Origin of the sequence: Pseudonocardia sp. DR1-2, from assembly GCF_023717215.1 — a bacterium.
Lineage (GTDB): Bacteria > Actinomycetota > Actinomycetes > Mycobacteriales > Pseudonocardiaceae > Pseudonocardia > Pseudonocardia alni.
Genome location: NZ_JAMQOF010000001.1, coordinates 284,648 through 341,890, shown reverse-complemented (window position 1 = coordinate 341,890; position 57,243 = coordinate 284,648). Strand labels below are relative to the sequence as shown.

Below are 57,243 nucleotides of genomic sequence, written 5' to 3'. Positions count from 1 at the left end.
CGTCGCCCCGGCCAGCGCGGCGTAGGAGGTGTCGGCCCACAGCGGCGACGCCGACCGGACGCGCACCGGCGTCGTGCCGCCGGGCGGGTACCAGCCGGTGCCGTGGCCGTCGGCGTTGATCGTGCCGCCGCCGCGCATGTCGGCCGGGGCGTAGGACTGCGCGAGCAGCCCGTGCTCCGGCTCCAGGACCAGCGACGCCAGTGTGGCCGGCTCCCCCAGGTACGCGAGGTGCCTACACACCGGCGTCGCGGACCAGCCGGAACCCGGCGAAGATCTGCCGGCGGATCGGGTGGTCCCAGTTGCGGAACGTCGCCCGGATCGCCGCCGGGTCGGTGCCGAACGACCCGCCGCGCAGCACCGCGTAGTCCCCGCCGAAGAACACCTCGGAGTACTCGGGGTACGGGAACACACTGAACCCCGGGTAGGGGTGCCAGCCGGAGTCGCACCACTCCCAGACGTCGCCGACCATCTGCTGCACGCCGAACGCGGACGCGCCCGCCGGGTAGGAGCCGATCGGGGCGGGCTGGAGGTGGCGCTGTCCGAGGTTGGCGTGCTCGGCGCGCGGCTCGTCGTCGCCCCAGGGGAAGCGCCGCGAGCGGCCGGTCGCCGGGTCGTGGCGGGCGGCCTTCTCCCACTCCGCCTCGGTGGGCAGGCGCTTGCCGGCCCAGCGGGCGTAGGCCTGCGCCTCGTGGAAGGACACGTGCACGACGGGCTCGTCGTCGGGCACCCGCTCGACGACGCCGAACCGGCGCCGCCACCAGGTGCCGTCACTGTCGCGGGACCAGAACCGCGGCGCGACCAGTCCCTCCTCGGTGCGGTGCGCCCACCCGGCGTCGGTCCACAGCCGCGGGTCGTCGTAACCGCCCGCGTCGACGAACGCCGCGAACGCGCCGTTGGTCACCGGGTGCACGTCGATCCGGAACGCGGGCAGGTCCACGACGTGCGCGGGCCGCTCGTTGTCCAGCGCCCACGGCTCGGCCGAGGTCCCCATCTCGAACGGGCCCGCCGGGACGAGCACCTCCGCGGCCGGGTCGACCGCACCGGCCGGGCGGGGCGGCGGGGCGGCGTCGAGCACCGGCCCCCCGGAGCGCAGCTGGTGGGTGGCGAGCATGGTCTCGTCGTGCTGCTGCTCGTGCTGCACGATCATCCCGAACGCGAAGCCCTCGGCCTCCAACGGGCGACCACGCAGCGGGCTGCGGTGCAGCGCGTCGAGCGCCTTGTCCCGCACCTCGGCGACGTAGCCGCGGGCCTCGGCCGGGGTGAGCAGCGGCAGCTCGACCCGCGAGGAACGGGAGTGCTGGAACGCGTCGTAGAGGCCGTCGATCTCCGGGCGCAGCGGCTCGCGGCCGCCCACGTCGCGGACGAGCCACAGCTCCTCCATCGACCCGATGTGCGCGAGGTCCCAGACCAGCGGCGACATCAGCGGCGAGTGCTGGGCGGCCAGCTCGCCGTCGTCGAGGGCGGTGAGCGCGGTGCTGCGCTCGCGGGAGCGGCCCAGCAGGGCGGCGACGCGGGTACGCATCGTCTCCGGGCTCTCCCCCGGGGTCGCGGGGCCGGTCAGCGGTCCGGCGGGAACGGCGGGATCGGCGGTCATGCCACGTCCTCCTGGGCAGCCTGGTCGGCGGTGTCGACGGCGGACCGGCCGGGTTCTCGACCGGTCGCCTCTCGTGCGGCGGGCGCGCCGGGCAGGGCGGAACCCAGATGGAGCCCCGGCGGGAACGGATCGGCGGTCGGGCCCGCACCCTGCTCGGCGGGGTCGGTGTCATCGGCGGGGCAGCGCCCCTGCAGCACGCGCCGCTCGGTGACCTCGCGCAGCCGGGCCGGCACCGGGCCCGGCGCGGTGGTCAGCGGATGGTCCGCGGCGGCCAGTACGTCGCAGGCCAGCGGGAACAGGCCGGCGGCCGCCGCGGCCAGACCCGGGTGGTCCAGCCCGTGGCGGGCGGCGGCGACCCACTCGTCGCGGACCGGCTCGCACAGCTCCCGGGCCCGGTCGACGACCGCACCGGAGGAGGTGAGCGCCAGCAGCACCGCGGTCGGCAGCGCCCAGTCGTCGCCGGCCTGACCGTCGACGTAGCGCACCTCGAGGTGGCCGTGCGGGCGGACCGGCGGGAAGAGGGTCGAGACGTGGTAGTCGAGGTCGGCCAGTGTCGGGGGCCGGTCGAGGACCCCGGCGCGGGCGCGGCCGGACACCCAGTCGGCGAAGGTGACCCCGGCCGGCACCGACCAGGTCCCGGTGCCGCGCACGCACAGCAGCGGGGTGGTGACCACCCGGCGGGCCCAGGCGGCGGCCGGGTCGGTCCCGGGCGTCGCGGTGGGCGGCGGCGCGGTCCGTGCGGGGTCGAGGCTGAGCCAGCACGCCTGCCGGGAGGACTTCCAGCCGGTCCGGCGGCCGTGCTGCACCGGCGAGTTCGCGAACGCTGCGAGCAGCACCGGGCCCAGCTCGTGCAGGACCGCCCAGCGGTCGGCGATCCCGGCGGCCGGGCCGGCGTCCAGGCTGACCTGGACCGCGGCCGTGGAGCACATCCCGCTGCGTCCGTGCGGGCCGACGCCGTCGAACACGCACTCCATGGCCGCGTAGCGCGGCAGGTCCAGCAGCCGCCGGGCGGGCCGGACCGGGTCGGCGGCGCGGTCGTGCGGGCGCAGGCCGTGCTCGGCGAGCAGAGTGTGGAGGTGGGCCGAGTCGGCGCCGAGGGCGCCGAGGAGGGCCTCGAGCGAGTCAGCGGGAGCGCTGGAGATCTCGATCTGGCCGCCCGGCTCGACGGTCACGGTGCCGCCCGCGGGGAGCGGGGCCGCGTGCGAGGCGGGGTCCAGGGAGGCCGGGCAGTGCGGGCCGAGCGCGGCACGCACGGCGTCGAGGTCGACCGGGTCGGCCGGTCGACCGGGTCGGTGGAGCATCCATTCGATCTCGACACCGGCCAGGGTCGGGGGGCCGTGTTTGAAGCAGACCGAGGCCACGTAGGCCTCGGCCTCCCCCACGCTGCGGAGCACACCGTCGGTGCTCTGGTCGTCCAGGGTCACCACGTCGACGCTACCCCCGCCGTGTGACACCCGCACGCGATGAAATCATGGTCGTCGGCACCGCCGGTGACCGGCGACACGACCGTCCCCACATGCAGGACAAGCGTACGGAATACTGGGGGCATGCCCCGCGTCAGCACCGACCAGCTCGCCGCACGCCGGCAGCAGATCCTCACCGGTGCCCGGACCTGCTTCGCCGACCACGGCTACGAGGGCGCCACCGTCCGGCGGCTCGAGGAGTACACCGGGCTGTCCCGTGGCGCGATCTTCCACTACTTCCGGGACAAGGAGGCGCTGTTCCTGGCCCTGGCCGAGCAGGACGCCACCCGGATGGCCGACGTCGTCGCCGAGCAGGGCCTGGTGCAGGTCATGCGCGACCTGCTGCGCGGCGGCTCGGACCGCAGCTGGCTGGGCACCCGCCTGGAGGTCTCCCGACGGCTGCGCACCGAGCCGGAGTTCCGGGCCCGCTGGCAGGAGCACTCCGGCGCGCTGACCGCCGCGACCCGGGCCCGGCTGGAACGCCAGGCCGCGGCCGGCGCGCTGCGCGACGACGTGCCGGTGCCGGTGCTCGCCCAGTACCTGGAGCTGGTGCTGGAGGGGCTGGTCTCGCACCTGGCGATGGGGCTGCCCGCCGACGACCTCGGCCCGGTGCTCGACCTCGTGGAGAACGCCGTCCGCGCGCCGTTGATGCGCTGACCGCCCCCGGCCAGCATGATCGGCGCCATGCCGTTCCCCTTCCACCCGGCGGGCGACGACCCCGTCCCGGCCGCCGTCCGCGGGTTCGCCCGGGCCCACCCCGACCTCGTCGCGCTGCACGAGGACCCGATCCACCTCCTCGCGCGCCACCGGGCTCCCGGCAGGCGGGTCGGGCTGGTCTCCGGCGGGGGTTCCGGCCACGAGCCGCTGCACGCCGGGTTCCTCGGCCGCGGGATGCTCGACGCCGTCGCCCCCGGGCCGGTGTTCACCTCCCCGCACAACAAGGCCGTGCTGTACGCGTCCCGGGCCGCGGCGGGCCCGGACGGGGTGATCCACATCGTCAAGAACTACACCGGCGACCGGATCAACTTCGGCATCGCCGCGGAGCGGCTGCGGATGGAGGGCGTCGACGTCGCCCGCGTCCTCGTCGACGACGACCTGGCCACCGACGGGCTCGACACCGCGACCGGGCGGCGCGGGACCGCGGCGACCGTCGTCGTCGAGAAGATCCTCGGCGCCGCCGCGGACACCGGCGCCGGGCTGGCCGAGCTCGCGACGCTCGGTGCGGACGTCGCCGCCGCCTCGCGCAGCCTCGCCGTCGCCTCCCGCGCGCAGACCTCGATGCGCACCGGGGAGCCCGCGTTCGCCCTCGACGGTCAGCTCGACTACGGCGTCGGCATCCACGGCGAGCGGGCCCGGCACTCGGTCGACCGGCCGCCCACCGAGGAGCTCGTCGACCGGATGCTCGACGAGGTCGTCGCGGGCCTGCCCGACGGCCCCGACCAGGTCGTCCTGGTCGTCAACGGCATGGGGGGCACGGCACTGCTGGAGCTCTACGTGCTCGCCGAGCTGGCCGCCGCCGGGCTGGAGGCGCGCGGACTGGAGCGGGTGGGCCTGCTCGTCGGCACGTTCGTCCCCGCCCTGGACATGGCCGGGTTCTCGCTCACCCTGACCCGGATGCGCCCGGAGTGGACGGCCCTGTGGACCGCGCCGGCGCAGACGGCCGCCTTCCCCCGGACGGAGACCTCATGACCGGCCACCCCCTCGACCAGGACGCCGTGCTGGCCCGCTTCGCCCGGGCCGTCGAGGACGGCCACGGCGTGCTCACCGACCTCGACCAGCACTCCGGCGACGGCGACTACGGCGACAACCTGCGCGCCGGGGTCCGGCTGGCCGTCGCGTCGGCCGGGCGCGGACCACAGCGCGGGTTCGGCGCGCTCGGCGAGGTCTTCCTCGACGAGGTCGGCGGCACCAGCGGCCCGCTGCTGGGCCTGCTGTTCTCCGAGATCGCCCGCGCGCTGTCCTACGGCTCGGCCGACGCGGCCGCGTTCGCCGCGGGTGCCCGGGCCGGGCTGACCGCGATCCAGCGGGTCGGCGAGGCCGAGGTGGGCGACCGGACGATGGTCGACGCGCTGGCCCCGGCCGTGACCGCGCTCGACCGTTCGGGGTACGCCGCCGCGGCGGCCGCGGCCCTCGACGGCGCCGAGCGGACCGCGGAGCTCGCGGCCCGGCACGGCCGCGCGTCCTACGTCGGCGAGCGCGCGAAGGGCGCGCCGGACCCCGGCGCGGTCGGCGTCGCGCTGCTGTTCGCCGCCGTCGCCGCGGTGGCCGAGCCCGGTGCCGAGGTGGCGGACCCGCTGGCGGGCCGGGCCTGAGCGCCGGGCCCGCCGGCGTGGCTCAGCCCGCGGTCGTCGCCGCCGGGAGGAACTGGGTCCGGTAGAGCGTGGCGTAGCGGCCGTCGGCGGCCAGCAGCTCGTCGTGGGTGCCGGACTCGACGACCTGCCCGCCCTCCAGCACCGCGATCCGGTCGGCCGCCCGCACGGTGGACAGCCGGTGCGCGATGACGATCGCGGTCCGCCCGACCAGCGCCTCGGCCAACGCCTCCTGCACCGCGGCCTCGGACTCGGAGTCGAGGTGCGCGGTGGCCTCGTCGAGGATCACCACCCGCGGGCGGGCCAGCAGCAGCCGGGCGATGGTCAGGCGCTGGCGCTCACCGCCGGACAGACGGTAGCCGCGCTCCCCCACCACCGTGTCGAGGCCGTCGGGCAGCGTGTCGAGCAGGTCGCCGAGCCGGGCGCGGCGCAGTGCGTCGACCATCTCGTCGTCGGTGGCGTCGGGCGAGGCGTAGCGCAGGTTGCCGGCGATGGTGTCGTGGAACAGGTGGCCGTCCTGGGTGACCATCCCGACGGCGCCGCGCAGCGTGGCGAACGACAGGTCCCGCACGTCCACCCCGGACAGCTCCACCGCGCCGGCGTCGACGTCGTAGAGACGGGGGACCAGCGAGGCGAGCGTGGACTTCCCGGCCCCGGACGACCCGACCAGGGCCAGCAGCCCGCCACCGTGGACGTGCAGGTCGACGCCGTGCAGCACCTCGGTGTTGACCCGCTGGTCGAGCACGGCGACCTCCTCCAGCGAGGCCAGGGAGACGTCGGTGGCGCTGGGGTAGGTGAACCGGACCCCGCGCAGGGTGACGTCGACGGGGCCGTCGGGCAGCGCGGCCGGGTCGGGCCGCTCGGTCAGCATCGGGCGCAGGTCGAGCACCTCGAAGACCCGCTCGAAGGCGACCAGCGCGGTCATCACGTCGACGCGGGCGTTGGCCAGCGCCGTCATCGGGGTGTAGAGCCGGGTCAGCAGCAGCCCGAGCGCGACGACGGTGCCCGCCGGGATCGCCCCGGTCACCGCGAGGTAGCCGCCGAGGCCGTAGATCATCGCCTGGGCCAGTGCCGACACCAGCTGCAGCGCGGTGACGAACAACCGCGACACCATCGCCGACCGGACACCGATGTCGCGCACCCGCGACACCTGGCCACGGAAGACGGCGGCCTCGGAGTCGGGGTCGCCGAACAGCTTCACCAGGGTGGCGCCGGGCGCGGAGAAGCGCTCGGTCATCTGGTTGCCCATGGTGGCGTTGAGCTCGGCGGCCTCGCGGCGCAGCTCCGCGAGCCAGGTCCCCATCCGCCGGGCCGGGAGCACGAACACCGGCAGCAGCAGCATCGCCAGCACGGTGACCTGCCAGGCCAGACCGATCATGACCGCGATGGCCAGCACGAGCTGGATGCTGTTGGACAGCACCGTGGACAGGGTGCCGGTGATGGCGGTCTGGGCGCCGATCACGTCGTTGTTGAGCCTGCTGACCAGCGCCCCGGTCCGGGTGCGGGAGAAGAAGGCCAGCGGCATCGACTGGACGTGGCGGAACACCGCCACCCGCAGGTCCTCGATGAGTCCCTCGCCGAGCCGCGCGGAGAACCAGCGGCCGGCGAGCCCGACCACCGCCTCCAGGACGGCCATCCCGGCGATCGCCCCGGCGATCACCATCACGACGCGGGCGGCGTCGGGCAGGTCGTTCGCGGCGACGATCGTGTTGACCACGCGCCCGGCCAGCACCGGCGTCGCGACGCCGATCACGGCGGTGACGGTGGTCAGGGCCAGGTAGGACAGCAGCCAGCGGCGGTAGGGCCGGACGAAGCCCCAGATCCGGGGCCAGGTACCCCGCGCGATGGAGCCACGGCGGATGGACGTCGAGTCCGCCCCCCGGATGACCCCGCGCATCAGGGTGAGCGGGCGATCCAACGGTGTTCCCCTTCGCCGGTGGTGGACGGCGAGGGTTCACGTTACGGCGCGTTCGGCGGGCGGGCGCGGTGATCCCGCGCGGGGCGCCCCACGACACACCCCGGACGCACGACGACGCCGCCCCGGGCTCGCTGCTCGACCCGGTCGGCGGCGCCGACGAGAGGACTACTTCTTCTTGGTACGGGTGGCGCCGCCGCGCCCGCGCAGCGTCACACCCGTCTCGGACAGGACCCGGTGGACGAAGCCGTACGACCGCCCGGTCTGCTCGGCCAGCGAACGGATGCTGGCGCCCTTCTCGTACTTCTTCTTCAGGTCGGCAGCGAGTTTGCCCCGCTGCGTCCCGGTGATCCGGGCGCCCTTCTTCAGCTCGGCCATCGGCCCTCCTCATCCCCTCCGCGGATGCCCCCGCGGACCGCCGCATCTGGCGCGACGATCAGGCCATGATGATCCAGTTGACGATTTATGACCAGAACGCGGAAAACGCGATCGGCGAACGGTTACCCCGAACGGCGCAGCACCGCGGGTACCGTTCGGAATCGTCATCCGTCGGGCAGCGCAGTCGATTACCCCGTCGGAACGGGTCGTGCACGATTCCGGGGGCCGCACGCGGGACGGCCGAGACACGTCCGATGATCTTGGTGGTCCGGTCGGGTGATCACCGCTGCGTGCGGTGACCGGTCACGCGAGCTGGACCAGTTCCAGGTAGTCGGCCGACCAGTGGTCCTCGGTGCCGTCGGGCAGGACGATCACCCGGTCCGGCTCCAGCGCCTCGACCGCACCCGGGTCGTGGGTGACGAGCACGACGGCACCCTCGAAGCGGCGCAGCGCGTCGAGCACCTGCTCGCGGCTGGCCGGGTCCAGGTTGTTCGTCGGCTCGTCGAGCAGCAGCACGTTCGCCGCCGAGGACACCAGACCGGCCAGGGCGAGCCGGGTCCGCTCACCGCCGGACAGCGTCCCGGCGGGCTGCTGGAGCTGCTCCCCCGAGAACATGAACGACCCGAGCAGGGTCCGGAGCTGCTGCTCGGCGGCGTCCGGGCTGGCGTGACGGATGTTGTCCCAGACCGAGGCGTCCATGTCGAGCGTGTCGTGCTCCTGGGCGAAGTAGCCCCGTCGCAGCCCGTGGCCGGGCACGACCCCGCCGGAGTCGGACTCCTCGGTGCCGGCCAGGATCCGCAGCAGCGTGGTCTTTCCGGCGCCGTTGAAGCCCAGCACCACGACCTTCGACCCGCGGTCCACCGCGAGGTCCACCCCGGTGAACACCTCCAGCGACCCGTAGGCCTTGGACAGGTTCTCCGCGGTGAGCGGGGTGCGCCCGCAGGGCGCCGGGGTCGGGAACCGGATGTGCGCGACGCGGTCGGCCTGACGCTCGTCGTCGAGTCCGGCGAGCAGGGCGTCGGCCCGGCGGGCCATGTTCTTGGCGGCGACGGCCTTGGTGGCCTTCGCCCCCATCTTGGCGGCCTGGACGTGCAGTGCGGACGCCTTCTTCTCGGCGTTGGCCCGCTCGCGGCGACGACGCTTCTCGTCGGTGGAGCGCGCCTCCAGGTAGCGCTTCCAGTCCATGTTGTACTGGTCGGCCTCGCCGCGGGTCGCGTCGAGGAACCAGACCTTGTTCACCACCGCGGCCAGCAGGTCGGTGTCGTGACTGATGACGACCAGACCGCCCTCGTGCTGCTGCAGGAACCCGCGCAGCCAGGTGATCGAGTCGGCGTCGAGGTGGTTGGTGGGCTCGTCGAGCAGCAGCGTGGTCGCCGACTGCGACCCGCCGTCGGAGGCGGCGAACAGGATCCGGGCCAGCTCCACGCGCCGGCGCTGACCGCCCGAGAGCGTGCGCATCGGCTGGGCCAGCACCCGCTCGGGCAGCCCCAGGTGGGTGCAGATCCGCGCGGCCTCGGACTCCGCGGCGTAGCCGCCGAGGGCGGAGAACCGCTCCTCGAGCCGCCCGTACTCGCGCACCGCCTTGTCGTTCGCGGCCGGGTCGGCCAGCTCGGCCATCGCCGTCTGCGCCTTCTCCATCTTCGCCAGCAGCACGTCCAGGCCGCGGGCCGAGAGCACCCGGTCCTTGGCCGTGACCGACAGGTCGCCCTCGCGCGGGTCCTGCGGCAGGTAGCCGACCGGGGAGTTCGCGCTCCGCTGCCCGGAGTACGGCTCGCCCTCGCCGGCCAGCACCCGCATCGAGGTGGTCTTGCCGGCGCCGTTGCGCCCGACCAGACCGATCCGGTCGCCGGGCTGCACCCGCAGGGTGGCACCGGAGAGCAGGATGCGGGATCCGGCGCGCAGTTCGAGGTCGGTCGTGGTGATCACGTGGAGGAGCTCCAGACGGAGGACGAGGAGTGACGCTGAGAGGACCGGGGTGCGGGCACGGCGGTGCCCGGGTGCGCCGGTCTACTCGATCAGGATCACGCGTCCACAGTACCGGCCGGGTCCACCGGATTCCCCACGTAGGGTCGGGCCCCATGACCGATCTCACCTCCCTGGCCGGTCGGGCGGCACTGGTCACCGGCGCCTCGCGGGGCATCGGGTACGGCGTCGCCGCCGCGCTGCTGGCGCGCGGCGCGTCGGTGACGATCACCGGCCGGCGCGCCCCGGAGCTCGACGCGGCGGCGGCGGAGCTCGCGGCGGGCGCGGGGGTCGGTACCGGCCGGGTGCTCGCCGTCGCCGGCAACGTCGGGGACGCGGCGCACCGGGCCGCCGCGGCGGAGGCGACGGTGGCCGCGTTCGGCTCGCTGGACGTGCTGGTCAACAACGCCGGGATCAACCCCCAGCACGGGCCGCTGGTCGAGGCCGACCTCGACGCCGTCCGCAGGATCCTCGACGTCAACGTGGTCGCCGCGCTCGGGTTCGTCCAGCAGGCGCACCGGGTGTGGATGGGCGCGCACGGCGGCGCCGTCGTCAACGTCGCCTCGGTCGCGGCGTTGCGGCCCACCGGCGTCATCGGGGCCTACGGCGCGTCGAAGGCCGCGCTGCTCACCCTGACCGAGGAGCTGGCCGGCCAGCTCGGCCCCGGTGTCCGGGTCAACGCCGTCGCCCCCGCCGTGGTGCGGACGAGGTTCGCCGAGGCGCTCTACGCCCACGACGAGGCGTCCGTCGTCGCGGGCTACCCGCTGGGGCGCCTCGGCGAGCCCGCGGACGTCGCCGAGGCGGTGGCGTTCCTCGTCTCCGACGCCGCGTCCTGGGTCACCGGGGCCACCCTGCGGATCGACGGCGGCAGCCTGTCCGCCGGCCGGCACCGGCCGGGCCCGCGATGACGGGGACGAGGAGCGGGACGGCGTCGTCGAGCCGGTCGGGTGCCCCCGGAACGACGGTGGCCGACGTGCTGGTGCTCGGTGGTGGTCCGGCCGGGCGGGCGCTCGCGGCGGCGTGCGCGGAGGCCGGGCTGCGCACCACGCTCGCCGACCCCGCCCCGGAGCGGGCGTGGACGGCCACCTACTGCGCGTGGCCCGAGGAGCTCCCCCCGCACCTGCCCGCGGCGATGGTCGCGACCCGGCCGGAGGCGGTGGCCGTGCTGCCCGGCGGTGGCACCCGCGCGCTGGGCCCGTACGCCGTGCTCGACACCGCCGGGCTGCGCGCCCACCTCGACACCCGGCTCGCCGGGGTCACGGTGCTGCCCGGGCGCGCCGCCGCCGGCGACGTCCGGCCCGACGGGCACCGGTACCGGGTGCGGCTGCATCCTCCGGGCGGCCGGGGCGGGAGCGGCGGCCCCGGTGACGGCGGCGCCCCGCGGGACGACACGGCACGCGTCGTCGACGCCGCCCTGGTCGTCGACGCCACCGGGGCACCGTCGCGGCTGCGCCCCGGCCCGGCGGGCGGGACCGAGCAGACCGCGTGGGGCGTCGTCGTCGACGAGCGGGTGGCCGCGCCGGTGGTGGGGCCCGGCGAGGCCGTCTTCATGGACTGGCGCTCCCCCGGCCCGCACCGCCCGGGGTGGACGGACTGGCCGACGTTCCTCTACGCCGTCCCCTACGGCGACGGCACCGTCCTGCTGGAGGAGACCTCCCTGGCACGACGGCCGGGGCTGGGGCTGCCCGAGCTGCGCGACCGGCTCGCGGCCCGGCTCGCCGGGGCGGGCGTCGCCGTGCCCGACTCCGCCCCCGTCGAGCGCGTCCGCTTCCCGGTCGACACCCCGCGCGGCCCACGGCACCCCGTCGGGTTCGGGGCGGCGACCCCGCTGGTGCACCCCGCGACCGGGTTCAGCGTCGCCCCCGCGCTCGGGCTGGCCCCGAAGCTGGCCGCCGAGCTGGCCCGGCACCTGCCGCACGACCCGGCCGCCGCGACGACGGCGGCCCGCCGGCTGCTCTGGCCCCGGTCGGCCCGCGCCGTGCACCGCCTGCGCCGCCACGGTCTGCGCACCGTGCTGGAGATGCCGCCGCGGCTGGTGCCGGACTTCTTCGACGCGTTCTTCGCCGGCCGCAGCGGTCGCGCGTTCCTCACCGGCCGCGACGACCTGACCGGCACCCTCGCCGGGATGGCCGGGGTGTTCCGAGCCGCTCCGCCACCCGTACGAGCGCACATGCTGCGATCGGCCGCCGCATTTCACTCGAAAGGGCGATGACGGAAGGGAGTCGGGACAAGTTGATCGGATACCACGTAGTAACGTCGTCGCACGCGGTGACGCCGGCCGCAGGACCGGCGACGCGCGACCGTTCCCCCGGGAGGCACCTGTGTCCGCATACAAGACCATCGTCGTCGGCACCGACGGCTCGTCGACGTCGTTCGCGGCCGTCGAGCGTGCGGCCGGGGTGGCCGCGGACAGCGGCGCGAAGCTGGTCATCGTCTCCGCCTACACCCCGGCCAGCCGGGAGGACACCTCGGCCGCGGAGGACGCGCTGAAGGACGAGGCCTTCCTCGTCACCGGCTGGACCCCCGCCGAGGAGGCGCTGCGCGAGGCCGCCGACCGGGCCGCCGCCGCCGGCGCGAAGGACGTCTCGACCTTCGCCGAGGACGGCGCGCCGGTCGACGTGCTCCGCAAGGCGGTCAAGGAGCACAGCGCCGACCTGCTCGTGATCGGCAACCGCGGTCTGAACACCTTCTCCGGGCGGCTGCTCGGCTCGGTGCCCGCCGACGCGACCCGCCGTGCCGGCGTGGACGTGCTCGTCGTGCACACCACGTGATCGCGTGACGTCCGAGCCCGGACCGCCCCGTCCGCTGCCCGACCCCGCCTCGATCGACTGGAGCGAGATCGACGGCGGGGCGCTGGACGAGTTCATCCTGGGCGCGCCCCGCGAGTTCACCCGCGACGAGCTGGTGGAGGCCGCGGGGCTCGACCCGGAGGAGTCGGGGCGGCTCTGGCGGGCGCTGGGGTTCGCGGACTCCGACCCGGAGGACCGCGTCTACACCCGCGCCGACCTGGAGGCGGCCAGCACCGTCGCCCGCCTCACCCGGGACTGGCTGCCCGACAAGAACGCCCGCGAGGCTGTCGCCCGCGCGGTCGCGCAGTCGCTGTCGCGACTGGCCGAGTGGCAGATCGGCATGCTCGCCCAGGTCGCCGCCGCACACATCGGCGGCGAGCTGACCCCGCGCGACGCGGCCCGGCTCGCCGCCGACGTGCTGCCCGAGCTGGAGTCGCTGCAGTCCTACGTGTGGCGCCGCCACCTCGCGGCGACCGCGTCGCGCTGGGTCGCGGGGGCGCAGCGGATGGACGCCGCGGACATCGCGGCCGACACCTGGCCGCTGTCGGTCGGGTTCGCCGACATGGTCGGCTTCACCCGCACCACCCGCCGCCGTTCGATGGACGAGCTCGGCGAGATGATCGAGCGGTTCGGCTCGGTGACGACCGAGGTCATCGCGAACGGCCGGGGCCGGGTGATCAAGACCGTCGGCGACGAGGTCCTCTACGTCACCGAACACCCCGCCGACGCCGCCGCCATCGCGCTCGGCCTGCGCGACCGGGTCCGGACCGAGCCGGCGCTGCCGCAGCTGCGGATCGGCCTCGCCCACGGCATGGTGCTGGCCCGCTACGGCGACGTCTACGGCGAGGTCGTCAACGTCGCGGCCCGGCTCACCTCCGAGGCCCGCCCGGACACGGTGCTGGTCGACAAGGAGATGTTCGAGTCGCTGCGCGACGACCCGCGCTTCGACCTGCGGCGGATCGCGACACTGCACACCCGCGGCTACTCCCACCTGCGGGCGTGGGCGCTGCGCGGCGCCCGCGAACGCTGATCCTTGACCTGAACCCGGGTCGAGGTGACAGCCTCGGGCACCATGACGAGCACGGTGACCACCTCCGCCGACGCGTACCTCGACCTCCTCGGGGTCGACCGGGCGACACCGGACCGAGCGCTGCTCGACCGGGTCGTGACCGCGCACAACGCGACCATCCCGTTCGAGAACCTCGACCCGTTCACCGGTGTCGAGCCGCCGACCACCTCCGACGGCGTCGCGGCGAAGCTGGTCCACGGCCGGCGCGGCGGCTGGTGCTTCGAGCACAACCGCCTGCTGTACGACGTGCTGGGCGCGGTGGGGTACCAGGTCACCCCGCTCGTCGGCCGGGTCCGCCTCGGGCTGGCCCCGGCGGACCCGCCGACGTCGCGCACCCACCGGCTCACCCTCGTCGACACCACGGAGGGCCGCTTCACCGTCGACGCCGGGTTCGGCTCGACGGTGCCGACCACCGCGCTGCGGCTCGTCGCCGGGCTGGAGCAGCCGACCCCGCAGGCGACCTACCGCTACGCCCGCGACGACCACGGTGCCTGGGTCCTGCAGCGGCGCGGCAGCGGTGACTGGGCCGACCAGTACGTCTTCGACCTGGTCCCCGCCCCGGACGTCGACTTCGCGATGGGCTCCTGGTACCTGACCCACCACCCGGCCTCGCACTTCCGGACCGGGCTCGTCGCCGCGCGCACCACCCCGGAGCACCGGACCACCCTCGACGGGACCCGGCTCACCGTGCGCACCGCCGACGGCGACGTGGCGCGGCACGACCTCACCTCCCCCGCCCGGGTCCGGGACGCGCTGGAGGAGCACCTCGGTGTCGACACCGGCGCCGTCGCGGGGCTGGAGGACCGGCTGCGGGAGGTCTACTTCCCGTGAGACGACGACGGGCCGGACCCCCTGGTGGGGATCCGGCCCGTCGGGGGCGGTGCGGGGTCGTCAGACCCGGAAGCCGAGGGCCCGCAGCTGCTCGCGGCCGTCCTCGGTGATCTTCTCGGGGCCCCACGGCGGCATCCAGACCCAGTTGATCCGGACGTCGTCGACGAGGCCGCCGTCGGGACCGGCGGTGAGCGCGGAGCGGGTCTGCTCCTCGATCACGTCGGTCAGCGGGCAGGCCGCCGAGGTCAGCGTCATGTCGATGACGGCGGTCCCGCCGTCCCGGTCGATGCCGTAGACGAGGCCGAGGTCGACGACGTTGATGCCCAGCTCGGGGTCGACGACGTCCTTCATCGCCTCCTCCAGGGCCTCGAGGGTCGCGCCGTCACCGGCGTCGGCCCGGGCGGGCGGCTCGGGCATGCCCGCCGCGCCGCGCACCACGTCCTCGGAGGTGCTCTGTTCGGTGGTCTCGCTCATGCCGGACTCCCCTCGGAGTTCTCGATGCGGGCGTCGGTGCGGCTCACCGCGTCCTTGAATGCCATCCAGCCCAGGAGAGCACACTTGACCCGCGCCGGGTACTTGGCGACGCCGGCGAAGGCCACGCCGTCGCCGATGACGTCCTCGTCGGGCTCGACCCTGCCGCGTCCCTGGGCCATCTCCTGGAACGACGCCATGATCTTCCACGCCTCGCCGACCGGCTTGCCAGCGACGAGGTCGTGCAGCACCGACACCGACGCCTGGCTGATCGAACAGCCCAACGTCTCGTAGGACACGTCGGTGACCACGTCCCCGTCGACCTTGACCCGCAGCGTGACCTCGTCCCCGCAGGTGGGGTTCACGTGGTGGGTCTCGGCGTCGTAGGGCTCGCGCAGACCGGCACCGTGCGGGTCGCGGTAGTGGTCCAGGATGATCTCCTGGTACATCTGCTGGAGCTGCACGTCACACCGTCCCGAAGAACGTCTGGGCGGCGCGCACCCCGTCGGCCAGCGCGGTGACCTCGTCCAGGGTGTTGTACACCGCGAACGACGCCCGGGCGCTGGCCACGATGCCGAAGCGCCGGTGCAGCGGCCAGGCGCAGTGGTGACCCACGCGGATGGCGACACCGGCGTCGTCGAGCACCTGGGACAGGTCGTGGGCGTGGATGCCGTCCACGACGAACGACACCGCTCCCCCGCGCAGCTCCGCCCCGGGCGGGCCGACGATGCGCAGCCCGTCGATCGCCGACAGCTGCTCGAGCGCGGCCGCGGTCAGCGACGCCTCGTGCGCGGCGACGGTGTCCATCCCGATCGCCCCGAGGTAGTCGACCGCGGCGCCGAGGCCGACGGCCTGCGACGTCATCGGCACCCCGGCCTCGAACTTCTGCGGCGGCGGCGCCCAGGTCGCGCCCTCCATCCGGACGGTCTCGATCATCGAGCCACCGGTGAGGAACGGCGGGAGCGCCTCGAGGAGCTCCCGGCGGCCGTAGAGGACGCCGACCCCGGAGGGCCCGAGCATCTTGTGCCCGGAGAAGACCGCGAAGTCCACCCCGAGCCGGTGCAGGTCGACCGGCATGTGCGGCACCGACTGGCAGGCGTCGAGCACGGTCAGCGCGCCGACCGCGGCGGCCCGCTCCACCAGCTGCGCGACCGGCGCGACGGCGCCGGTGACGTTCGACTGGTGGGTGAACGCCACGACCCGCGTCCGGTCGGTGAGCTCGAGCGAGTCGAGGTCGATCCGGCCGTCGTCGGTGACGGAGTACCAGCGCAGGGTCGCGCCGGTCCGCCGGCACAGCTCCTGCCACGGGATGAGGTTCGCGTGGTGCTCCAGCTCGGTGACGACGACCTCGTCACCGGGGCCGAGCGCGAACCGTTCGGAGGCGGCGTCGAGCCCGGTCCGGACCGAGGCGTTGCCCAGGCCGTAGGCGACCAGGTTGATGCCCTCGGTCGCGTTCTTGACGAACACGACCTCGTCGTCGTTCGCACCGACGAACGCCGCGATGCGTGCCCGAGCGGACTCGTAGGCGTCGGTGGCCTCCTCGGCGAGCTGGTGCGCGCCCCGGTGGACGGCCGCGTTGTGCCGCTCCAGGAACGTGCGCTCGGCGTCGAGCACCTGGCGCGGCCGCTGGGAGGTCGCACCGGAGTCGAGGTAGACCAGCGGCTTCTCCTCGCGCACGGTGCGCGCGAGGATCGGGAAGTCCGCCCGGATCCGGGCCACGGCGTCGGCGTCGAGGCCGGCCGTGGTCCCGGTTCCGTGGGTGAGGGTCATGGTCAGGCCAGTGCCTTCTGGTCCGCCGCCGCCTTGTCGGCCTGGGTGAACCGGACGTAGCCGTTCTTCTCCAGCTCGTCGGCCAGCTCGGGGCCGCCGGACTCGACGACACGGCCGCCGGAGAACACGTGCACGCGGTCCGGCTTGATGTGGTTCAGGATCCGCGTGTAGTGCGTGATCAGCAGGACGCCGGTCTCGCCGCTCGACCGGTACCGGTTCACGCCCTCGGACACGACGCGCAGGGCGTCGACGTCGAGGCCGGAGTCGGTCTCGTCGAGCACGGCGAACTTCGGGTTCAGCAGCTCGAGCTGGAGCACCTCGTGGCGCTTCTTCTCACCGCCGGAGAAGCCCTCGTTGACCGAGCGGTCGGCGAACTCCGGGGAGATGTCGAGGCCGGCCATGGCCTCCTTGACCTCCTTGACCCAGGTCCGCAGCTTCGGCGCCTCGCCGCGGGTGGCGGTGGCCGCCGAGCGCAGGAAGTTCGCCATCGACACGCCCGGGACCTCGACCGGGTACTGCATGGCCAGGAACAGCCCGGCCCGCGCCCGCTCGTCGACCGACATCTCCAGGACGTTCTCGCCGTCCAGCAGCACCTCGCCACCGGTGACGGTGTACTTCGGGTGCCCGGCGATGGCGTAGGCCAGCGTGGACTTGCCGGAGCCGTTCGGCCCCATGATCGCGTGCGTCTCGCCCGCGCGGACGGTGAGGTTCACACCGCGCAGGATCTCCTTGGGGCCGTCCTCGGTCTCGACCGAGGCGTGCAGGTCCTTGATCTCCAGAGTGGACATCGGTGGTGGTCGCTCCGTATTCGGGAAGTGTGCGGAATCGGTGCCGAGCTGCGCTCAGACGCCGGTGAGCGCGAGCTCGGCCTCGACGGCCGCCTCGAGGCGCTCCTTGAGCTCCGGCAGCGTGATCTTGTTCAGGACCTCGCCGAAGAACCCGCGGACGACCAGGCGACGCGCCTGGTCCTCGGGGATGCCGCGGCTGCGCAGGTAGAACAGCTGCTCGTCGTCGAACCGGCCGGTGGCGCTGGCGTGGCCCGCGCTCACGATCTCGCCGGTCTCGATCTCCAGGTTGGGCACGGAGTCGGCGCGGCAGTGCTCGGTGAGCACCAGGTTCCGGTTGAACTCGAAGGTCTCGGTGTTCTCGGCGGCGGCCCGGATCAGCACGTCGCCGATCCACACCACGTGCGAGGAGTCCTTCGTCAGGCTCTGCAGCGCGTTCTTGTAGAGCACGTTGGACTTGCAGTTCGGCACCGCGTGATCCACCAGCAGCCGCTGCTCGAGGTGCTGGCCGGCGTCGGTGAAGCCGAGCCCGACGAGCTCGGCGTCGCCGCCGGGGCCGGCGTAGCGCACGGTCGAGGAGACCCGGACCAGGTCGCCGCCCAGCTGGACCGTGGTGGCCCGCAGGGTGGCGTCGCGCCCGATCGAGTAGTGCTCGGCGCCCACGTGCACGGCGTCGTCGGCCCACTCCTCGGTCACGACCAGCGTGAGCTGCGAGCCGTCGCCCAGGACGACCTCGGTGTTGTCGGCCAGCACGCCCGACCCCCGGTGCACCACGACGACCGTGGCCTGCGTGTGCGGGGTGGTGCGGATGTGCAGGTGGCCGGCCGCCGTGACGCCCTCGCCGGGGCCGTCCACGGTGACGGTCACCGGGTCGAGCTTCTCCCCGTCCAGGGTGACCAGGGTGGCCTCGCCGAACCCGGACCAGGCCGCGGCGGCGACCCGGTCGAACGGGACACCGCCCTCGCCGATCCGGGCGTCGTCGCGGCCGACCTTCTCGACGGTCACCCCGACGGCCTCGGTGACCGAGACCGGCGCGGTGCCCTCGAACGCGGCACTGCCGTCGTGCAGGCCCTTGAGCCGGCGCAGCGGGGTGAACCGCCAGTTCTCCTCGCGGCCACCGGGGACCTCGAACGCCTCCACGTCGAAGGACTGGAAGCGCTCGCCGGCCGAGGCGATCGGGACCTCGCCCTGCCCCTCCTTGGCGCCCTTCAGCTCGGGCGCGAGGCCGGCAACGTCACTCGTCGTCATCCGACGGAACCCTCCATCTGCAGTTCGATCAGCCGGTTCAGCTCCAGCGCGTACTCCATCGGCAGCTCGCGCGCGATGGGCTCGACGAACCCGCGCACGACCATGGCCATGGCCTCGTCCTCGGTCAGACCGCGGCTCATCAGGTAGAAGAGCTGGTCGTCCGAGACCTTGGAGACGGTGGCCTCGTGCCCCATCGACACGTCGTCGTTGCGGATGTCGACGTAGGGGTAGGTGTCCGAGCGCGAGATCGTGTCGACCAGCAGCGCGTCGCACTTCACCGTCGAGCGGGAGTTGCGCGCCCGCGGGTTGACCTGGATCAGGCCGCGGTAGGACGTACGCCCGCCGCCGCGCGCCACCGACTTCGACACGATCGTCGAGGAGGTGTTGGGCGCGAGGTGGACCATCTTGGCGCCGGCGTCCTGGTGCTGGCCCTCGCCCGCGAACGCGATCGAGAGGACCTCGCCCTTGGCGTGCTCGCCCATCAGCCACACGGCCGGGTACTTCATGGTCACCTTGGAGCCGAGGTTGCCGTCGACCCACTCCATGGTCGCGCCCTCCTCGGCCTTGGCGCGCTTGGTGACCAGGTTGTAGACGTTGTTCGACCAGTTCTGGATCGTGGTGTAGCGGCAGCGGCCGCCCTTCTTGACCACGATCTCGACGACGGCCGAGTGCAGCGAGTCGGTCTTGTAGATCGGCGCGGTGCAGCCCTCGACGTAGTGCACGTAGGCACCCTCGTCGACGATGATCAGCGTCCGCTCGAACTGGCCCATGTTCTCGGTGTTGATCCGGAAGTAGGCCTGCAGCGGGATGTCGACGTGCACGCCCGGCGGCACGTAGATGAACGAGCCACCGGACCAGACCGCGGAGTTCAGGGCGGAGAACTTGTTGTCACCGGACGGGATGACCGAGCCGAAGTACTCCCGGAACAGCTCCGGGTGCTCCTTCAGCGCGGTGTCGGTGTCCAGGAAGATGACGCCCTGCTGCTCGAGGTCCTCGCGGATCGAGTGGTAGACGACCTCGGACTCGTACTGCGCGGCGACACCGGAGACCAGGCGGGCCTTCTCGGCCTCCGGGATCCCCAGCTTGTCGTAGGTGTTCTTGATGTCCTCGGGCAGGTCGTCCCAGGTGGCGGCCTGCTTCTCCGAGGAGCGCACGAAGTACTTGATGTTGTCGAAGTCGATCCCGGACAGGTCGGAGCCCCAGCGCGGCATCGGCTTCTTGCCGAAGATGTCGAGCGCCTTCTGCCGGAACTCCAGCATCCACTCGGGCTCGCTCTTCAGGCGGGAGATGTCGGCGACGACCTCGGAGGACAGGCCACGCTTCGCGATGGAGCCCGCCTCGTCGGAGTCGGCCCAGCCGAAGTCGTACCGGCCGAGCGCCGCGATCGTCTCCTCCTGCGTGAGCTCGGTGCGCACATCAGGAGTGGTCGTCATAAGGACTGCCTCCCTTTCGGGGACCGTGGTGGGAGAGGGTCCCGCCGTCGACGGGGCCCCCTTCTTCTTGCACCTGCCGCACCTGCGCAGTGGGTCTTCCACTCACGGTGACGGAACGGCCTTGCTTCTTACCTCTCGCCCGCGCGAGGAGTTCGGGATCCTCGAGCGGGACGTGTGTGGTGCACGCGGCGTCGCCGCGGGCGATCGTGGCCAGCCGCTGCACGTGCGTACCCAGGAGCTCGGCGAAGGCACGCGTCTCGGCCTCGCAGAGCTCCGGGAACTCGGTGGCCACGTGGGCCACCGGGCAGTGGTGCTGGCACAGCTGCACCCCGAAGCCGCCGTGGCGGGCCTGCGCAGCGTAGCCACGGGCGCTGAGCACCCGGGCCAGCGCTTCGACCCGTTCCGCGGGCTCCGCCGGGGCGGTCACCGCATCGAGGTCGGACCCGAGCAGCTCGCGCACCCGGTGCCGGGCGAAGGCGTCGACCGCCTCCTCCCCCGCCGTCTCGGCGAGGAAGCGCAGTGCCTGGGTGGCCAGGTCGTCGTACCCGTGCCCGAACCGGACCCGGCCCGTGTCGGTGAGCAGGTACTCCCGGGCCGGACGGCCCCGGCCGCGCGGACGGGCGGACCGGGCCGGGGCCCGGACCTCCGCCTCGCCGTCGGCGATCAGCGCGTCGAGGTGCCGGCGCACGGCGGCCTCGGTGAGCTCCAGCTCGGCCGCCACGACGGCGGCCGTGACCGGACCCTGCTCCATGAGCACCCGCGCCACGAGGGCGCGGGTACCCGTCCCGGACCCGGCGGGCACCACGGCGTCGCCGCCGACGCCGTGCCCGCAGGCAGGGTCGTCGAGGCGCCGCGGCGCTGTCCGGTCCGTTTTCACAACATCAGTGTTGCGTATATGGCCCGGCACGGCAAAACAGACCCCCCGCCGTGGTGACCGGGCTCACTCCACCCGCAGGTGAGGGCCGGTACCGGACCCCCCGTGGCCGCACCACTAACCTCTTCTCCCATGGTGACGCCCGAGGTCGCCCCGCCCGGGCGCGACGACCCCCCGACGCGTGCGGCGCCGTCCGATCCCCCCGCCACACCACCGTCGACCGGCCACCGGGCCCGGCGCGGCCTGCGTGAGCAGGCCCGGATCGCGCGGATCCTCGGCCTGACCGGCGCCCTGCTGATGGGGATCAGCGCGCTGGGTTCCGGGGCGTTCCCGGTGCCGAACCCGCTCAACGGGCTGCGCGTGATCGGGCTGCCCTCGCGCAACGTCACCCTCGCGATCGCCGTCACCTACGCGGGCCTGCTCATGGTGGTCACGGCCTGGCTGTGGATCGCCCGGATGCTCACCACCCGCGGAGCGCACCACCCCGCGCCCGAGCGCCGCGAGCTCGGCCGCACCGCGATCCTGTGGGGGGTGCCGCTGGCGCTGGCGCCGCCGATGTTCTCCAAGGACATCTACAGCTACCTCGCCCAGAGTGCGACGCTCGCCCGCGGGATCGACCCGTACTCGATCGGTCCGGCGCAGGCGCTCGGCATCGACGACCCGCTGGTCCGCGGGATCCCCACGGTCTGGCGCGACACCCCGGCGCCCTACGGCCCGCTGTTCCTCGGCCTCGGCCGCGGGATCACCGCGCTGTCCGGGGAGAACGTGGTGCTCGGCATCCTCGAGCACCGGCTGCTCGCGCTGCTCGGCGTCGCGCTGATGGTGTGGGTGCTGCCCCGGCTGGCCTCCCGGTTCGACCTCGACGCCGGCCTGGTCCTGTGGCTCGGCGCGGCGAACCCGCTGGTGCTGTTCCACATGGTCAGCGGCATCCACAACGAGTCGATCATGCTGCCGCTGCTGCTGCTCGGGCTGTGGGTGATGCTCGGGCGCGACGACACGGTCCAGCCGTGGTGGCGGATCACCGGCGGTGCCGCGCTGGTCGTCGCCGCGGCCTCGGTGAAGCTCCCGGCGCTGCTCGCGCTCGGCTTCGTCGGCGTGTACCTGGTCCGCAGGCGCGGCGGCAGGCTCCTCGACTGGGCCGTGATGACGGCCTGGCTGTCCGCGATCGCCGCGGCCGTGCTCACCTTCTTCAGCCTGGCCACCGGGCTGGGGTTCAACTGGGTGCGCGGGCTGTCCGCACCCAGCGTGCTCATCTCGCCCATGTCGATCAGCACCAACCTGGGGCTGCTCGCCGGGCAGGTCGGCCGGCTCGCCGGGCTCGGCGACCACACCGAGACCACGATGGGCCTGATGCGCAGCCTGTTCGTGCTGCCGATCGCGGTGATCGTGGTCGTGCTGCTGCTCGGCTGCCTGCGCGGGAAGGTCGACCCGGTCACCGGCACGGGCCTCGGGCTCGGCGCCGTCGTGCTGCTCGGCCCGGTCGTGCACCCCTGGTACCTGTTCTGGGCGCTGCTGCCGCTGGTCGTGACCCGGGCGATGCCGTTCTACCGCCGCGGCCTGCTGCTGCTGTCGGTGGTGCTCGCGCTGGCCGTGCCGCCCACCGGCGCCGACTTCTTCTTCCGCGGGTTCCAGCTGCCGCTGGCCATCACCGCGGGCGCCGCCATGTACACCCTCGCGCTGTACGTGGTCGCCCGGCTGATCCGCTCCCCCGGCGGCGACACCGGCGACACCGGCGACACCGTGGCCCCCGGTGCCACCCGCGCGCCGTCGGACCCGGAGCCCGCCCGGTGAGCGCAGCCCTGGAGATCCGCGGCCTCGTCGTGCGCTACGGGGCCACGACCGCCGTCGACGGGATCGACCTCGACCTCGCCCGCGGCGAGGTGCTGGCCCTGCTCGGCCCGAACGGCGCCGGCAAGTCCTCGACCGTCGAGGTGTGCACCGGGTTCCGGGCACCCTCGGCCGGACGGGTGCGGGTCCTCGGCCACGACCCGGCCGACGATGCCGTCCGCCCCAGGGTGGGCGTCATGCCGCAGGGCGGCGGCGCCTACCCGGCCGTGCGGACCGGGGAGATGCTGCACCTGGTCGCGGACTGTGCCGCGCACCCGCTCGACGTCGACATGCTCCTCGACGTGCTCGGCCTGCGCCCGCGGGCGGGCACCCCGTACAAGCGGCTGTCCGGCGGGGAGCAGCAGCGCCTGGCGCTGGCCTGCGCCGTCGTCGGGCGCCCGGAGCTGGTGTTCCTCGACGAGCCGACCGCCGGTCTGGACCCGCAGGCCCGCCACCTGGTGTGGGACCTGGTCCGGGCGCTGCGCCGCGACGGCGTCGGGGTGCTGCTGACCACCCACCTGATGGACGAGGCCGAGCAGCTGGCCGACGACGTCGTGATCATCGACCACGGCCGGGTCGTCGCACACGGCTCGCCCGCCCAGCTCACCGCGGGCGACCAGACCGAGCTGCGGTTCCGGGCCCGGCCCGGGATGGACGTCGCCGGTCTCGACGCCCGGCTGCCCGCCGGCTACGCCAGCTGCGAGACCGCCCCCGGCCGCTACCGGGTCCGCGGCCGGATCGACCCGGGCGCACTCGCCGCCATCACCTCGTGGTGCGCCGACCAGGGCGTGCTCGCCGACGACGTCCAGGTCGTGCGCCGCAGCCTGGAGGACGTCTTCCTCGACCTCACCGGACGGGAGCTGCGCCCGTGACGACCCCCTTCCCCGAGGGCCTGTTCACCCCCGCCCCCGGCCGCGGCAACGCGCTGACCATGCTGCGGGCCCAGGGTGGGCTGGAGACCCGGCTCGCGCTGCGCAACGCCGAGCAGGTGCTGCTGACCCTGCTCATCCCGGCGGCCCTGCTCGCCGGGCTCACGCTCGTCCCGGCGGTGCCCGCCCCGGAGCCGCGGGTGGCGTGGCTGTTCGCCTCCATGCTGGCGCTGGCCGTGATGAGCTCGGCGTTCACCAGCCAGGCCATCGCGCTGGGCTTCGACCGCCGCTACGGCGCGCTGCGCAGGCTGGCCGCGACGGCGCTGCCCCGCTGGCTGCTGGTGTGCGGGCGGCTGGCCGCGGTGGCCGCCGTCGTCGTGATCCAGGTGGTGCTGCTCGGCGTGCTCGCGGCGCTGCTGGGGTGGTCCCCGGCCGGTGCCCGGCTCGACGGCGCCGCGCTGGCGGTGCTGCTGGGCGCGGCCGCGTTCGGGGCGCTGGGCATCCTGCTGGGCGGGACGCTGCGCGCGGAGATCGTGCTCGCCGTCGCCAACCTGGTGTGGTTCGCGCTGCTCCTGGCCGGGGGGATCGTCGTGCCGGTCGCGGACCTGCCCGGGCCGCTGGCGGCACTCGCGCCGTGGCTGCCCTCGGGCGCGCTGGCCGAGGCGCTGCGCTCGGCCCTCGGCGCGGGCGAGTTCCCCGCGGCCGGGCCGCTGCTGGTGCTGACCGGCTGGGCGGTCGTCGCCGGGGTGGCGGCGTCGCGGCTGGTGCGCTGGACCTGAGCCCCGTCTTCTACGATGCGTAGTGTGCTGCTGTCGCGCGTGCCCTCCACCCCGCCGGTGCTGATGCGCCGGCTGGCGATCGCGAACCTCGTCGCCCAGATCGGGATCGGGGTGACCGGCTCGGTGGTCCGGGTCACCGGCTCCGGCCTCGGCTGCTCGACCTGGCCGCAGTGCGAGCCGGGCAGCATGATCCCGGTCGACCACGCCGAGATCGCGCCGCTGCACATGTGGATCGAGTTCTCCAACCGACTGCTCGGCATCCTGGTGGTGCTCACCGCGGGCGCGGCGCTGCTCGGCGCGCTGTACACCCGGCCGCGGCGGCGCCGCCTCACCGGGCTGGCGCTGGCGATGCCACTCGGCGTCGTCGCGCAGGCCGTCATCGGCGGGATCACCGTGCTGCTCGGGCTGGCCTGGTGGACGGTGATGCTGCACTTCCTGGCCTCGATGGTGCTGGTCTGGTTCGCCGTGCTGCTCGTCGGCGCCGCCGGCGAGGCCGACGGCCCGGTGACCCGCACCGTGCCCGTCGCCGGGCGTGGGCTGGTGCTGTTCTCCACCGCCGTGCTGGGCGTCCTGCTCGTCGCGGGGACCCTGGTCACCGCGGCCGGCCCGCACGGCGGGGACCCGGAGACCCCGCGCCTGGACGTGCCGATCCCTGCGCTCGCGCAGCTGCACGTGGACACGCTGTTCCTCTACCTCGGCACCCTGGTCGGGCTCGGGTTCCTGCTGCACGCGGTGTCCGCTCCGCGGGCGCTGGTGCGCCGCTTCCGGGTGCTCGTCGTGGTCGTCCTCGCCCAGGGCGCGCTCGGCGGGGTCCAGTACGCCCTCGGGGTCCCGGAGCTGCTGGTGTCGCTGCACGTGCTCGGCGCCGGGCTGACCGCCGCCGCGGCCGCCTGGGTGTGGGCCGGTACCGCGACCCGCCCGGCCCCCGTCGACCCCCGCGCCACCCCGACCGGCGCCCCGGCGGGCACCGCCGCGCCCGAGCCCGCCGCCGCGTCGGTCTGAGTCGGTCCGACCGGCCGCTGCACGATCGGGTGACACTCGGGCACTCTGGGGTCATGACCTCCGCATCCCGGTTGCGACGCGGCGGGATCGCCGTGGTCCTCGCGGCCGCCCTCGCCGTCGCCCTCACCGTGTCGCTGTCGGTGGGCCTGCTCAGCACGCGGGCCTCCGCCGCCCCCGAGCTGCCGCCGGTCACCCCGGAGCAGCTCGTCGCCTCGGTCGTCGCGGCGGAGCCGGTCGCGCTGGCCGGCACCGTCGCCGTCGACAACCGGCTGGGGCTGCCCGCCGTACCGGGGCTGCCCTCCGACGGGCTGACCGACGGCACCTCCACCGCACGGGTCTGGTCCGACGGGAAGGGCGACGGCCGCCTCGCCGTCCCCCGCGACGACGGCGAGCGCACCTACGTCCGCGACGGCGCCACGACCTGGGCCTACGACTCCACCGACCGCACCGCGACCCGGTTCCCGAGCCGGGGACACACCCCGGACGCCGACGCCGCGAAGGACCCGGCCGAGGTCGCCCGGACCGTCGTCGCGCGGCTGAGCGCCACCAGCGTGCTGCGGGTCGACGGCACCACCGAGGTCGCCGGCCGCCCCGCCTACACCCTGGTCCTGGCGCCGAAGCCCGGTGAGCGCACCGTGCTGCGCGAGGTCCGCGCCGCCGTCGACGCGCAGACCCGGACCCCACTGGAGCTGACCGTCCTCGGCGCCGGGACCGACCCGGTGCTGCGGATCGGGTTCGACGACGTCACGTTCGGCCCGCAGGACCCGGCCCTGTTCACCTTCACCCCGCCGCCCGGCGCGACCGTCCGCGACGGCACCGCCGGGACGGTGGAGCAGCCCGGCCCCGGGGGTCCCGGCGGCACGCCCGCACGGGCCGCCGCGCCGACCGTCGTCGGCGACGGCTGGGACACCGTGGTCGTCGGCCGCGTCCCGCAGCGCTCCGGCGACCGGCAGGGCCCGGACCTGTCCGCGCTCGGCACCCCGGTGTCCGGACCGTGGGGCGCCGGCCGCGAGATCACCACGAACGCGGGCTCGGCGATCCTGACCGACGACGGCCGCGTCGCCGCCGGTGCCGTCGGCCCGGACGTCCTCGGCGAGGCCCTGGCCCGGTGACGACCACCCGCTCCGCCCCCGCCGGCCACGTGGCGGACGGGGCCGCGGACGAGCCGCACCCGGCCGCCCGCGTCCGGGACCTGCGCAAGGTGTTCGGGCGGGTCACCGCCGTCGACGGCGTGGACCTCGACGTCCCGGCCGGGTCGGTGTTCGGCATGCTCGGCCCCAACGGCTCGGGCAAGACGACGCTGATCCGGATGCTGCTCGGGCTGACCACGCCGACCTCGGGCAGCGTCGAGCTGCTCGGGCTCCCGGTACCGGGCGGGCTCGCCACGACGCTCCCCGACGTCGGCGCGCTGGTCGAGGGGCCGGGGTTCCACCCGTTCCTGTCCGGGCGGGAGAACCTGCGCCGGGTCGCGGCGACCGAGCCGCGGCTCGCGCCGGGCGAGGTGCGGCCCGCGGTGGAGGCGGCCCTGGAGCGGGTCGGGCTGGCCGCGGCCGCCGGTCGCCGGTTCCGCGGCTACTCCCTCGGGATGAAGCAGCGTCTCGGGCTGGCCGCGGCGCTGCTCGTCCCGCGGCGGCTCGTCGTGCTCGACGAACCCACCAACGGCCTCGACCCGGCCGGGACACGGGAGATCCGGGCGATCGTCGCCGAGCTGCGGGCGGGCGGGGCGACGGTGCTGCTGTCGTCGCACCTGCTGTCGGAGGTCGAGGCGGTGTGCACGCACGTGGCCGTGCTCAAGCAGGGCACGCTGCTCGCGGCGGGACCGCTGGACCGGCTGCTCGGCGCCGCCGACGGTGACTGGGAGATCGCGACCACCGACCCGGCGGCGGCGCTGCGGGAGCTCGGGGCCGCGGGCGCCGACGCCCGGGCCGAGGGCGCGGCCGTCGTCCTGGCCGCCGACGCCGACGGGCCGCGGCTGTTCGCCGGACTCGTCGGGGCCGGGGTGGCGGTGCACGGGCTGGCCCGGCGCCGCACCGGCCTGGAGGAGCTGTTCACCCGGATCACCGAGGGCGACGCGTGAGCGCCCCGCCCGCCCCGCCCCGGCCGGTGTCGTGGCGGCGGCTGCTCGGGGCCGAGCTGCGCTGGGTGCTGCGCAGGCCCCGGACCTGGGTGATGGTCGCGCTGCTCGGGGCGGTGCCGGTCCTGATGGCGGTCGGGCTCGTGCTGGCCGACGGGCCGCGCCGCGGCCTGCTCTCGCAGGTCGTCGGCAACGGGCTGACCCTGCCCGTCGCGGCGTTGACCCTGCTGATGGCGCTGCTGCTGCCGCTGGTCGTCACCGTCGCGGCGGCGGACGCGATCGCCGGGGAGGCCCAGCACGGCACCCTGCGCGGGCTGCTGCTGGCCCCGGTGGGGCGGCTGCGGCTGGTCGCGATGAAGGCGTTCGGGGTGCTGGTGGTGGCCGCGGTCGCGGTCGCGGTGGTCTGCGTGGTCGGGCTGGTGGCGGGATGGGCGCTGATCGGGCCCCCCGCGGTCGTCGGCGACGGCGGCGCGCTGCTGACGATGTCCGGCTCGGTGCTGGACCTGACGTCGGCCGTCGGCCGGATCGCCCTGGTCGCGCTGTGGACGCTGGGGCAGCTCGCCGCGGTCGGCGCGGTGGCGCTGGCGGTGTCGTCGTTCACCGAGCACCCGCTGGTGGTGCTGTCCTCGGTGCTCGGCGGGATCATCCTGTCCGGGGTGCTCGGCGCGATCCCCGCCCTGGAGCCGATCCGCCCGTTCCTGCTCACCGACGGCTGGTCCGCCGGGGTCGACGTGCTGCGCGACCCGCTGCCGACCGCCGGGCTCGTGTCGAGCACCGGGCTGGCGGCGGGCTGGTTCGCCGCCGCCGCGGTCGTGCTCGTGTCCCGGATGCTCCGCCGCGACGCGTGAGGGCATGATCGGGCCCGTCAGGAGCGGCGAGCGACGAGGAGGACACATGCGTGCGGTACGGGTGAGCGAGCCCGGCGGGTCCGAGGTGCTGGAGGTGGCCGACACCGACGCCCCGGTCCCGGGTGCGGGCGAGGTGCTGGTGGAGGTCGCCGCGGCCGGGGTGAACTTCATCGACACCTACCAGCGCGAGGGCATCTACCCGATGGAGACGCCGTACGTCGCCGGGCTGGAGGGTGCGGGCCGGGTCACCGCGCTGGGCGCGGACGTCGACGGTGTCGCGGTCGGGGACCGCATCGCCTGGGCCAACACCCTGGGCAGCTACGCCGAGCAGGTCGCCGTGCCCTGGGCGAAGGCCGTCCCTGTGCCCGAGGGCGTCGCCGACGACGTCGCGGTCGGTGCGGCGCTGCAGGGCATGACCGCCCACTTCCTGGTCAACGACTGCTTCCCGCTGCACGGCGGGGAGACGATCCTGCTGCACGCCGCCGCCGGTGGCGTCGGGCTGCTGCTCACCCAGCTGGCCGTCGCGAAGGGCGCCCGGGTGATCGCGACGACGTCGACGCCGGAGAAGGCCGAGCTGGCCCGCGGCGCCGGCGCCGCCGAGGTGATCGACTACACGGCCGTCGACGACCTCGCCGCCGCCGTCCGCGACCTCACCGGCGGCGCGGGCGTGCACGCCGCGTTCGACTCGGTCGGGCGCAGCACCTTCGACGCGAGCCTCGCCTCGGTGCGCCCGCGCGGCACACTCGTGCTCTACGGCGCCGCGTCCGGCCCGGTCGAGCCGTTCGACCCGCAGCGGCTCAACGCGGCCGGGTCGCTGTACCTGACCCGCCCGAAGCTGTTCGACTACATCGCCACCACCGACGAGCTGCGCACCCGCGCCGCCGCCGTCTACGGCGACGTCGCCGCGGGCCGCCTCGACGTGCGGATCGGGCACCGCTACGACCTGGCGGACGCCCGCACCGCACACGACGACCTGCAGGGCCGCCGCACCACCGGCAAGGTGCTGCTCGTCCCCTGACCGGTCCGGAACGGGGTCGGTCCGCCGCGCGGCGTGCGGTAGAACCGACGGCGTGACCGACACCCCCTTCCACGACCTCGACGCCTACGTCGCGCTCCCCCGCCTCGGCGGGCTCGCCCTGTCCCCCGACGGCACGCGGCTGGTCACCGGGGTCGCCGAGCTCGACGCCGACGGCACCCGCTACCGGACCGCGCTGTGGGAGGTCGACCCCGCGGGCGAGGCCCCGGCGCGGCGGCTGACCCGGGGCGCGGCCGGCGAGTCCGGGCCGGTCTTCACCCCCGACGGCGACCTGCTGTTCCGGTCGGCCCGCCCGGACCCCGACGCCACCGGGGAGACCGAGCCGCCGACCGCGCTGTGGCGGCTGCCCGCGGCCGGCGGTGAGGCCGGGCCCGCCGGGTCGCGGCCCGGCGGGATCTCCGCGGTCGCCGTCGCCGCCGACGCGGGGACGGTCGTCGTGTCCTCCCCCACGCTGCCCGGCGCGGTGACGACCGACGACGACGAGCAGCGCCGCACCGCGCGCACCGAGGGCAAGGTCACCGCGATCCTGCACACCGGCTACCCGGTGCGGCACTGGGACCACGACCTCGGCCCGGCCGAGGAACGGCTGCTCCTGGCCCGTCCGGAGGACACGGACCCGTGGACGGACCTCACGCCGGCACCCGGCCGCGCGCTGGACGAGACCGCGTTCGACGTCTCCCCCGACGGCGGCTCGGTGGTGACCGGCTGGTACCGCGCGCACGGCCACGGCACCTGGCGGCCCGGCCTGGTCGTGGTCGACACCGCGACCGGGGAGCACCGCGACCTGACCGACGACGACGGCCACGAGTACGGCGCGCCCCGGATCAGCCCGGACGGGCGGACCGTCGTCGCCCTGCGCGAACGCGTCTCCACCCCGGAGGTCGCGCCGCGGATCGACCTGGTCCTGGTGCCGCTCGCCGGGGGCGCGCCGCGCCCGGTGGCACCGGGCTGGGACCGCTGGCCGACCGCGGCCCGCTGGACGCGCGACGGGTCGGCGCTCGTGGTCACCGCCGACTCCGACGGCCGCGGCCCGCTGTTCCGGGTCGACCTGGGCGCGACCCCGGAGGACGACACCGTCACCCGGCTCACCGGTGACCACGGCACCTACTCCGACCCGTGCCCGTCGCCGGACGGGCGATGGGTCTACGCGCTGCGTCACGCCTACGACGCGCCTCCGGCCCCGGTCCGCGTCCCCGCCGACGGCCGCGACGCCGACCCCGAGCTCCTGCCCGCCCCCGCCGCGGCGCCCGCGCTGCCGGGCACGCTCACCGAGCTGGAGACCACCGCGGCCGACGGCACCCGGGTCCGCGCCTGGCTGGTCCTGCCCGACGGCGCCGACACCGGGCACCCGGCGCCCCTGCTGCTGTGGATCCACGGCGGCCCACTGGCCAGCTGGAACGCCTGGTCGTGGCGGTGGAACCCGTGGCTGATGGCGGCCCGTGGCTGGGCGGTGCTGCTGCCCGACCCGGCGCTGTCGACCGGGTACGGCCAGGACTTCGTCCAGCGCGGCTGGGGCGCCTGGGGCGACGCGCCGTTCACCGACCTGATGTCCGCCACCGACGCCGCCGTCGCCCGGCCGGAGGTCGACGGCACCCGCACCGCGGCGATGGGCGGCTCCTTCGGCGGCTACATGGCGAACTGGGTGGCCGGGCACACCGACCGGTTCGCCGCGGTCGTCACCCACGCCAGCCTGTGGGCGCTCGACCAGTTCGGGCCGACGACCGACCACGCCGAGTACTGGCTCACCGAGATGACCCCGGCGATGGCGCAGGCCAACAGCCCGCACCACCACGCCGACGCGATCGTCACCCCGATGCTGGTGATCCACGGCGACCGCGACCACCGGGTCCCGATCGGCGAGGGACTGCGGCTGTGGTGGGACCTGGTGTCCCGGCAGGCCGACCCGGCGGCGAACCCGCACCGGTTCCTGTACTTCCCCGACGAGAACCACTGGGTGCTCGCACCGAACCACGCGAAGGTCTGGTACCGCACGGTGTGGGCGTTCCTGGACCACCACGTGCTGGGCGCGGAGTGGGAGACCCCGCACCTGCTGCGCTGAGCGCGGCCACCGGGGCTGCCGGTGCCGGGGTCAGAACAGGACCGGCAGCCCCAGCGCGGCGTCGACAGCGATCGCCGCGAACAGCACGCACAGGTAGATGTTCGACAGGTGGAACAGCGGCATCGGGGAGATCTCGCCGCCGGACCTCACCTGGTGGTGCAGCCGGTGCGCCCGGTACACGAAGTACGCCCCGCCGAGCAGCGCCACCGCGAGGTACACCCACGACGTCGCCGGCAGCAGGAGCAGGCTCCAGGCCACCATCACCCAGCTGTAGACCACGATCCGCACCGACACCGCCGGCGCGGGCGCGACGACCGGGAGCATCGGCACCCCGGCGGCGGCGTAGTCCTCGCGGTAGCGCATCGCCAGCGCCCAGAAGTGCGGCGGCGTCCAGAAGAAGATCACACCGAACATGACCAGCGCGGGCCACTCGACGGTGCCGGTCACCGCGGCCCAGCCGATCACCACCGGCATGCAGCCCGCGGCGCCGCCCCACACGATGTTCTGCGAGGTCCGCCGCTTGAGCAGCATCGTGTAGACGAGCACGTAGAACGCGATCGCGGCCAGCGACAGCACGGCGGCCAGCCAGTTCGTGGTCAGACCCAGCCACACCGAGCTCAGCGCGGCCAGGACCAGGCCGAACACCAGCGCGTTGCGGGTGGGGACCTGTCCCCTCGCCAGCGGGCGGCGGGCGGTGCGCGCCATCTTCTGGTCGATGTCGGCGTCCACGACGCAGTTCAGCGCGTGGGCCGCGGCCGCGGCCATCGCGCCGCCGACCAGGGTGGCCGCGATCAGCACCAGCGAGGGCACACCGCGCTGGGCCAGGAACATGGCGGGCACGGTGACCACGAGCAGCTGCTCGATGATCCGCGTCTTGGTGAGGCCCAGATAGGCCGCCACCGTGGCGCGGACGCGCGCGAGACGCCCGGTCGGTGCCGGCGGCACCACCACGGTCGTCGCGGGGGGCGTCGCCGCCGGCGCGGCGTCCGGCCCGGCCGGGACGTGCTCGGCCGGGACACCGGCCTCGTCGGCCCGGCTCCGCCCTGACGCGGGTGCGCTCACCTGTCCGTACCTCGCTCGGTTCGACGTAGTGATCCCGTGCCGCGCCGCCCGAGGGGCCGCACCGGCTCGGTGCCGTGGACACGGGGTGGTCGCCGCGGTGGCGACCTCCCTAGTTCTACAGCGCGTCGATGCTAACCGGTGGCATGCGCCGCGGGCCCGCCGGGTACGCCGACACCGGCGGCCCGGTCCGCCGATCGCCACGAGGCGCAAAGCCGCAGGCCGCGGGCGTGAGCAGTAGGGTGTTCCGCGTCGGGGCGGCGACGATGCCGCCAGGTGATCCGGGTCGCACCACACACCCGCCGACGTCGCCGCCGCGGAACGGCCGCGACCACCGGGCGGGCATCCGGATCCACGACCGGCAGACCGACATTCGTCGACGCGAGTACAGGAGCCATCGCCTTGTCCGACACCGCTACGTCCCCCCACGCCGGGGACGGCGCCGTCGCCGCGCTCACCCGCGCGCACGTCCCCGACGACTGGACCGACCTCGACCGCAGGGCCGTGGACACCGTTCGTGTACTGGCCGCGGACGCGGTCCAGAAGTGCGGCAGCGGACACCCCGGCACCGCGATGAGCCTGGCCCCGCTGGCGTACACGCTGTTCCAGCGCGTCATGCGGCACGACCCGGCCGACCCCGACTGGATGGGCCGCGACCGGTTCGTCCTGTCCGCCGGGCACTCCAGCCTCACCCTCTACATCCAGCTCTTCCTGGCCGGCTACGGCCTGGAGCGGGAGGACCTCGAGCAGCTGCGGAAGTGGGGCTCGCTGACCCCGGGCCACCCGGAGTGGGGCCACACCCGCGGTGTCGAGATGACCACCGGCCCGCTGGGCCAGGGGTTGTCCTCGGCCGTCGGCATGGCGATCGCGGCCCGCCGCGAGCGCGGCCTGTTCGACCCGGACGCCCCCGAGGGTGCCTCGCCGTTCGACCACCAGATCTACGTGATCGCCTCCGACGGCGACATCGAGGAGGGCGTCACCTCCGAGGCGTCGTCGCTGGCCGGTCGCCAGGAGCTGGGCAACCTCACGGTGATCTACGACGCGAACGAGATCTCCATCGAGGACGACACCAACATCGCCCTCAACGAGGACACGGCCAAGCGCTACGAGGCCTACAACTGGCACGTGCAGATCGTCGAGGGCGGCGAGAACGTCACCGGCATCCTCGCCGCGCTGGAGGCCGCGAAGGCCGAGACCGACCGCCCGTCGATCATCATCCTGCGGACGGTGATCGGCTACCCGTCGCCGAACAAGATGAACACCGGCGCCGCGCACGGTGCCGCGCTGGGCGACGACGAGGTCCGCGAGGTCAAGAAGGTCCTCGGGTTCGACCCGGACCAGGAGTTCGAGGTCGACGACGACGTCCTCGCCCACACCCGCGCGGTCGGCGAGCGCTCGCGCGCCGCCCACGACACCTGGCAGGGCACCTTCGACGAGTGGGCGCAGCGCGAGCCGCAGCGCAAGCAGCTGCTCGACCGGCTGCTCGCCAAGAAGCTGCCCGAGGGCTGGGAGTCCGCGCTGCCGTCGTTCGACGTCGACGAGAAGGGGCTGGCGACCCGCAAGGCGTCCGGTTCGGTGCTCGGCGCGCTCGCCGAGGTGCTGCCGGAGCTGTGGGGCGGCTCGGCCGACCTCGCCGAGTCGAACAACACCACCATGAAGGGCGTCGACTCGTTCGGCCCGAAGTCGGCCTCGACCGGCATGTGGTCCACCTCGCCGTACGGGCGCACGCTGCACTTCGGTGTCCGTGAGCACGCCATGGGCGCGGTCCTCAACGGCATCGCCCTGCACGGCCCCACCCGCGCCTACGGCGGCACGTTCCTGGTCTTCTCCGACTACATGCGCCCGTCCGTGCGGCTCGCGGCGCTGATGAAGACCAACCCGATCTACGTGTGGACCCACGACTCGATCGGCCTGGGCGAGGACGGCCCGACCCACCAGCCGATCGAGCACCTGGCGTCGCTGCGCGCGATCCCCGGCCTGTCGGTGGTCCGCCCCGGCGACGCCAACGAGACCGTGTACGGCTGGAAGGCCGCCCTGGAGCGGCCCGACGGCGGCCCGGTCGGCTTCGCGCTGACCCGGCAGAACGTGCCGACACTGGCCGGCACCTCCGCCGAGGGCGTCGCCCGCGGCGGTTACGTGCTCGAGGAGGCCTCCACCGGCGTCCCGCAGGTCCTGATCGTCGCGACCGGCTCCGAGCTGCACCTCGCGGTCGCGGCACGGAAGAAGCTGGAGGCCGACGGCATCGGCACCCGTGTCGTGTCGCTGCCCTGTTTCGAGTGGTTCGCCGAGCAGGACCAGGCCTACCGCGACTCGGTCCTGCCGCCCGCGGTGAAGGCCCGGGTGTCGGTCGAGGCCGGCATCGCGATGCCGTGGCACGCCGTCGTCGGCGAGGCCGGGCGCTCGATCTCCATCGAGCACTTCGGCGCCAGCGCCGACCAGGCCACCTTGTTCGAGAAGTTCGGCTTCACCCCCGACACCGTCGTCGACGCCGCGCGGGAGACCCTCGCCGCGACGTCGGACGGAGAGGAGCGAACCATGACCAACGAGCGACTGGCCGCGCTGTCCGCGGCCGGGGTGTCCATCTGGCTCGACGACCTGTCCCGGGAGCGCCTGGCCAGCGGCAACCTCGCCGCCCTGATCGAGGACAAGCACGTCGTCGGGGTGACCACCAACCCGACGATCTTCGCCGGCGCGCTGTCCGACGGCGCCGCCTACGACGAGCAGGTCCGCGAGCTCGCCGCCCGCGGTGCCGACGTCGACACCGCGATCCGCGAGATCACCGTCGCCGACGTCCAGCACGCCTGCGACGTGTTCTCCGGGGTGTGGGAGCGCACCGGCGGTGTCGACGGCCGGGTCTCCCTGGAGGTGGACCCGCGCCTGGCGCACGACACCGAGGGCACCGCGGCCCAGGCGAGCGAGCTGTTCAAGGCCGTCGACCGGCCCAACCTGCTGGTGAAGATCCCGGCGACCGAGGAGGGCCTGCCGGCCATCACCCGGGCGACCGCCGAGGGCATCAGCGTGAACGTGACGCTGATCTTCTCCGTCGAGCGCTACAAGCTCGTGATGGACGCCTACCTCACCGGTCTGGAGCAGGCGAAGGAGAACGGGCAGGACCTGTCCCGGATCCACTCGGTCGGCTCGTTCTTCGTGTCCCGGGTGGACTCCGAGATCGACGGCCGGCTGGAGAAGATCGGTGGCGACGCCGCGCTCGGCCTGCGCGGCAAGGCGGCCGTCGCGAACTCGCGGCTGGCCTACGCCGCCTACCGCGACGCGTTCTCCGGTGCCCGCTGGGACGCCCTCGCGGCCCACGGCGCGCACGCCCAGCGCCCGCTGTGGGCCTCCACCGGGGTGAAGAACCCGGACTACCCGGACACGCTGTACGTGTCCGAGCTGGTCGTGGACAACACCGTCAACACCATGCCGGAGAAGACCCTGCTGGCCTTCGCCGACCACGGTGAGGTCGACGGGGACAAGGTCACCGACACCGCGGGCGCCTCCCAGACGGTGTTCACCGACCTGGAGGACCTCGGCATCGACCTCGACGACGTGTTCCTCACCCTGGAGAACGAGGGCGTCGAGAAGTTCGAGAAGTCCTGGACCGAGCTGCAGGACACCGTCCGCGGCCAGCTCGACTCCGCGAAGTAGTTGAACGAGGCCACTCCCGGTGGCGACGGGGCCGACCTCGGCTCCGCCGCCACCGGCGGCCCGTCCGCACCCGCACCGTCCCCGGTGCGGGTGCGGCTCGCCGGTGAGCCGTTCGCCGGAGCGGCCCGGCGGATCGCCGCCGAGCTGGCCGGCGAGACCGTCGCCTCCCGGCTCGCCGACGCCGACCCCAGCGTCTGGGGGCCCCGCGCCGCGGGGGCCCCGCCCCGTACCGGCTGGACCGGGCTCGCCGCCCGCAGCCGGCCCCTCGTCGGGCAGGTCGCCGCGCTGCGCGAGCGGTTCGCCGTCGCCGGCGCGCACCGGGTGCTGCTCGTCGGCACGCCGGACGCGGTCGCCGCGGCCCGCGTCGTCGCCGGCACCGACCCGGGTGGGACCCGGCTGACCGCGCTGGACTCCGCGGACCCGGTGCAGGTCGCCGACGCGCTGTCCGGCGAGCTCGCCGAGACCGTCCTCGTCGTCGCCGACGCGGCGGGCACCGACCCCGTCGTCGCGGCCGTCACCCGGGTCGTCGCCGCCGCGATCGCCGAGGAGGTCGGTGCCGACGCCCTCGCCGCGCGCACCGTGCACCTCACCGAGCCCGGCTCGCCGCTGGACACACCCGCCGACCCCGGCCCGGTCGTGGTCACCCTCGACGCCGACGTGCCGGGTCGCTTCGGCGTGCTGGGCCCGCTCGGGCTGGTCCCCGCGGGGCTCGCCGGGGCGGACGTGCCCGCCGTCCTGGGCGACGCCGTCGCCGCCGAGCGCACGCTGGCCGCCGACGACCCGGACAACCCGGCGCTGCTGCTGGCCGGGGCACTGGCCGCGGGCCGCGGCTCGCTGCTGGCCCTGCGCGACGCCGAGCGCTCCCCCGCCCTCACCGGCTGGTTGGCCCCGCTGCTCACCGCGGCCGGGCTCACCGTCGTGCCGGTGCCGCCCGACGAACCGGTCGGCGCGGGCCCCGCCCCGCAGGAGCCCACCGCACCCGCGGGCGTCGTGGACGTGCACGCCGACGGCACCGGCCCGCGGCCCGGGCCGGGCCAGGGCGCGGTGCGGCTCGACGCCGGCCCGGGTGCCGCGGTCGTGCTGTGGCAGGCCGCCGCGGCGCTGGCCGGGCGGGTCCTCGACACCGACCCGTTCGCGCCCGCGCCGCCCGCGCCCGCCGAGGGTCCCGACCCCGAGCCGTCGTTCGTCGACGGCGGGATCGCCGTGCACGCCGGGGACTGGCTGCCGCCCGCCACCCGCACCGTCGCCGGTGCGCTCGACGCGCTGGCCGCCGTCGCCGACGGGGCCCCGGCGGTCGTCTCGGCCTGGCTGGACCCGGAGTCCGACGCCTCGGTCGCGGTGCTGCGCGGGCCACTGGTGGCCCGGCTCGGGCTGCCCGTCGCGTTCGGCTGGGCCCCGGCCTGCCGCAGCGGCGACACCGGCGCACCGGACGTCGCGGTGCACTGTCACCTGACCGGGAACGGGCCCGGCGGTGATCTTCCGGGGTCCGTCGGCGCGGACACCGTGCCTCCCGGGCCGGGACTGGATAGCCTGCACGCGGCACAGGCCCGGGCGGTCATGGACGACCAGCGACGCCGGGGACGTCCGGTGCTCCGGCTGCACCTGACCGACCGGCTCGCCGGGCTGGTCACCCTGGCCAGGGCGGTGACATCGACACCGACGTCGACCGGGCCCCCGACCGAGCCGTGACCCCGGTGCCCCGATCACGAGAACACCAGTACTAGGAGGGGCGATGCCCACCGCGAACGGCGGACGGACCAACCCGCTGCGCGACCCCCGTGACAAGCGGCTCCCCCGGATCGCCGGCCCCTGCGGACTGGTGATCTTCGGAGTGACCGGGGACCTGTCCCGCAAGAAGCTCATGCCCGCGATCTACGACCTCGCCAACCGGGGGCTGCTGCCGCCGGGCTTCGCCCTCACCGGCTTCGCCCGCCGCGACTGGGACCACGAGGACTTCGGCCAGGTCGTCTACGAGGCCGTGCGCGAGCACGCCCGCACCCCGTTCCGGCAGGAGGTGTGGGACCGCCTCGCCGAGGGGCTGCGGTTCGTCCAGGGCTCCTTCGACGACGACGCCGCCTTCGACGAGCTGGAGCGCACCGTCCGCGAGCTCGACGAGAAGCGCGGCACCGGCGGCAACCACGCCTTCTACCTGTCGATCCCGCCCGGCGCGTTCCCGGTGGTCTGCAAGCAGCTCGCCCGCTCGGGGCTGTCCGCCCAGGAGGACCCGGACGTGTGGCGCCGGGTCGTCATCGAGAAGCCGTTCGGCCACGACCTCGCCTCGGCCATCGAGCTGAACGCGATCGTCAACGACGTCTTCCCCGAGGACTCGGTGTTCCGCATCGACCACTACCTCGGCAAGGAGACCGTCCAGAACGTGCTGGCGCTGCGGTTCGCCAACCAGCTGTTCGAGCCGATCTGGAACGCCAACTACGTCGACCACGTCCAGATCACCATGGCCGAGGACATCGGCCTGGGCGGGCGGGCCGGCTACTACGACGGCATCGGCGCCGCCCGCGACGTCATCCAGAACCACCTGCTGCAGCTGCTCGCGTTCACCGCGATGGAGGAGCCGACGTCGTTCTCCTCCGACGAGCTGCGCGCCGAGAAGATCAAGGTCCTCAAGGCGGTCAAGCTCGCGCACCCGCTCGACGCCACCACCGCCCGCGGCCAGTACGAGGGCGGCTGGCAGGGCGGCGAGGAGGTGCCCGGGTTGGCCCAGGAGGAGGGGTTCGACCCGGAGTCGACCACCGAGACCTTCGCCGCGATCACCTGCGAGGTCGAGAACCGCCGCTGGGCCGGGGTGCCGTTCTACCTGCGCACCGGCAAGCGTCTGGGCCGCCGCGTCACCGAGATCGCCGTGGTGTTCAAGCGGGCCCCGCACCTGCCGTTCGACGCGACGATGACCGAGGAGCTGGGGCAGAACGCCCTGGTCATCCGGGTGCAGCCGGACGAGGGCGTCACCATGCGCTTCGGGTCCAAGGTGCCGGGCAGCCAGATGGAGGTCCGCGACGTCACGATGGACTTCGGCTATGGCAACGCCTTCACCGAGGCCTCCCCCGAGGCCTACGAGCGGCTCATCCTCGACGTGCTGCTCGGCGAGCCGTCGCTGTTCCCGGTCAACGAGGAGGTCGAGCGGTCGTGGGAGATCCTCGACCCGGTCCTGGAGCACTGGGCCGCCGACGCGCGCGGCCCGGACTCCTACCCCGCCGGGTCCTGGGGCCCGGTGTCGGCCGAGGAGATGCTGGCCCGCACCGGGCGCCACTGGAGGCGGCCGTGAGCGCACGGACGGCAGCCGCGGAGAAGACGGAGACCCCATCGTGATCATCGATCTCCCGTCGAGCACCACCTCGGCGGTCAACCGCAAGCTCGTCGAGCTCCGCGAGTCCGGTGGCGTGTTCGCGCTGGGCCGGGTGCTGACCCTGGTCGTCGTCACCGACGACGGCCCGGAGCTCGAACGCGCGATCGACGCCGCCAACGCGGCCAGCCGCGAGCACCCCTGCCGGGTGATCGTCCTGGCCCGCGGGCAACGGCGGGCCTCGCCGCGGCTCGACGCCCAGATCCGGGTCGGCGGCGACGCCGGCGCCAGCGAGGTCATCGTGCTGCGCGGCTACGGCCCGCTCGCGGCCGAGGAGGCGGGCGCGGGCATGGTCATGCCGCTGCTGCTGCCGGACGCCCCGGTCGTCGCGTGGTGGCCGAACGAGGCGCCCGCCTCGCCGTCGGAGGACGCGGTGGGCCGCCTCGCGCAGCGCCGCATCACCGACGCGCTGTCGTCGAAGAACCCGGTGAAGGCGTTCGAGGCGCGCCGCAAGGACTACGCGCCCGGCGACACCGACCTGACCTGGACCCGGCTCACACAGTGGCGGGCCCAGCTGGCGGCCGCGCTGGACGTGCCGCCGTACGAGGACATCAGCTCCGCGGTCGTCGCCGGGGAGGCGGTGTCGCCGTCCACCGAGCTGATCGCGGGCTGGCTCGCCGCGAGCCTGGGGGTGAAGGTGAAGCGCTCTCCGTCGGAGAGGGACAACGGGCTCTCGCTGGTCCGGCTGACGCGCCCGTCCGGTGACGTCGAGCTGGCCCGCCCGGACGGCAAGACCGCCCGGCTGACCCAGCCCGGCCAGCCGGAACGGCTGATCGCGCTGGCCCGTCGGCACGTGTCGGACTGTCTCGCCGAGGAGCTGCGCAGGCTCGACCCGGACGAGGTCTACGCCGAGGCCCTCGCCGGGGTGGCGAAGGTGACCCGCGGCCGTACCCCGGTGAAGGTGCGCGCGTGAGCGCCGCGACGCAGGTGCAGGTCGCGGTGCACCCGGACAAGGACGCGCTCGCCGCGGCGACCGCGGCCCGGCTGATCACCGCGCTGGTGGACCTGCAGGCCGCGGGCACCGTCCCGCGGCTGGTGCTCACCGGCGGCGGGGTCGGGATCCAGCTGCTGCGCGACGTCGCCGCCTCCGCGGCGCGCGACGCCGTCGACTGGGCCCGGGTGGACCTGTTCTGGGGCGACGAGCGCTTCGTCCCCGCCGACGACGGCGAGCGCAACGACCGCCAGGCCCGCGAGGCCCTGCTCGACGCGCTGCCGCTGGACCCGGCCCGGGTGCACCCGATGCCCGCGGCCCCGCCGGGCGGCGGCACCCGCGACGACGCCCTCGCCGCGGCCGCCGACTACGCCCGGCTGCTCGACGACCTGGCCGGCCCCGACGAGGACGGCGTCCCCGCGTTCGACGTGACCCTGGTCGGGATGGGCGAGGAGGGCCACACCCTGTCGGTGTTCCCCGACTCGCCCGCCGTGCACGAGCAGGCGGCGACGGTCGTCGCGGTCTTCGACTGCCCGAAGCCGCCGCCGACCCGGATCTCGCTGACCCTGGCCGCGGCGCGCCGCTCCCGCGAGGTGTGGGTGGTGGCCGCCGGGGCGGGCAAGGCACCGGCCGTCGCGGGTGCGCTCACCGGAACGCCGGAGACCGAGCTGCCGGTCGGCGGGGCCCACGGCACCGTCACGACCCGCTGGCTGCTCGACACCGAGGCCGCCGCGGACCTGCCCGACGGGATCGTCGCCCGGGTCTCCTGACGGGCGGCCCCCGGATGTGAGATGCCGCGCCCGGGCGGGGTGCCGCACGTGGACCTGCGGTTAGGGTCCCCGTCATGCGTATCGGCACCCCGCTCGGCCCGGACCCCACCCGCGTGCTGCTGCTCGGCTCGGGTGAGCTGGGCAAGGAGGTCGCGATCGCGTTCCAGCGCCTCGGCGTGGAGGTCGTCGCCGTCGACCGCTACCCGCACGCCCCCGCCCACCAGGTGGCGCACCGGTGGCACGCGATCGACATGACCGACCCGGTGACGCTGGCGACGCTCATCGAGCAGGAGGCGCCCGACCTCGTCATCCCCGAGATCGAGGCCATCGCCACCGGCGCCCTGGCCGAGATCGAGGCGGCCGGGACGACCGTGGTCCCCACCGCGCGGGCCGCGAAGCTGACCATGGACCGCGAGGGCATCCGGCGCCTCGCCGCCGAGGAGCTGGGCCTGCCCACCTCCCCCTACGTGTTCGCCGACACCCTCGACGAGGTCCGCGACGCGGTCGCGACGGTCGGGCTGCCGTGCGTGCTCAAGCCGGTGATGTCCTCCTCCGGCAAGGGCCAGTCGGTCCTGCAGAGCGCCGACGACGCCGACGCCGCCTGGGAGTACGCCCGTACCGGCGCCCGGGTGTCGAACCCGCGGGTGATCGTCGAGGGCTTCGTCGAGTTCGACTACGAGATCACCCAGCTCACCGTCCGGCACGCCGGCGGCACCGCGTTCTGCGAGCCGATCGGGCACCGCCAGGAGAACGGCGACTACGTCGAGTCCTGGCAGCCCCAGCCCATGTCCGACGCCGCGCTGGCCGCCGCCCGCGACGTCTCCGCCCGGATCACCGAGGCCCTCGGCGGGTGGGGCCTGTTCGGGGTGGAGCTGTTCGTCCGCGGCGACGAGGTGCTGTTCTCCGAGGTGAGCCCCCGCCCGCACGACACCGGCCTGGTCACCCTCGCCACCCAGCGGCTCTCGGAGTTCGAGCTGCACGCCCGCGCCGTGCTGGGCCTGCCGGTGGACACCGCGCTGCGCTCCCCCGGCGCGTCGGCGGTGGTCTACGGCGGCAAGGAGATGGACGCCCCGGCCTACGAGGGCGTCGCCGACGCGCTCGCGGTCGAGGGTGCGGACCTGCGGCTGTTCGGCAAGCCCACCGCGACCGAGCGGCGCCGGATGGGCGTCGCGGTCGCCCACGCCGACGACGTCGACACCGCCCGGGAGCGCGCCACCCGCGCCGCGGGTCTCGTGCGTCCGGTCCCCCGGGAGCGATGAGTCGGGCGCACCGCGCCGGTCTCCCCCGTGTGACGCCGAGAGCCGGCGTCGCGGGGAGGGGACGACATCATGAAGCCGATCACGCCGTGCCTGTGGTTCGACGACGTCGCCGAGGAGGCGGCACGGTTCTACACCGGCATCTTCCCGGACTCGGGCGTCGACACCGTCGTGCACTACGGCCCGGAGGTCCCCGACCAGGAGGGCCGGGTCCTGACCGTGGGGTTCCGGATCAACGGCCAGCCCTACACCGCACTGAACGGCGGTCCGGTGTTCACCCTCTCCGAGGCGATCTCGATGGAGGTGCACTGCGAGTCCGTCGAGGAGGTCGACCGCTACTGGGACGCCCTGGTCGACGGCGGTGTCGAGCAGCCCTGCGGGTGGCTCAAGGACCGCTACGGGGTGTCCTGGCAGGTGATCCCGCCGGGGGTGCGGGAGTGGCTGACCTCGCCCGACGCCGAGGCCCGGTCCCGGGTCGCGCGGGCCGTGTACGCCACCCACGGCAAGCTCGACGCCGTCGCCCTGGAGAAGGCGTACCGCGGGTAACCTGGTCCGGGTGGCGGCACGGACCGGACTCGTCGTGGCGGGCGCGGGAGCGCGCGGCGCCTACGAGGCGGGTGCGCTGACCGAGCTCCTGCCGCGGATGGCGCGGCGGTGGTCGGCGCCGTCGGTGCTGGTCGGCACGAGTGCGGGCGCGCTCAACGTGGCCGCGCTGGCCGGGCTGTCCGACGTCGCCCCGGACGCCGCGGCCGCCGAGCTCGTCGCCCGCTGGTCCTCGGTGCGCACCGAGGAGGTCGTGGCGCTGCCGTCGTCGGCGGTGGAGGCGACCGCGGCCTACCTCGGGGACCTCGCCGGGGTCCCGTCGTGGCTGCGGAGGCTGCTGCTCGTGCCGGACCGGGTGACCCGCCTCCTCGACGCCGACCGGCTGCGCCCGGTGGTGGACCGGGTCGTCGACTGGGACCGGCTGCACGACGCCGTCGCCCGCGGCCGGGTCGACGCCGTCGGGGTGGCGTGCACCGCCGCCGGGACCGGCGGGACCACGGTGTTCGTCGAGCGCGGGCCGGACGTGGCGCTGCCGCCGTACGACCCGGGTCGCGACATCCGCTACGTCGACGCCCGGCTGGACCCGGACCACCTGCTCGCCTCGGCCGCGGTGCCGGTGCTGTTCGCGCCGCGTCGCATCGAGGGCGAGGCGGCCGGCTGGTACCTCGACGGCGGGGTCCGGCTCAACACCCCGCTCAAGCCCGCACTGCGCCTGGGCGCGGACCGGGTCGGCGTCGTCGCGACGACGCCGGACGTCCCGTTCGGCGAGTCCGCCGCGGCGCCGTCCCCGGCGGACCGGGTGCCCGACGTGTACGCGGTCGCCGCGCTGGCGCTGCGCATCGTGCTGGGCGCCGGGGTGACCGAGGACCTGCGGACCCTGCGCGCGGTCAACGCGCTGGTCGACCGCGGCGAGGACCGGCGGCACCGCCGGATCGCGACCTGGTTCGCCGGGCCGCCCGCCGACCAGGCCACCGAGCTGGCGGAGCTGGCCGACGCGGTGCGCCGCCGCGAGTACGGCGGGCTGCGCGCGCTGCGGAACCCGTCGCTGGCCGTGCTGGAGCGGCTGGTGGGCGGTGCGGTGCCGGACGCCGACACCACCCACGGCGCGGAGCTGCTCAGCTTCCTGTTCTTCGACCCGGTGTTCGCCGCCGCGGCGGCGGACCTGGGTGCGGCGCACGCCGCGCGCGCCGTCGCCCCCGAGGGCGGGACGGCGCGCCGCCGGACGGCCCGTCCGGCGGCGCGCTGACGGCTCAGACCGCGTCGCTGCCGCGTTCGCCCGTGCGGACGCGCACGATGGTCTCGACGGGCTGCACCCAGATCTTCCCGTCGCCGATCTTGCCGGTGCGGGACGCCTCGACGATGGCGTCGACGACCTTGTCGGCGATCTCGTCGTCGACGACGGTCTCGATACGCACCTTCGGCACGTAGTCCACCGAGTACTCCGCGCCGCGGTAGATCTCTGTGTGTCCCTTCTGCCTGCCGTGCCCGCGGACCTCCCCGACGGTCAGCCCGAGCACACCGAGGTGTTCGAGCGCACCACGGACGTCCTCCAGCGCGAACGGCTTGACGATGGCGGTGACGAGCTTCATCGGCTCTCCCCCACGGGCTCACGGGTGGCCGGCGTCGCGGGGCGGGAGGCCCCGGCGAGCGCGCGGCTGCCCAGCGACGAGAAGTCGTAGGCGGTCTCGGCGTGCTCGGTCTCGTCGATGCCGGTGGCCTCGTTCTCCTCGTCGATGCGGAACCCGATGGTCACCTTGATCAGGTAGCCGAGGACCAGCGCGACGACGAAGGAGTACAGCAGCACCGCACCCGCGGCGAGCGCCTGGCGGCCCAGCTGGACCAGCCCGCCGCCGTAGAACAGGCCGTTGTCGCCGGCGGCGGCGGAGTTGACGCTGTTGTCGCCGAAGAAGCCGATGAGCAGGGTGCCCACGATGCCGCCGACGAGGTGGACGCCGACGACGTCGAGGGAGTCGTCGAGGCCGAAGCGGAACTTCAGCCCGACGGCCAGCGCGCACACCGCACCGGCGATGAGCCCGATGGCCAGCGCCCCGACCGGCTGCACGAACCCGCACGCCGGGGTGATCGCGACCAGCCCGGCGACGGCGCCGGAGGCCGCACCGAGGGTGGTGGGGTGCCCGTCGCGGACCTGCTCGACGAGCAGCCAGCCGATCAGCGCGGTGGCGGTGGCGAGCATGGTGTTGGTGAACGCGGTCGCGGCGAGGTCACCCGCGGAGAGCGCGGAACCGGCGTTGAAGCCGAACCAGCCGAACCACAGCAGCGCCATGCCCAGCAGCACGAACGGGAGGTTGTGCGGACGCATCGGCTCGCGCGGCCAGCCGCGCCGCTTGCCGAGCACGATCGCCAGCGCGAGCGCCGCGGCACCGGCGTTGATGTGCACCGCGGTGCCACCGGCGAAGTCCTCGGCCTTGAGGGTGTTGGCGATCCAGCCGCCGACGTTGTCCGGGCCGGTGAAGCCGTCGAAGGCGAACACCCAGTGCGCGACCGGGAAGTACACGATGGTCACCCACAGCACGACGAACGCGGTCCAGCCCCAGAACTTCGTGCGGTCCGCGACGGCGCCGGAGATCAGCGCCGGGGTGATGACCGCGAACATGAGCTGGAACATCACGAACGCCAGCGCGGGCAGGGCGTCGGTGCCCGGCCACGGGGCCGAGTCGCTGCCGACGCCGACCATCGCGCCGACGGTGTTCGCCAGCCCGGCGAACTCCCCGCCGCCGATCAGGCCGCCGCCCACGTCGTTGCCGAAGGCCCAGCTGTAGCCGTACAGCGCCCACAGGACGCTGACCACGGCCAGGCAGATGGTGCTCATCATCAGCATGTTGAGCACGGACTTGCTGCGGGTCATCCCGCCGTAGAAGAACGCCAGTCCCGGCGTCATCAACATCACCAGCGCGGCGCTGACCAGCACCCACGCGGTGTCTCCCGCATTCACGCCCACGCGTCCTCCGTCGTCGCAGTTCCCCGACCCCGGCAGGGATGGTTCGCCCGCGGTGTTTCGTGGAGCAACCGGGTGCGGTTTCCGGTGGGTGTCGGGTCCGGGCATCCGGCACGCCCCGCGCAGACACCGCCGACGCGACACACGACGCAGCCGGGACCGACGGTCCGAACCCGGACCGGGCGCACCGATGAGTTCCGGCGACGGCCCCGGTCTCCTCTGCAACGGCGGCCCCGGCCCGGGACCGCGAGCACCGAGGGAGCCCGCCATGACCACCACCACCCGTACCGGGACCGCGTCCACCACCTCCGCCACCCGTCGTCCGCGGGCCGCCACCGTCGGCCTGTGGGTGCTGCAGGTGCTGCTGGCCGCGGTCTTCGTGATGGCGGCGCTGCCGAAGGTCGACGCCGACCCGGTCGCGGTCGCCGGGTTCGACCTGCTGGGCCTGGGGACCGTCGGCATGGTCGTGGTCGGCTGGCTGGAGCTGGCCGGCGCGGTCGCCCTCCTGGTCCCGCGGCTGTGCGGGCTCGCCGCCGTCTGCCAGGTCGCGCTGATGGTCGGGGCCACCGCGGTGACCGTGGTGCTGGTGCCCGCGATGGTCGTGTTCCCGGCGCTGACCCTGGTGGCGGTGTGCGTGGTCGCGTGGGCCCGCCGCCGCGACACCGCGGCCCTGCTGCGCGGCCTGCGCCGCTGACCGCCCGCACGGCGACGGCCCGTCCCCGGTCCGGGGGGCGGGCCGTCGTGGTGCGGGTCGGGCTCAGCCGATCCCGTCAGCCCATCTCGTCGAGCCGGCCGTTCGTGTAGTCGTCGTAGGCGGCCAGGTCGAGGAAGCCGTGACCGCAGTAGTTGAACAGGATCACCTTCTCCTCCCCGGTCTCCTTCGCGGCGAGCGCCTCGTCGATGGTGGCGGCGATGGCGTGCCCGCACTCCGGCGCCGGGATCTTGCCCTCGGTGCGCGCGAACTGGATGGCGGCCTCGAACACCTTCCCCTGCGGGTAGGCGACGGCCTCCATCCGCTCGTCCTTGACCAGTGAGGACACCAGCGGCGAGTCACCGTGGTAGCGCAGCCCGCCGGCGTGGATCGACGGCGGCACGAAGTCGTGGCCCAGGGTGTACATCGGCATCAGTGGGGTGAGGCCCGCGGTGTCGCCGAAGTCGTAGTCGTAGCGGCCCTGGGTCAGCGTCGGGCACGAGAGCGGCTCGACGGCGAGCAGCCGCACGCCGGAGTCTGGCACGAAGGGGAAGGCGATCCCGCCCAGGTTGGAGCCGCCACCGCACGGCGCGATGACGACGTCGGGCAGCCGCTCCCCCGCCAGCGCCAGCTGCTCCTTCGCCTCCAGACCGATCATGGTCTGGTGCAGCAGGACGTGGTTGAGCACCGACCCGAGCGCGTAGTGGGTGTCGGAGCGGCCGACGCAGTCGCGGACCGCGTCGGAGATCGCCGAGCCGAGCGAGCCGGGGTGGTCGGGTTCGTCGACGGGCGACGGCACGACCTCGCCTCCCCAGGTCTCGATCGCGATCCGCCGGTAGGGCTTCTGCCCGTAGGAGGCCCGCACCATGTAGACCTTCAGGTCCAGGTCGAACTGGGCCGCGGCGAACGACAGCGCGGTCCCCCACTGGCCCGCGCCGGTCTCGGTGGTGAGCCGGGTGGTGCCCTCCCGCGCGTTGTAGAACGCCTGGGCCACGGCCGTGTTGGTCTTGTGGCTGCCCGAGGGCGAGATGGACTCGTCCTTGAAGTAGATCCGCGCCGGCGTGCCCAGCGCCTTCTCCAGCCGGGTCGCGCGGACCAGCGGCGTGGGCCGCCACAGCCTCAGGATGTCGAGGACCTCACCGGGGACGTCGATCCACGGCTCGGCGCTGACCTCCTGCTCGATCAGGGCGGCCGGGAACAGCGGCGCCAGGTCGTCCGGGACGACCGGCTCGCGGGTCCCGGGGTGCAGGGGCGGCTGCGGCGGCGTCGGCAGGTGCGGCACGACGTTGAACCATGCCGAGGGGATCCGGTCCGGGGGCAGCGTCCAGCGGCTCATGACCACCGAATCTAACCCGGACGTGCGCCCGGTCACGACCCCGGCGCGCCGTGGGACCGGGTCAGAGCTCCCGGGAGGCCCGCAGCCGGCCGAGGGCCTCCTCGAGGATGGCCTCGCCGTCGGCGTCGCTGCGCCGCTCCTTCACGTACGCCAGGTGCGTCTTGTACGGCTCGGTCCGGGGCGCGGCGGGCGGGTTCTCCGCGTCACGTCCGCCCGGCAGCCCGCAACGCGGGCAGTCCCAGGTCTCGGGGACCTCGGCCTCCGCGGCGAACCAGGTGTTGTTGACGTGCCCGTTCGCACAGTAGAACGGGATGCGCTCGCGCGGAGCGGTCTCGCCCCGCTCGTTCTCGCCCATCGGTCCCGCACCGACCCGGGTACCGCGGATCGCGTTGCCGCCTGCCATGTCCCGTTCCCTCTCGTCCGTCCGAGGTGTCAGCCGGTGGCCAGCAGCAGGCCGTTGCCGACCACCGCGATGAGCCAGATGAGACCGACGAAGACCGTGTAGCGAGCGATGTTGCGGTCCGCCGCCGCCGAGCCGGACAGGCTCGACTGCACGCCGCCACCGAAGAGACTGGTCAGACCACCACCCTTGCTGCGCTGCAGCAGGACCATCGCGATCAGCAGGAGGCTGGTCACGATCAGGATGATCTGGAGGGTCAGGATCACGTGCGCTTCCCCATCAGTGGTCGCTCGCCGGAGTGGGGAGAGAATACTCCAGCGGCCCCGGCCCCCACTGACAGGGGACCGGGGCCGCGGGACGGGAACGGGGCCGCCTACGGCAGCGGACCACCCGCGGCGATCGCCGACAGCTTGGCGAACTCCTCGGCGTCGAGGCTGGCGCCGCCGACGAGTGCGCCGTCGACGTCGGTCTGGGCCACGATCTCGCCCACGTTCGACGACTTCACCGAACCGCCGTAGAGGACGCGGACCGTCCCGGCGACCTCGTCGGAGTACAGCTCGGCCAGCGTCGCCCGCAGCGCGGCACAGACCTCCTGCGCGTCGGCCGGGCCCGCCACCTTGCCGGTGCCGATCGCCCAGACCGGCTCGTAGGCGAGCACGAGACCGGCCGCCTGCTCGGCGGTGACGCCCTTCAGCGCCCCGCGCAGCTGGTCGGTGCAGTGCTGCACGTGGGTGCCCGCCTCGCGGACGTCCAGGCCCTCGCCGACGCACAGGATCGGGGTGATCCCGTGCTTGAGCGCGGCGAGCACCTTGGCGTTGACGACCGCGTCGTCCTCGCCGTGGATCTCGCGACGCTCGGAGTGCCCGACGGCGACGTAGGTGCAGCCCAGCTTGGCCAGCATGACGCCCGACACGTCACCGGTGTAGGCACCGGAGTCGTGCGGGGACAGGTCCTGGGCGCCGTGCACGAGGCGCAGCTTGTCGCCGTCGATCAGCGTCTGCACGCTGCGGATGTCGGTGAACGGCGGCAGGACGGCCACCTCGACCTTGTCGAGGTACCGGTCGGGCAGGGCGAAGGCGAGCTTCTGCACCACCGCGATGGCCTCGAGGTGGTTGAGGTTCATCTTCCAGTTGCCCGCGATGAGGGGCTTGCGGGTGGCCATCAGGCGTCCTCCTCCAGCACGGCGACGCCCGGCAGGGTCGCGCCCTCCAGGAACTCCAGGGACGCGCCGCCCCCGGTGGAGATGTGGGAGAACGCGTCCTCGGCGATGCCGAGCGCCCGGACCGCGGCGGCGGAGTCCCCGCCACCGACGACGGAGAAGGCGTCGCCGTCGGCGATCGCCTGCGCGACACCGCGGGTGCCCTCGGCGAACGGCGCCAGCTCGAACACGCCCATCGGGCCGTTCCAGAAGATCGTCTTCGCGTCGGCGATGCGGGCCGCGAACTCCCGCACCGAGTCGGGCCCGATGTCGAGGCCCATCCAGCCGTCGTCGATCCCGTCCACCGGCACCGTCTTCGTGTTCGCGTCCGCGGAGAACGCGTCGGCGACGACGACGTCGGTCGGGAGGACGATCTTGCCGGACTCCAGGAGCGTCCGGCAGGTGTCGACCTGGTCGGACTCCAGCAGCGAGGAGCCGACGCCGTGGCCCTGCGCGGCGAGGAACGTGAAGCACATCCCGCCGCCGACGAGCAGCGTGTCGACCTTCGGCAGCAGCGCCTCGATCACGGCCAGCTTGTCCGAGACCTTGGAGCCGCCGAGCACGACCGCGTACGGGCGCTCCGGCGAGCCGGTCAGGGTGCGGAGCACCTCGACCTCGGACAGGACGAGCCCGCCGGCGTAGGCGTCGAGCCGCTGCGCGACGTCGTAGACCGACGCCTGCTTGCGGTGGACCACGCCGAACCCGTCGGAGACGAACGCCGCGTCCTCGCCGACCAGGGCGACGAGCTCGTCGGCGAACGCGCCGCGCTCGGCGTCGTCCTTGCTGGTCTCGCGGGCGTCGAACCGGATGTTGTCCAGCAGCACGACGTCGCCGGCGGCCGTCGACGGGAGCGGGGTGCCGAGCTCGACCAGGCGCACCGGGGCGCCCAGCAGCTCGCCGAGCCGCTGCGCGACCGGGGCCAGCGAGAGCTTCTCGTCGGGCCCGTTCTTCGGGCGGCCCAGGTGCGCGGTGACGACGACCTGCGCGCCCGCACCGGACAGCGCCTGGATCGTCGGCACCGACGCACGGATGCGGCCGTCGTCGGTGATGTTCCGGTCGTCGTCGAGGGGAACGTTCAGATCGGAGCGGACCAGCACGGTCCGGCCCTGTACGCCCTCGGCGACGAGGTCGTCGAGGGTCCTCACAGCTTCGACGCCACCAGACCGGTGATGTCGACGAGGCGGTTGGAGTAGCCCCACTCGTTGTCGTACCAGCCGACGATCTTGACCTGGTTGCCGATGACCTTGGTCAGGCCCGAGTCGTAGATGCACGAGTGCGGGTCGGTCACGATGTCGGAGGAGACGATCGGGTCCTCGGTGTACTTGAGGACGCCCTTCAGCGGGCCCTCCGCGGCCGCCTTCATCGCCGCGTTGATCTCGGCGGCGGTGACCTCCTTGCGGACCTCGACGGTCAGGTCGGTGGCCGAGCCGGTGGGGATCGGCACCCGCAGCGCGTAGCCGTCGAGCTTGCCCTTGAGGTGCGGCATGACCAGCGAGATCGCCTTCGCCGCACCGGTGGAGGTGGGGACGATGTTCAGGGCGGCGGCGCGGGCGCGGCGCAGGTCCTTGTGCGGGCCGTCCTGCAGGTTCTGGTCCTGGGTGTACGCGTGGATCGTGGTCATCAGACCCTTCTCGATCCCGGCCAGGTCGTCGAGCACCTTCGCCATCGGCGCGAGGCAGTTGGTGGTGCAGGACGCGTTCGAGACGATGGTCTGCGAACCGTCGTAGTCGCCGTCGTTGACGCCCTTGACGATGGTGATGTCCTCGTCGGTCGCCGGGGCGGAGATGACGACCTTCTTGGCGCCGCCGTCGAGGTGCTTGGCCGCGGCCTCGCGCTTGGTGAAGATGCCGGTCGACTCGACGACGACGTCGACGCCCAGGTCCTTCCAGGGCAGCTCGGCGGGGTCGCGGACGGCGAGGCCCTTGAAGCCCTTGCCGTCGACGACGATCTCGTCGCCCGAGGTGGTGACCTCGTAGGGCAGGCGCCCCAGGATCGAGTCGTACTTGAGCAGGTGCGCGAGCGTCGCGTTGTCGGTGATGTCGTTCACCGCGACGATCTCGATGTCCGTGGTGCCGGCGGCGCGCTGGGCGTCCACCGCCCGCCAGAAGTTCCGGCCGATGCGGCCGAAGCCGTTGACTCCTACGCGGACCGTCACAGATGCCTCCAGGGCTCGTCGTGCCTGTCGTCTTCTCCCCCGGCCCGCCGGGTCCCGGCGGTGGGGTGTGGCAGGTCGATCGCGGGTCGGCGCCCGTGGCGGGCGCCGGCGCGTGCCGTGCTCGGCAGCCACCCTATCGGCGCATCGGCCCTCGCGACCCCCGTAGGGCCCGTGACCTGCGCCGCGCTCGGGGATCGGGCGCGGTCGGACCGCTCCGGACGGGCCCCGGTGTGGGGACGGACCGGTACCGGCCGGTATCCGGACACACGACGGCCCCGTGCCCGGGCGGGTCACGGGGCCGTCGCGGGCGTGCTCAGGCCAGGCGGAGCAGGCGGCGCCAGCCGGGACGGGTGTCGGGGACGCCGGCGGCGGCGCGCTCGTCGTCGGAGAAGCCGTCGACGGGCTCGTGCGGGCGGCCGTCGCGGGCCCGGGTCACGAACGCCGAGGCCGCGGACAGCGCCGCGGTGACCCCGGCCGCGCCGGGACCGGCGGTGATGGTGGCGGTGACCGGCACGCCGAAGCGCTCGGCCCCGTCGCCCGCGGGCCGCTCGGCGACGGCGACGGCGGCGTCCCCGCCCTCGCCCCGGTTCTCCCCGGACGCGGCCGCCCGCGCGCCCGCGGTGGCCGGGATCGTGCCGGTGGTCACGTCGACCAGCACGAACTCCCAGGCGTAGGTGCTCTGCTGGTGGACGATGCGCTCGCGGACGGCGGAGGTGTCGCCGACGGCGCCCTCCCCGACGAGCAGGACGACGACCCGCTCGGGGCGGTCGGCCTCGTCGCGGGCGGCGAGCTCGTCGCCGACGGCGCCGAGCAGCCGGGCCGCGCCGCCGCGCAGGTCGGGGCCGCCGAGCGGGCGCAGCTTCGCGGGCAGTGCGGTGCGGGCCTCGGCGGCACCGACCGGGACGGCGGGCGGGTGCGTGCCGTCGGGCAGCGAGCGGGTGAGGTCGTCCCCGGTGGCGACGACGACCTGCAGGTGACCGTCGTGGGCGTCCTGCTCGGCGAGCAGGTCCGCGAGACCGGAGCGCAGCGCGGGCAGGAGCGGCCGCAGCATGCTGGATCGATCGAGATGAACGGCGAGGAGGGTGGAGCCCGGGATCGTCACGGCGGCATCATGCCCGACGCCCCGCACCCCCCTCGTGACGGGGTGTGACCGCGGTCAGCGCCCGCCGCCCTCCTCCTCCAGCATCTCGGCGGTGACGGCGGACTCGGTGTCGGGGATGCCGAGCTCGGCGGCCTTCTTGTCCGCGGTCTGGAGCAGCCGCCGGATCCGGCCGGCTACGGCGTCCTTGGTCATCGGTGGGTCGGCCAGCTGGCCCAGCTCCTCCAGCGACGCCTGGGTGTGCTCGGCCCGCAGCCGCCCGGCGGCCTGCAGGTGCTCGGGCACCTCGTCGCCGAGGATCTCCAGGGCGCGGCTGACCCGGGCCGCCGCGGCGACCGCGGCCCGCGCCGAGCGGCGCAGGTTGGCGTCGTCGAAGTTCGCGAGCCGGTTGGCCGTCGCCCGGACCTCGCGGCGCATCCGGCGCTCCTCCCAGGACAGGACGCTCTGGTGGGCGCCCATCCGGGTCAGCAGCGCGCCGATCGCGTCGCCGTCGCGGACCACGACCCGGTCGGCGCCGCGCACCTCGCGGGCCTTCGCCGCGACGCCCAGCCTGCGTGCCGCGCCGACCAGGGCCAACGCGGCCTCGGGGCCGGGGCAGGTGACCTCCAGTGCGGAGCTGCGGCCCGGCTCGGTGAGCGACCCGTGCGCGAGGAACGCACCACGCCAGGCGGCCTCGGCGTCGGACAGGTCACCGGAGACCACGGGCGGCGGCAGCCCGCGCACCGGGCGGCCGCGGTTGTCGAGCAGCCCGGTCTGGCGGGCGAGTCCCTCGCCGTCGCGGATCACCCGGATCACGTAACGGGCGCTGCGGCGCAGACCGCCCGCGGTGATCACGTGCGCGTCGGCGGTGTGGCCGTAGAGCTCGTGGATCTCGCGGCGCAGCCTGCGGGCGACCGAGCCGGTGTCGACCTCGGCCTCGATCACCACCCTGCCGCCCACGATGTGCAGGCCGCCTGCGAAGCGGAGCAACGAGGCGACCTCCGCGCGCCGCGACGACTGCTTGGTGACGGTGAGCCGGCTCAGCTCGTCCTTCACCGTGGCGGTCATGGCCATCGGGAGCTCCTTCCGCGCTGCGGGCTGTCGTGCTGCGGCCTGTCGTGCGTGCCGTTCTCCGCCGGGACCCGGCCGGGGGTCAGAGCGCCGAACACGTCGGCGAGTGCCCCGGCCAGTGCGTCCGGGTCGTGCCGCGGGGTCGCCGCCCGGGCGTCGGCGACGGCGGCCGGCCACACCCGTCCGCCGGGGACCAGCAGGTCGGCGGCGGCCGCGTCCAGCCGGTCCGGCAGGCTCACCGACCCGGCGTCGGCCAGGACGGCGTGCACCCGCAGACCGGGAGCGTGCCCGGACAGTACTTCAAGGTGCTGTTCGGGGGAGAAACCGGCGGTCTCCCCCGGCTCGGGGGCCAGGTTGAGCAGCACGACCCGGGCCGCCGGGGTCTCCAGCAACGCGTCGCGCAGCCCGGGCACGAGCAGGTGCGGGAGCACGCTGGTGAACCACGAGCCGGGTCCGAGGAGCACGACGTCGGCGTCGCGCACCGCGCGGACGGCCTCGTCGCAGGCGGGCGGGTCGGCGGGCCGCAGCCAGACCCGGCGCACCCGGCCCGGGGTGGAGGCGACGGCGACCTGACCGCGGATCAGGTGGGCGCCGTCGACGCCGTCCAGCGCGACCTCCGCCTCGATGTCCAGCGGCACCCGGGCCATCGGCAGGACCCGTCCGGCGCAGCCCATCAGCTCGCCGACGGTCGCCAGTGCGCGCACGGGGTCGCCGTCGCGTTCCAGCAGCCCGGCGAGCAGCAGGTTGCCCACCGCGTGCCCGGCCAGGGCGCCGGTCCCGCCGAAGCGGTGCTGGACCAGCCCGGACCAGAAGCGGCCCCGCTCGTCGTCGCCGGCCAGGGCCGCGAGTGCCATCCGCAGGTCGCCGGGCGGGAGCAGGCCGAGCTCGCGGCGCAGCCGCCCCGAGGACCCGCCGTCGTCGGCCACGGTGACCACGGCGGCGATGTCGGTGACCGGCGGGCAGCGGCGCAACGCGGTCAGCGTGGCGTGCAGGCCGTGCCCGCCGCCGAGCGCGACCACGCGCAGTCCCCCGGTGCGCTCGGGTGGGCGTGGGCTCACTCGCGCCCCATGTCGCGGTGCTCGACGTTGACCTGGATGCCCTCGCGGTCGGCGAGCCGGCGCCCGATCTCCTCCGAGATCGCCACCGAGCGGTGCTTGCCGCCGGTGCAGCCGACGGCCACGGTCAGGTAGCGCTTGCCCTCGCGCCGGTACCCGGCGCCGACGAGGTCGAGCAGCTCCAGGTAGCGGTCGACGAACTCCTCCGCGCCCTCCTGGGACAGTACGTAGTCGCTGACCTCCCGGTCGCGGCCGGTGAACGGGCGCAGCTCGGGGATCCAGTGCGGGTTGGGCAGGAACCGCACGTCGACGACGAGGTCGGAGTCCAGCGGCAGCCCGTACTTGTAGCCGAACGACAGCACCGTCACCCGGGTCGCGGCATGCGCGCTCTCCTGGGCGAACGAGCCCTCGATCCGGGTCCGCAGGTCGTGCACCGACAGGTTCGAGGTGTCGACGACGAGGTCGGCGTCCTCGCGCAGCGGCCGCAGCACCTCGCGCTCGGCGTTCAGGCCGTCGGTGATGCGCCCGGCGCCCTGCAGCGGGTGCGAGCGGCGGTTCTGCTCGAAGCGGCGCACCAGCACCGCGTCGGAGGCCTCCAGGAACAGCAGCTTGGGCCGGTAGCCGCGGCCGTCGAGGTCCTTGATGACGGCACCGAGGTCGTCGGTGAACGCGCGGGAGCGCACGTCCATCACCACCGCGATCCGGGCCACCTCGCCCCGGGCCCGCGATCCCAGCTCGACCATCGTGGCGATGAGCTCGGGCGGCAGGTTGTCCACCACGAACCAGCCCAGGTCCTCCAGGACCTTCGCCGCGGTGCTGCGCCCGGCCCCGGACAGGCCGCTGACCACTGCGACCTCGATCCCCGGGCCCGCGGTCACCTCGCCGTTGTCGTCGGTCATGCCTTCTCCCCCTCGGTTCCGGCGTGCAGGGCCGCGACCACGGACTCGGCGGTCCGGCGACCGAAGCCGGGCACACCGGCGATCTCGTCGACGTCGGCGGCGCGCAGCTTGCGCACCGACCCGAAGTGCTTGAGCAGCGCCTGCTTGCGGGCCGGGCCGAGCCCGGGGACCCCGTCGAGAGCGGACGCCGTCATGCCCTGCGAACGACGCTGGCGGTGATAGGTGATGGCGAACCGGTGCGCCTCGTCCCGGATCCGCTGCAGCAGGTAGAGCCCCTCGCTGGTGCGGGACAGGATCACCGGGTCGGTGTCGTGGGGAAGCCAGACCTCCTCGAGGCGCTTGGCGAGCCCGCAGACCGCGACGTCGGTGATCCCCAGCCCGGCCAGTTCCGCGGCCGCCGCGTCGACCTGCGGCTTCGCGCCGTCGACGACGAGCAGGTTCGGCGGGTAGGCGAACTTCTTGGGCCGCCCGGTCTCGGGGTCGATCCCGGTGCGCACGGTGTCGCCGGGCGCGACCTCCCCGGAGCCCTCGGTGGGGGCCGGCTCGTCGGCGGTCTCGGCCAGGTAGCGGCGGAACCGGCGGCGCACGACCTCGGCGATCGAGGCCACGTCGCCCTCGGCGGCGGCCTCACGGATCTCGAAGCGGCGGTACTCGGACTTGCGGGGCAGCCCGTCCTCGAAGACCACCAGCGACGCGACCACGTTCGTGCCCTGCACGTGGCTGATGTCGATGCACTCGATGCGCAGCGGCGCCTGGTCGAGCTCCAGATTCTCCTGGATCTCCTGCAGCGCGGCCGACCGGGCGGTGAGGTCCCCGGCGCGGCGCAGCTTGTGCTGGGCGAACGCCTCCTTCGCGTTCCGCGCGACGGTCGCGGCGAGGTCCCGCTTGTCGCCGCGCTGCGGCACCCGGATCCCCACCCTGGAGCCGCGCAGCCCGGTCAGCCAGCGCTCCAGCGCGGGCGTGTCGGAGGGCAGCACCGGGACGAGGATCTCCTTGGGCACCGGCTGCGCCGCGTCGTCGGCGGCGCCGGCGAGGGCGTGCTGCTCGCCGTAGAACTGGGAGACGAACCGCTCGACGAGCTGCTCGGTGTCGGTCGGCTCGACCTTGTCGATCACCCAGCCGCGCTGGCCGCGGACCCGGCCGCCGCGGACGTGGAAGACCTGGACCGCGGCCTCCAGCTCGTCCTCGGCGAAGGCGACCACGTCGGCGTCGGTGCCGTCGCCCAGCACGACGGCCTGCTTCTCCAGGGCGCGGCGGAGCGCCCCGAGGTCGTCGCGCAGCCGGGCCGCGCGCTCGAACTCGAGGTTCTCCGAGGCCTCGGCCATCTCGCGTTCGAGCTGGCGGACCATCCGGTCGGTGCGTCCGGACAGGAAGTCGGAGAAGTTCTCGACGATGTCGCGGTGCTCGTCGGCGGTGACCGTGCCCACGCAGGGGGCGGAGCACTTGTCGATGTAGCCGAG

53 protein-coding genes and 1 pseudogene (2 of these 54 only partly in view) are annotated in these 57,243 nt (G+C 74.5%); 27 read left to right on the top strand and 27 right to left on the bottom strand.

The window, feature by feature from the left end; translation table 11 throughout:
* The 3 genes from egtC to egtA form a co-directional block, all read right to left on the bottom strand.
* Positions 1-240, bottom strand: partial view of an ergothioneine biosynthesis protein EgtC gene (egtC, locus tag ND486_RS01575; RefSeq protein ID WP_251782413.1) — the 5' end (the start) only. The gene continues 510 nt to the left of window position 1, outside the view; the window shows 240 of its 750 coding nt (coding positions 1-240); its start codon is at positions 238-240; the stop codon falls past the left edge of the window.
* Positions 233-1,522 carry an ergothioneine biosynthesis protein EgtB gene (egtB, locus tag ND486_RS01570; RefSeq protein ID WP_374231375.1) on the bottom strand — a complete coding sequence of 430 codons (1,290 nt, stop codon included), beginning with the start codon at positions 1,520-1,522 and terminating at the stop codon, positions 233-235. The genes egtC and egtB overlap by 8 nt, the downstream gene beginning before the upstream one ends.
* Before the next feature lie 68 nt (positions 1,523-1,590).
* Positions 1,591-3,018: an ergothioneine biosynthesis glutamate--cysteine ligase EgtA gene (gene egtA, locus ND486_RS01565; protein WP_251782411.1), complete on the bottom strand. Its 1,428-nt coding sequence runs from the start codon at positions 3,016-3,018 to the stop codon at positions 1,591-1,593.
* Between the two features lie 123 nt (positions 3,019-3,141).
* Here egtA and ND486_RS01560 point away from each other — a divergent pair, with 123 nt between their 5' ends.
* The 3 genes from ND486_RS01560 to ND486_RS01550 are packed head-to-tail and all read left to right on the top strand — an operon-like array spanning position 3,142 to position 5,369.
* The gene (locus tag ND486_RS01560; protein ID WP_226357288.1) at positions 3,142-3,714 is read left to right on the top strand and encodes a TetR/AcrR family transcriptional regulator; all 573 of its coding nucleotides are present in this window, start codon (positions 3,142-3,144) and stop codon (positions 3,712-3,714) included.
* 27 nt (positions 3,715-3,741) lie between these two features.
* A complete protein-coding gene (locus ND486_RS01555; RefSeq protein ID WP_251782410.1) occupies positions 3,742-4,746 on the top strand; it encodes a dihydroxyacetone kinase subunit DhaK in 1,005 nt (334 codons plus the stop codon).
* Complete coding sequence (locus ND486_RS01550; protein WP_251782409.1) at positions 4,743-5,369, top strand: DAK2 domain-containing protein; 627 nt, start codon at positions 4,743-4,745, stop codon at positions 5,367-5,369. Before ND486_RS01555 ends, ND486_RS01550 begins: the two co-directional genes overlap by 4 nt.
* A gap of 22 nt (positions 5,370-5,391) precedes the next feature.
* On the opposite strand, the gene ND486_RS01545 is transcribed toward ND486_RS01550, so the two are convergent.
* The 3 genes from ND486_RS01545 to ND486_RS01535 form a co-directional block, all read right to left on the bottom strand.
* Positions 5,392-7,284 carry an ABC transporter ATP-binding protein gene (locus ND486_RS01545; protein ID WP_374231360.1) on the bottom strand — a complete coding sequence of 631 codons (1,893 nt, stop codon included), beginning with the start codon at positions 7,282-7,284 and terminating at the stop codon, positions 5,392-5,394.
* 165 nt (positions 7,285-7,449) lie between these two features.
* Positions 7,450-7,659 carry a helix-turn-helix domain-containing protein gene (locus tag ND486_RS01540; RefSeq protein WP_010240451.1) on the bottom strand — a complete coding sequence of 70 codons (210 nt, stop codon included), beginning with the start codon at positions 7,657-7,659 and terminating at the stop codon, positions 7,450-7,452.
* 303 nt (positions 7,660-7,962) lie between these two features.
* Positions 7,963-9,585 (bottom strand): ABC-F family ATP-binding cassette domain-containing protein, encoded by a 1,623-nt coding sequence (locus tag ND486_RS01535; protein ID WP_062395368.1) that lies wholly within the window; start codon positions 9,583-9,585, stop codon positions 7,963-7,965.
* A gap of 152 nt (positions 9,586-9,737) precedes the next feature.
* Here ND486_RS01535 and ND486_RS01530 point away from each other — a divergent pair, with 152 nt between their 5' ends.
* The 5 genes from ND486_RS01530 to ND486_RS01510 all read left to right on the top strand — a co-directional run bounded on the left by ND486_RS01530 (position 9,738) and on the right by ND486_RS01510 (position 14,310).
* On the top strand, positions 9,738-10,529 hold the full coding sequence (locus ND486_RS01530; RefSeq protein ID WP_208824405.1) for an SDR family oxidoreductase: 792 nt from the start codon (positions 9,738-9,740) through the stop codon (positions 10,527-10,529).
* A 56-nt stretch (positions 10,530-10,585) separates the two neighbouring features.
* A complete protein-coding gene (locus ND486_RS01525) occupies positions 10,586-11,833 on the top strand; it encodes a lycopene cyclase family protein (protein ID WP_251782408.1) in 1,248 nt (415 codons plus the stop codon).
* Positions 11,834-11,942: 109 nt separating this feature from the next.
* Positions 11,943-12,392 (top strand): universal stress protein, encoded by a 450-nt coding sequence (locus ND486_RS01520; protein ID WP_179762678.1) that lies wholly within the window; start codon positions 11,943-11,945, stop codon positions 12,390-12,392.
* Between the two features lie 4 nt (positions 12,393-12,396).
* Positions 12,397-13,440 (top strand): adenylate/guanylate cyclase domain-containing protein, encoded by a 1,044-nt coding sequence (locus ND486_RS01515; RefSeq protein WP_251782407.1) that lies wholly within the window; start codon positions 12,397-12,399, stop codon positions 13,438-13,440.
* 42 nt (positions 13,441-13,482) lie between these two features.
* On the top strand, positions 13,483-14,310 hold the full coding sequence (locus ND486_RS01510) for an arylamine N-acetyltransferase (RefSeq protein ID WP_251782406.1): 828 nt from the start codon (positions 13,483-13,485) through the stop codon (positions 14,308-14,310).
* A 60-nt stretch (positions 14,311-14,370) separates the two neighbouring features.
* Here the strand turns inward: ND486_RS01510 and ND486_RS01505 are convergent, their stop codons facing one another.
* Genes ND486_RS01505 through ND486_RS01475 form a run of 7 tightly spaced genes read right to left on the bottom strand, consistent with a single transcriptional unit; the run spans position 14,371 to position 20,822 of the window.
* Positions 14,371-14,784 (bottom strand): metal-sulfur cluster assembly factor, encoded by a 414-nt coding sequence (locus tag ND486_RS01505; protein WP_020624271.1) that lies wholly within the window; start codon positions 14,782-14,784, stop codon positions 14,371-14,373.
* Positions 14,781-15,245: a Fe-S cluster assembly sulfur transfer protein SufU gene (gene sufU / locus ND486_RS01500; protein ID WP_062395379.1), complete on the bottom strand. Its 465-nt coding sequence runs from the start codon at positions 15,243-15,245 to the stop codon at positions 14,781-14,783. The genes ND486_RS01505 and sufU overlap by 4 nt, the downstream gene beginning before the upstream one ends.
* 1 nt (position 15,246) lies before the next feature.
* Positions 15,247-16,551 (bottom strand): cysteine desulfurase, encoded by a 1,305-nt coding sequence (locus tag ND486_RS01495; RefSeq protein ID WP_062395382.1) that lies wholly within the window; start codon positions 16,549-16,551, stop codon positions 15,247-15,249.
* A gap of 2 nt (positions 16,552-16,553) precedes the next feature.
* Entirely contained in the window at positions 16,554-17,339 is a 786-nt protein-coding gene (sufC, locus tag ND486_RS01490) for a Fe-S cluster assembly ATPase SufC (protein ID WP_251782405.1), read from the bottom strand.
* A 54-nt stretch (positions 17,340-17,393) separates the two neighbouring features.
* Positions 17,394-18,584: a Fe-S cluster assembly protein SufD gene (gene sufD, locus ND486_RS01485; protein WP_251782404.1), complete on the bottom strand. Its 1,191-nt coding sequence runs from the start codon at positions 18,582-18,584 to the stop codon at positions 17,394-17,396.
* The gene (sufB, locus tag ND486_RS01480; protein ID WP_062395386.1) at positions 18,581-20,017 is read right to left on the bottom strand and encodes a Fe-S cluster assembly protein SufB; all 1,437 of its coding nucleotides are present in this window, start codon (positions 20,015-20,017) and stop codon (positions 18,581-18,583) included. Before sufB ends, sufD begins: the two co-directional genes overlap by 4 nt.
* A complete protein-coding gene (locus ND486_RS01475) occupies positions 20,001-20,822 on the bottom strand; it encodes a transcriptional regulator (RefSeq protein ID WP_251782980.1) in 822 nt (273 codons plus the stop codon). Before ND486_RS01475 ends, sufB begins: the two co-directional genes overlap by 17 nt.
* 201 nt (positions 20,823-21,023) lie before the next feature.
* Here ND486_RS01475 and mptB point away from each other — a divergent pair, with 201 nt between their 5' ends.
* From mptB to ND486_RS29490, 9 genes are read left to right on the top strand one after another with little or no spacing between them, the layout of a single operon-like run.
* On the top strand, positions 21,024-22,682 hold the full coding sequence (gene mptB, locus ND486_RS01470; protein ID WP_251782403.1) for a polyprenol phosphomannose-dependent alpha 1,6 mannosyltransferase MptB: 1,659 nt from the start codon (positions 21,024-21,026) through the stop codon (positions 22,680-22,682).
* Positions 22,679-23,590: an ABC transporter ATP-binding protein gene (locus tag ND486_RS01465; protein WP_251782402.1), complete on the top strand. Its 912-nt coding sequence runs from the start codon at positions 22,679-22,681 to the stop codon at positions 23,588-23,590. Before mptB ends, ND486_RS01465 begins: the two co-directional genes overlap by 4 nt.
* A complete protein-coding gene (locus ND486_RS01460) occupies positions 23,587-24,366 on the top strand; it encodes an ABC transporter permease (protein WP_073574729.1) in 780 nt (259 codons plus the stop codon). The genes ND486_RS01465 and ND486_RS01460 overlap by 4 nt, the downstream gene beginning before the upstream one ends.
* A 15-nt stretch (positions 24,367-24,381) precedes the next feature.
* Positions 24,382-25,368 carry a heme A synthase gene (locus ND486_RS01455; protein ID WP_374231359.1) on the top strand — a complete coding sequence of 329 codons (987 nt, stop codon included), beginning with the start codon at positions 24,382-24,384 and terminating at the stop codon, positions 25,366-25,368.
* A gap of 53 nt (positions 25,369-25,421) precedes the next feature.
* Entirely contained in the window at positions 25,422-26,480 is a 1,059-nt protein-coding gene (locus ND486_RS01450) for an outer membrane lipoprotein carrier protein LolA (RefSeq protein WP_251782400.1), read from the top strand.
* Positions 26,477-27,445, top strand: a complete 969-nt coding sequence (locus ND486_RS01445) for an ABC transporter ATP-binding protein (protein ID WP_374231358.1) — start codon at positions 26,477-26,479, stop codon at positions 27,443-27,445. Before ND486_RS01450 ends, ND486_RS01445 begins: the two co-directional genes overlap by 4 nt.
* Entirely contained in the window at positions 27,442-28,290 is an 849-nt protein-coding gene (locus tag ND486_RS01440; protein WP_251782399.1) for an ABC transporter permease, read from the top strand. Before ND486_RS01445 ends, ND486_RS01440 begins: the two co-directional genes overlap by 4 nt.
* Positions 28,291-28,336: 46 nt before the next feature.
* Positions 28,337-29,308 carry a quinone oxidoreductase gene (locus tag ND486_RS01435; protein ID WP_251782398.1) on the top strand — a complete coding sequence of 324 codons (972 nt, stop codon included), beginning with the start codon at positions 28,337-28,339 and terminating at the stop codon, positions 29,306-29,308.
* Between the two features lie 52 nt (positions 29,309-29,360).
* Entirely contained in the window at positions 29,361-31,385 is a 2,025-nt protein-coding gene (locus ND486_RS29490) for a prolyl oligopeptidase family serine peptidase (protein WP_308215786.1), read from the top strand.
* Between the two features lie 30 nt (positions 31,386-31,415).
* Here the strand turns inward: ND486_RS29490 and ND486_RS01425 are convergent, their stop codons facing one another.
* Entirely contained in the window at positions 31,416-32,336 is a 921-nt protein-coding gene (locus ND486_RS01425; RefSeq protein WP_251782977.1) for a heme o synthase, read from the bottom strand.
* Between the two features lie 510 nt (positions 32,337-32,846).
* Here ND486_RS01425 and tkt point away from each other — a divergent pair.
* The 9 genes and pseudogenes from tkt to ND486_RS01380 all read left to right on the top strand — a co-directional run.
* Positions 32,847-34,955, top strand: a pseudogene (gene tkt / locus ND486_RS01420) (transketolase); the annotation flags it as partial.
* A 24-nt stretch (positions 34,956-34,979) separates the two neighbouring features.
* Entirely contained in the window at positions 34,980-36,089 is a 1,110-nt protein-coding gene (tal, locus tag ND486_RS01415; RefSeq protein WP_251782976.1) for a transaldolase, read from the top strand.
* Positions 36,090-37,778 (top strand): hypothetical protein, encoded by a 1,689-nt coding sequence (locus tag ND486_RS01410; protein ID WP_251783012.1) that lies wholly within the window; start codon positions 36,090-36,092, stop codon positions 37,776-37,778. It abuts the gene before it with no gap.
* Positions 37,779-37,821: 43 nt separating this feature from the next.
* Entirely contained in the window at positions 37,822-39,366 is a 1,545-nt protein-coding gene (gene zwf / locus ND486_RS01405) for a glucose-6-phosphate dehydrogenase (RefSeq protein WP_062395412.1), read from the top strand.
* A gap of 40 nt (positions 39,367-39,406) precedes the next feature.
* The gene (gene opcA, locus ND486_RS01400) at positions 39,407-40,357 is read left to right on the top strand and encodes a glucose-6-phosphate dehydrogenase assembly protein OpcA (RefSeq protein WP_062395415.1); all 951 of its coding nucleotides are present in this window, start codon (positions 39,407-39,409) and stop codon (positions 40,355-40,357) included.
* Positions 40,354-41,145 (top strand): 6-phosphogluconolactonase, encoded by a 792-nt coding sequence (gene pgl, locus ND486_RS01395; protein ID WP_251782397.1) that lies wholly within the window; start codon positions 40,354-40,356, stop codon positions 41,143-41,145. The genes opcA and pgl overlap by 4 nt, the downstream gene beginning before the upstream one ends.
* A gap of 74 nt (positions 41,146-41,219) precedes the next feature.
* The gene (gene purT, locus ND486_RS01390) at positions 41,220-42,404 is read left to right on the top strand and encodes a formate-dependent phosphoribosylglycinamide formyltransferase (protein WP_251782396.1); all 1,185 of its coding nucleotides are present in this window, start codon (positions 41,220-41,222) and stop codon (positions 42,402-42,404) included.
* A 69-nt stretch (positions 42,405-42,473) separates the two neighbouring features.
* On the top strand, positions 42,474-42,947 hold the full coding sequence (locus ND486_RS01385) for a VOC family protein (protein ID WP_251782395.1): 474 nt from the start codon (positions 42,474-42,476) through the stop codon (positions 42,945-42,947).
* Positions 42,948-42,957: 10 nt separating this feature from the next.
* The gene (locus tag ND486_RS01380; protein WP_251782394.1) at positions 42,958-44,190 is read left to right on the top strand and encodes a patatin-like phospholipase family protein; all 1,233 of its coding nucleotides are present in this window, start codon (positions 42,958-42,960) and stop codon (positions 44,188-44,190) included.
* Positions 44,191-44,194: 4 nt separating this feature from the next.
* Here the strand turns inward: ND486_RS01380 and ND486_RS01375 are convergent, their stop codons facing one another.
* A complete protein-coding gene (locus ND486_RS01375; protein WP_062395424.1) occupies positions 44,195-44,533 on the bottom strand; it encodes a P-II family nitrogen regulator in 339 nt (112 codons plus the stop codon).
* The gene (locus tag ND486_RS01370) at positions 44,530-45,897 is read right to left on the bottom strand and encodes an ammonium transporter (protein WP_251782393.1); all 1,368 of its coding nucleotides are present in this window, start codon (positions 45,895-45,897) and stop codon (positions 44,530-44,532) included. The genes ND486_RS01375 and ND486_RS01370 overlap by 4 nt, the downstream gene beginning before the upstream one ends.
* Before the next feature lie 271 nt (positions 45,898-46,168).
* On the opposite strand from ND486_RS01370, the gene ND486_RS01365 reads away from it, so the two are divergent.
* A complete protein-coding gene (locus tag ND486_RS01365; protein WP_251782392.1) occupies positions 46,169-46,594 on the top strand; it encodes a DoxX family protein in 426 nt (141 codons plus the stop codon).
* A 76-nt stretch (positions 46,595-46,670) separates the two neighbouring features.
* Here ND486_RS01365 and ND486_RS01360 read toward each other — a convergent pair whose 3' ends face one another.
* The 11 genes from ND486_RS01360 to uvrC all read right to left on the bottom strand — a co-directional run.
* Positions 46,671-47,927: a TrpB-like pyridoxal phosphate-dependent enzyme gene (locus ND486_RS01360; protein ID WP_251782391.1), complete on the bottom strand. Its 1,257-nt coding sequence runs from the start codon at positions 47,925-47,927 to the stop codon at positions 46,671-46,673.
* A 61-nt stretch (positions 47,928-47,988) separates the two neighbouring features.
* Positions 47,989-48,330: an RNA polymerase-binding protein RbpA gene (locus ND486_RS01355; protein WP_020627702.1), complete on the bottom strand. Its 342-nt coding sequence runs from the start codon at positions 48,328-48,330 to the stop codon at positions 47,989-47,991.
* Positions 48,331-48,359: 29 nt separating this feature from the next.
* Positions 48,360-48,593, bottom strand: a complete 234-nt coding sequence (secG, locus tag ND486_RS01350) for a preprotein translocase subunit SecG (protein ID WP_020627703.1) — start codon at positions 48,591-48,593, stop codon at positions 48,360-48,362.
* A gap of 107 nt (positions 48,594-48,700) precedes the next feature.
* The gene (gene tpiA, locus ND486_RS01345; protein WP_062395591.1) at positions 48,701-49,489 is read right to left on the bottom strand and encodes a triose-phosphate isomerase; all 789 of its coding nucleotides are present in this window, start codon (positions 49,487-49,489) and stop codon (positions 48,701-48,703) included.
* Positions 49,489-50,670 carry a phosphoglycerate kinase gene (pgk, locus tag ND486_RS01340; protein WP_251782390.1) on the bottom strand — a complete coding sequence of 394 codons (1,182 nt, stop codon included), beginning with the start codon at positions 50,668-50,670 and terminating at the stop codon, positions 49,489-49,491. Before pgk ends, tpiA begins: the two co-directional genes overlap by 1 nt.
* A complete protein-coding gene (gene gap, locus ND486_RS01335) occupies positions 50,667-51,680 on the bottom strand; it encodes a type I glyceraldehyde-3-phosphate dehydrogenase (RefSeq protein WP_073574708.1) in 1,014 nt (337 codons plus the stop codon). Before gap ends, pgk begins: the two co-directional genes overlap by 4 nt.
* A 313-nt stretch (positions 51,681-51,993) precedes the next feature.
* Positions 51,994-52,731: a hypothetical protein gene (locus ND486_RS01330; protein ID WP_208821206.1), complete on the bottom strand. Its 738-nt coding sequence runs from the start codon at positions 52,729-52,731 to the stop codon at positions 51,994-51,996.
* Positions 52,732-52,836: 105 nt separating this feature from the next.
* Positions 52,837-53,832, bottom strand: coding sequence for a DNA-binding protein WhiA (whiA, locus tag ND486_RS01325; RefSeq protein WP_062395598.1), 996 nt, complete (start codon positions 53,830-53,832; stop codon positions 52,837-52,839).
* On the bottom strand, positions 53,823-54,854 hold the full coding sequence (gene yvcK, locus ND486_RS01320) for a uridine diphosphate-N-acetylglucosamine-binding protein YvcK (protein ID WP_251782975.1): 1,032 nt from the start codon (positions 54,852-54,854) through the stop codon (positions 53,823-53,825). Before yvcK ends, whiA begins: the two co-directional genes overlap by 10 nt.
* A gap of 29 nt (positions 54,855-54,883) precedes the next feature.
* Positions 54,884-55,783: an RNase adapter RapZ gene (gene rapZ / locus ND486_RS01315; RefSeq protein WP_208821208.1), complete on the bottom strand. Its 900-nt coding sequence runs from the start codon at positions 55,781-55,783 to the stop codon at positions 54,884-54,886.
* Positions 55,780-57,243: the 3' portion of an excinuclease ABC subunit UvrC gene (gene uvrC, locus ND486_RS01310; RefSeq protein ID WP_208821210.1), read on the bottom strand. The gene runs 516 nt beyond the window's last position; only the last 1,464 of its 1,980 coding nucleotides appear in the window; the start codon falls outside the window, past its right edge; it ends in the stop codon at positions 55,780-55,782. The genes rapZ and uvrC overlap by 4 nt, the downstream gene beginning before the upstream one ends.

What these genes read in the sequence shown, in the direction of transcription:
- zwf (WP_062395412.1), top strand. Translation starts at nt 37,822, where the DNA reads ATGCCCACCGCGAACGGCGGACGGACCAACCCGCTGCGCGACCCCCGT.
- ND486_RS01330 (WP_208821206.1), bottom strand. Translation starts at nt 52,731, where the DNA reads ATGCTGCGGCCGCTCCTGCCCGCGCTGCGCTCCGGTCTCGCGGACCTG.
- ND486_RS01435 (WP_251782398.1), top strand. Translation starts at nt 28,337, where the DNA reads ATGCGTGCGGTACGGGTGAGCGAGCCCGGCGGGTCCGAGGTGCTGGAG.
- ND486_RS01550 (WP_251782409.1), top strand. Translation starts at nt 4,743, where the DNA reads ATGACCGGCCACCCCCTCGACCAGGACGCCGTGCTGGCCCGCTTCGCC.
- egtB (WP_374231375.1), bottom strand. Translation starts at nt 1,522, where the DNA reads ATGCGTACCCGCGTCGCCGCCCTGCTGGGCCGCTCCCGCGAGCGCAGC.
- ND486_RS01375 (WP_062395424.1), bottom strand. Translation starts at nt 44,533, where the DNA reads ATGAAGCTCGTCACCGCCATCGTCAAGCCGTTCGCGCTGGAGGACGTC.
- ND486_RS01555 (WP_251782410.1), top strand. Translation starts at nt 3,742, where the DNA reads ATGCCGTTCCCCTTCCACCCGGCGGGCGACGACCCCGTCCCGGCCGCC.
- sufB (WP_062395386.1), bottom strand. Translation starts at nt 20,017, where the DNA reads ATGACGACCACTCCTGATGTGCGCACCGAGCTCACGCAGGAGGAGACG.
- ND486_RS01495 (WP_062395382.1), bottom strand. Translation starts at nt 16,551, where the DNA reads ATGACCCTCACCCACGGAACCGGGACCACGGCCGGCCTCGACGCCGAC.
- purT (WP_251782396.1), top strand. Translation starts at nt 41,220, where the DNA reads ATGCGTATCGGCACCCCGCTCGGCCCGGACCCCACCCGCGTGCTGCTG.
- sufC (WP_251782405.1), bottom strand. Translation starts at nt 17,339, where the DNA reads ATGTCCACTCTGGAGATCAAGGACCTGCACGCCTCGGTCGAGACCGAG.
- ND486_RS01455 (WP_374231359.1), top strand. Translation starts at nt 24,382, where the DNA reads ATGCGTAGTGTGCTGCTGTCGCGCGTGCCCTCCACCCCGCCGGTGCTG.
- ND486_RS01510 (WP_251782406.1), top strand. Translation starts at nt 13,483, where the DNA reads ATGACGAGCACGGTGACCACCTCCGCCGACGCGTACCTCGACCTCCTC.
- rapZ (WP_208821208.1), bottom strand. Translation starts at nt 55,783, where the DNA reads ATGACCGACGACAACGGCGAGGTGACCGCGGGCCCGGGGATCGAGGTC.
- ND486_RS01355 (WP_020627702.1), bottom strand. Translation starts at nt 48,330, where the DNA reads ATGGCAGGCGGCAACGCGATCCGCGGTACCCGGGTCGGTGCGGGACCG.
- ND486_RS01385 (WP_251782395.1), top strand. Translation starts at nt 42,474, where the DNA reads ATGAAGCCGATCACGCCGTGCCTGTGGTTCGACGACGTCGCCGAGGAG.
- ND486_RS01560 (WP_226357288.1), top strand. Translation starts at nt 3,142, where the DNA reads ATGCCCCGCGTCAGCACCGACCAGCTCGCCGCACGCCGGCAGCAGATC.
- sufD (WP_251782404.1), bottom strand. Translation starts at nt 18,584, where the DNA reads ATGACGACGAGTGACGTTGCCGGCCTCGCGCCCGAGCTGAAGGGCGCC.
- ND486_RS01530 (WP_208824405.1), top strand. Translation starts at nt 9,738, where the DNA reads ATGACCGATCTCACCTCCCTGGCCGGTCGGGCGGCACTGGTCACCGGC.
- mptB (WP_251782403.1), top strand. Translation starts at nt 21,024, where the DNA reads ATGGTGACGCCCGAGGTCGCCCCGCCCGGGCGCGACGACCCCCCGACG.
- tal (WP_251782976.1), top strand. Translation starts at nt 34,980, where the DNA reads ATGACCAACGAGCGACTGGCCGCGCTGTCCGCGGCCGGGGTGTCCATC.
- ND486_RS01365 (WP_251782392.1), top strand. Translation starts at nt 46,169, where the DNA reads ATGACCACCACCACCCGTACCGGGACCGCGTCCACCACCTCCGCCACC.
- ND486_RS01505 (WP_020624271.1), bottom strand. Translation starts at nt 14,784, where the DNA reads ATGAGCGAGACCACCGAACAGAGCACCTCCGAGGACGTGGTGCGCGGC.
- ND486_RS01360 (WP_251782391.1), bottom strand. Translation starts at nt 47,927, where the DNA reads ATGAGCCGCTGGACGCTGCCCCCGGACCGGATCCCCTCGGCATGGTTC.
- tpiA (WP_062395591.1), bottom strand. Translation starts at nt 49,489, where the DNA reads ATGGCCACCCGCAAGCCCCTCATCGCGGGCAACTGGAAGATGAACCTC.
- ND486_RS01450 (WP_251782400.1), top strand. Translation starts at nt 25,422, where the DNA reads ATGACCTCCGCATCCCGGTTGCGACGCGGCGGGATCGCCGTGGTCCTC.
- whiA (WP_062395598.1), bottom strand. Translation starts at nt 53,832, where the DNA reads ATGGCCATGACCGCCACGGTGAAGGACGAGCTGAGCCGGCTCACCGTC.
- ND486_RS01540 (WP_010240451.1), bottom strand. Translation starts at nt 7,659, where the DNA reads ATGGCCGAGCTGAAGAAGGGCGCCCGGATCACCGGGACGCAGCGGGGC.